General features: G+C 58.6%; 51 protein-coding genes and 1 pseudogene (1 of these 52 only partly in view). 49 read left to right on the top strand and 3 right to left on the bottom strand.

What is annotated here, in order from left to right; all coding sequences use genetic code 11:
- Window positions 1-35, bottom strand: partial view of a peptidylprolyl isomerase gene (locus HMPREF2878_RS07015; RefSeq protein WP_070653114.1) — the 5' portion only. Its footprint begins 805 nt before the window's first position; the window shows 35 of its 840 coding nt (coding positions 1-35); the start codon lies at window positions 33-35; the stop codon falls past the left edge of the window.
- Between the two features lie 641 nt (window positions 36-676).
- Here HMPREF2878_RS07015 and HMPREF2878_RS07010 point away from each other — a divergent pair.
- Together HMPREF2878_RS07010 and hisS are read left to right on the top strand one after the other, a co-directional pair.
- Window positions 677-1,348 carry an MBL fold metallo-hydrolase gene (locus HMPREF2878_RS07010; protein WP_049172972.1) on the top strand — a complete coding sequence of 224 codons (672 nt, stop codon included), beginning with the start codon at window positions 677-679 and terminating at the stop codon, window positions 1,346-1,348.
- Window positions 1,349-1,391: 43 nt separating this feature from the next.
- The gene (gene hisS / locus HMPREF2878_RS07005; RefSeq protein WP_070601478.1) at window positions 1,392-2,675 is read left to right on the top strand and encodes a histidine--tRNA ligase; all 1,284 of its coding nucleotides are present in this window, start codon (window positions 1,392-1,394) and stop codon (window positions 2,673-2,675) included.
- Window positions 2,676-2,702: 27 nt separating this feature from the next.
- On the opposite strand, the gene HMPREF2878_RS07000 is transcribed toward hisS, so the two are convergent.
- Entirely contained in the window at window positions 2,703-3,590 is an 888-nt protein-coding gene (locus HMPREF2878_RS07000; RefSeq protein WP_016422692.1) for a KPN_02809 family neutral zinc metallopeptidase, read from the bottom strand.
- Window positions 3,591-3,861: 271 nt separating this feature from the next.
- On the opposite strand from HMPREF2878_RS07000, the gene aspS reads away from it, so the two are divergent.
- The 47 genes and pseudogenes from aspS to HMPREF2878_RS06765 all read left to right on the top strand — a co-directional run bounded on the left by aspS (window position 3,862) and on the right by HMPREF2878_RS06765 (window position 56,518).
- The gene (aspS, locus tag HMPREF2878_RS06995) at window positions 3,862-5,691 is read left to right on the top strand and encodes an aspartate--tRNA ligase (protein WP_016422693.1); all 1,830 of its coding nucleotides are present in this window, start codon (window positions 3,862-3,864) and stop codon (window positions 5,689-5,691) included.
- A 147-nt stretch (window positions 5,692-5,838) separates the two neighbouring features.
- Window positions 5,839-7,020: a phosphotransferase family protein gene (locus tag HMPREF2878_RS06990; protein ID WP_016422694.1), complete on the top strand. Its 1,182-nt coding sequence runs from the start codon at window positions 5,839-5,841 to the stop codon at window positions 7,018-7,020.
- A gap of 148 nt (window positions 7,021-7,168) precedes the next feature.
- Window positions 7,169-8,494, top strand: a complete 1,326-nt coding sequence (locus HMPREF2878_RS06985; RefSeq protein WP_246821931.1) for a replication-associated recombination protein A — start codon at window positions 7,169-7,171, stop codon at window positions 8,492-8,494.
- A gap of 128 nt (window positions 8,495-8,622) precedes the next feature.
- Window positions 8,623-11,283 carry an alanine--tRNA ligase gene (gene alaS / locus HMPREF2878_RS06980; RefSeq protein ID WP_016422696.1) on the top strand — a complete coding sequence of 887 codons (2,661 nt, stop codon included), beginning with the start codon at window positions 8,623-8,625 and terminating at the stop codon, window positions 11,281-11,283.
- A 37-nt stretch (window positions 11,284-11,320) separates the two neighbouring features.
- Entirely contained in the window at window positions 11,321-11,824 is a 504-nt protein-coding gene (gene ruvX / locus HMPREF2878_RS06975; RefSeq protein WP_016422697.1) for a Holliday junction resolvase RuvX, read from the top strand.
- Window positions 11,825-12,085: 261 nt separating this feature from the next.
- The gene (gene mltG, locus HMPREF2878_RS06970; RefSeq protein ID WP_070653110.1) at window positions 12,086-13,312 is read left to right on the top strand and encodes an endolytic transglycosylase MltG; all 1,227 of its coding nucleotides are present in this window, start codon (window positions 12,086-12,088) and stop codon (window positions 13,310-13,312) included.
- Window positions 13,313-13,326: 14 nt separating this feature from the next.
- Complete coding sequence (locus HMPREF2878_RS06965; protein WP_070604542.1) at window positions 13,327-14,142, top strand: shikimate dehydrogenase; 816 nt, start codon at window positions 13,327-13,329, stop codon at window positions 14,140-14,142.
- Window positions 14,143-14,168: 26 nt separating this feature from the next.
- Window positions 14,169-14,780 carry a prepilin peptidase gene (locus HMPREF2878_RS06960; protein ID WP_016422700.1) on the top strand — a complete coding sequence of 204 codons (612 nt, stop codon included), beginning with the start codon at window positions 14,169-14,171 and terminating at the stop codon, window positions 14,778-14,780.
- A gap of 94 nt (window positions 14,781-14,874) precedes the next feature.
- Window positions 14,875-16,062: a chorismate synthase gene (gene aroC, locus HMPREF2878_RS06955; RefSeq protein ID WP_187269731.1), complete on the top strand. Its 1,188-nt coding sequence runs from the start codon at window positions 14,875-14,877 to the stop codon at window positions 16,060-16,062.
- Between the two features lie 40 nt (window positions 16,063-16,102).
- The gene (locus HMPREF2878_RS06950) at window positions 16,103-16,624 is read left to right on the top strand and encodes a shikimate kinase (RefSeq protein ID WP_048731844.1); all 522 of its coding nucleotides are present in this window, start codon (window positions 16,103-16,105) and stop codon (window positions 16,622-16,624) included.
- Between the two features lie 87 nt (window positions 16,625-16,711).
- Window positions 16,712-17,821 (top strand): 3-dehydroquinate synthase, encoded by a 1,110-nt coding sequence (gene aroB, locus HMPREF2878_RS06945; RefSeq protein ID WP_069358704.1) that lies wholly within the window; start codon window positions 16,712-16,714, stop codon window positions 17,819-17,821.
- Window positions 17,818-18,294, top strand: coding sequence for a type II 3-dehydroquinate dehydratase (aroQ, locus tag HMPREF2878_RS06940; RefSeq protein WP_070604544.1), 477 nt, complete (start codon window positions 17,818-17,820; stop codon window positions 18,292-18,294). The genes aroB and aroQ overlap by 4 nt, the downstream gene beginning before the upstream one ends.
- Entirely contained in the window at window positions 18,291-19,463 is a 1,173-nt protein-coding gene (locus HMPREF2878_RS06935) for a M24 family metallopeptidase (protein ID WP_070653108.1), read from the top strand. The genes aroQ and HMPREF2878_RS06935 overlap by 4 nt, the downstream gene beginning before the upstream one ends.
- 87 nt (window positions 19,464-19,550) lie before the next feature.
- The gene (gene efp, locus HMPREF2878_RS06930) at window positions 19,551-20,114 is read left to right on the top strand and encodes an elongation factor P (protein ID WP_016422706.1); all 564 of its coding nucleotides are present in this window, start codon (window positions 19,551-19,553) and stop codon (window positions 20,112-20,114) included.
- Window positions 20,115-20,162: 48 nt separating this feature from the next.
- A pseudogene (gene nusB / locus HMPREF2878_RS06925) lies at window positions 20,163-20,684 on the top strand (transcription antitermination factor NusB); the annotation flags it as partial.
- A gap of 434 nt (window positions 20,685-21,118) precedes the next feature.
- On the top strand, window positions 21,119-21,688 hold the full coding sequence (gene pyrR / locus HMPREF2878_RS06920) for a bifunctional pyr operon transcriptional regulator/uracil phosphoribosyltransferase PyrR (protein ID WP_016422708.1): 570 nt from the start codon (window positions 21,119-21,121) through the stop codon (window positions 21,686-21,688).
- Entirely contained in the window at window positions 21,685-22,638 is a 954-nt protein-coding gene (locus HMPREF2878_RS06915; protein WP_070653106.1) for an aspartate carbamoyltransferase catalytic subunit, read from the top strand. The genes pyrR and HMPREF2878_RS06915 overlap by 4 nt, the downstream gene beginning before the upstream one ends.
- Window positions 22,639-24,000 carry a dihydroorotase gene (locus tag HMPREF2878_RS06910; protein ID WP_070547077.1) on the top strand — a complete coding sequence of 454 codons (1,362 nt, stop codon included), beginning with the start codon at window positions 22,639-22,641 and terminating at the stop codon, window positions 23,998-24,000.
- 38 nt (window positions 24,001-24,038) lie between these two features.
- Window positions 24,039-25,271 (top strand): glutamine-hydrolyzing carbamoyl-phosphate synthase small subunit, encoded by a 1,233-nt coding sequence (gene carA, locus HMPREF2878_RS06905; RefSeq protein WP_255465687.1) that lies wholly within the window; start codon window positions 24,039-24,041, stop codon window positions 25,269-25,271.
- Window positions 25,272-25,295: 24 nt separating this feature from the next.
- Complete coding sequence (gene carB / locus HMPREF2878_RS06900) at window positions 25,296-28,655, top strand: carbamoyl-phosphate synthase large subunit (RefSeq protein ID WP_049193726.1); 3,360 nt, start codon at window positions 25,296-25,298, stop codon at window positions 28,653-28,655.
- A gap of 1 nt (window position 28,656) precedes the next feature.
- The gene (pyrF, locus tag HMPREF2878_RS06895) at window positions 28,657-29,526 is read left to right on the top strand and encodes an orotidine-5'-phosphate decarboxylase (RefSeq protein WP_070438379.1); all 870 of its coding nucleotides are present in this window, start codon (window positions 28,657-28,659) and stop codon (window positions 29,524-29,526) included.
- Between the two features lie 421 nt (window positions 29,527-29,947).
- Window positions 29,948-30,274, top strand: a complete 327-nt coding sequence (gene mihF / locus HMPREF2878_RS06890; RefSeq protein WP_016422714.1) for an integration host factor, actinobacterial type — start codon at window positions 29,948-29,950, stop codon at window positions 30,272-30,274.
- 5 nt (window positions 30,275-30,279) lie between these two features.
- Window positions 30,280-30,852: a guanylate kinase gene (gene gmk / locus HMPREF2878_RS06885; RefSeq protein ID WP_070438382.1), complete on the top strand. Its 573-nt coding sequence runs from the start codon at window positions 30,280-30,282 to the stop codon at window positions 30,850-30,852.
- 117 nt (window positions 30,853-30,969) lie between these two features.
- Window positions 30,970-31,248, top strand: coding sequence for a DNA-directed RNA polymerase subunit omega (gene rpoZ / locus HMPREF2878_RS06880; protein ID WP_070653104.1), 279 nt, complete (start codon window positions 30,970-30,972; stop codon window positions 31,246-31,248).
- 27 nt (window positions 31,249-31,275) lie between these two features.
- Window positions 31,276-32,556: a bifunctional phosphopantothenoylcysteine decarboxylase/phosphopantothenate--cysteine ligase CoaBC gene (gene coaBC / locus HMPREF2878_RS06875; protein ID WP_070547083.1), complete on the top strand. Its 1,281-nt coding sequence runs from the start codon at window positions 31,276-31,278 to the stop codon at window positions 32,554-32,556.
- 118 nt (window positions 32,557-32,674) lie between these two features.
- Window positions 32,675-33,892 (top strand): methionine adenosyltransferase, encoded by a 1,218-nt coding sequence (metK, locus tag HMPREF2878_RS06870; protein ID WP_016422717.1) that lies wholly within the window; start codon window positions 32,675-32,677, stop codon window positions 33,890-33,892.
- Window positions 33,893-33,941: 49 nt separating this feature from the next.
- On the top strand, window positions 33,942-35,978 hold the full coding sequence (locus HMPREF2878_RS06865) for a primosomal protein N' (protein WP_070604551.1): 2,037 nt from the start codon (window positions 33,942-33,944) through the stop codon (window positions 35,976-35,978).
- Between the two features lie 60 nt (window positions 35,979-36,038).
- Window positions 36,039-36,542, top strand: a complete 504-nt coding sequence (gene def / locus HMPREF2878_RS06860; protein WP_016422719.1) for a peptide deformylase — start codon at window positions 36,039-36,041, stop codon at window positions 36,540-36,542.
- Between the two features lie 94 nt (window positions 36,543-36,636).
- Window positions 36,637-37,611, top strand: coding sequence for a methionyl-tRNA formyltransferase (fmt, locus tag HMPREF2878_RS06855; RefSeq protein WP_016422720.1), 975 nt, complete (start codon window positions 36,637-36,639; stop codon window positions 37,609-37,611).
- On the top strand, window positions 37,612-39,069 hold the full coding sequence (locus HMPREF2878_RS06850) for an RsmB/NOP family class I SAM-dependent RNA methyltransferase (protein ID WP_070653102.1): 1,458 nt from the start codon (window positions 37,612-37,614) through the stop codon (window positions 39,067-39,069).
- Window positions 39,070-39,080: 11 nt separating this feature from the next.
- Window positions 39,081-39,749 carry a ribulose-phosphate 3-epimerase gene (gene rpe, locus HMPREF2878_RS06845; protein ID WP_069358698.1) on the top strand — a complete coding sequence of 223 codons (669 nt, stop codon included), beginning with the start codon at window positions 39,081-39,083 and terminating at the stop codon, window positions 39,747-39,749.
- A 16-nt stretch (window positions 39,750-39,765) separates the two neighbouring features.
- Complete coding sequence (gene ribD / locus HMPREF2878_RS06840) at window positions 39,766-40,818, top strand: bifunctional diaminohydroxyphosphoribosylaminopyrimidine deaminase/5-amino-6-(5-phosphoribosylamino)uracil reductase RibD (RefSeq protein WP_070653100.1); 1,053 nt, start codon at window positions 39,766-39,768, stop codon at window positions 40,816-40,818.
- A gap of 69 nt (window positions 40,819-40,887) precedes the next feature.
- Complete coding sequence (locus HMPREF2878_RS06835) at window positions 40,888-41,475, top strand: riboflavin synthase (RefSeq protein ID WP_070653097.1); 588 nt, start codon at window positions 40,888-40,890, stop codon at window positions 41,473-41,475.
- Between the two features lie 11 nt (window positions 41,476-41,486).
- Window positions 41,487-42,749, top strand: a complete 1,263-nt coding sequence (locus HMPREF2878_RS06830) for a bifunctional 3,4-dihydroxy-2-butanone-4-phosphate synthase/GTP cyclohydrolase II (RefSeq protein ID WP_016422725.1) — start codon at window positions 41,487-41,489, stop codon at window positions 42,747-42,749.
- Window positions 42,750-43,232 (top strand): 6,7-dimethyl-8-ribityllumazine synthase, encoded by a 483-nt coding sequence (gene ribH, locus HMPREF2878_RS06825; protein WP_070653096.1) that lies wholly within the window; start codon window positions 42,750-42,752, stop codon window positions 43,230-43,232.
- A 2-nt stretch (window positions 43,233-43,234) separates the two neighbouring features.
- A complete protein-coding gene (locus HMPREF2878_RS06820; RefSeq protein ID WP_070653095.1) occupies window positions 43,235-43,729 on the top strand; it encodes a PH domain-containing protein in 495 nt (164 codons plus the stop codon).
- Between the two features lie 29 nt (window positions 43,730-43,758).
- Complete coding sequence (uvrC, locus tag HMPREF2878_RS06815) at window positions 43,759-45,807, top strand: excinuclease ABC subunit UvrC (RefSeq protein WP_070604564.1); 2,049 nt, start codon at window positions 43,759-43,761, stop codon at window positions 45,805-45,807.
- Between the two features lie 112 nt (window positions 45,808-45,919).
- On the top strand, window positions 45,920-46,810 hold the full coding sequence (gene rapZ / locus HMPREF2878_RS06810; protein ID WP_005510809.1) for an RNase adapter RapZ: 891 nt from the start codon (window positions 45,920-45,922) through the stop codon (window positions 46,808-46,810).
- 23 nt (window positions 46,811-46,833) lie between these two features.
- Window positions 46,834-47,781, top strand: coding sequence for a gluconeogenesis factor YvcK family protein (gene yvcK, locus HMPREF2878_RS06805; RefSeq protein WP_048731879.1), 948 nt, complete (start codon window positions 46,834-46,836; stop codon window positions 47,779-47,781).
- 191 nt (window positions 47,782-47,972) lie between these two features.
- Window positions 47,973-48,971 (top strand): DNA-binding protein WhiA, encoded by a 999-nt coding sequence (gene whiA / locus HMPREF2878_RS06800; RefSeq protein ID WP_048731892.1) that lies wholly within the window; start codon window positions 47,973-47,975, stop codon window positions 48,969-48,971.
- A 183-nt stretch (window positions 48,972-49,154) separates the two neighbouring features.
- Window positions 49,155-50,159 carry a type I glyceraldehyde-3-phosphate dehydrogenase gene (gene gap, locus HMPREF2878_RS06795; RefSeq protein ID WP_048731894.1) on the top strand — a complete coding sequence of 335 codons (1,005 nt, stop codon included), beginning with the start codon at window positions 49,155-49,157 and terminating at the stop codon, window positions 50,157-50,159.
- A gap of 110 nt (window positions 50,160-50,269) precedes the next feature.
- Window positions 50,270-51,481, top strand: a complete 1,212-nt coding sequence (gene pgk / locus HMPREF2878_RS06790; RefSeq protein ID WP_016422732.1) for a phosphoglycerate kinase — start codon at window positions 50,270-50,272, stop codon at window positions 51,479-51,481.
- A gap of 69 nt (window positions 51,482-51,550) precedes the next feature.
- Window positions 51,551-52,339, top strand: a complete 789-nt coding sequence (tpiA, locus tag HMPREF2878_RS06785) for a triose-phosphate isomerase (protein WP_049193719.1) — start codon at window positions 51,551-51,553, stop codon at window positions 52,337-52,339.
- 202 nt (window positions 52,340-52,541) lie between these two features.
- Window positions 52,542-55,370 (top strand): phosphoenolpyruvate carboxylase, encoded by a 2,829-nt coding sequence (gene ppc / locus HMPREF2878_RS06780; protein ID WP_070653094.1) that lies wholly within the window; start codon window positions 52,542-52,544, stop codon window positions 55,368-55,370.
- A 101-nt stretch (window positions 55,371-55,471) separates the two neighbouring features.
- Window positions 55,472-55,708, top strand: coding sequence for a preprotein translocase subunit SecG (gene secG, locus HMPREF2878_RS06775; RefSeq protein ID WP_005510775.1), 237 nt, complete (start codon window positions 55,472-55,474; stop codon window positions 55,706-55,708).
- A gap of 148 nt (window positions 55,709-55,856) precedes the next feature.
- Window positions 55,857-56,207 (top strand): DMT family transporter, encoded by a 351-nt coding sequence (locus HMPREF2878_RS06770; RefSeq protein ID WP_035757987.1) that lies wholly within the window; start codon window positions 55,857-55,859, stop codon window positions 56,205-56,207.
- Window positions 56,204-56,518, top strand: coding sequence for a DMT family transporter (locus HMPREF2878_RS06765; RefSeq protein ID WP_035757985.1), 315 nt, complete (start codon window positions 56,204-56,206; stop codon window positions 56,516-56,518). The genes HMPREF2878_RS06770 and HMPREF2878_RS06765 overlap by 4 nt, the downstream gene beginning before the upstream one ends.
- Window positions 56,519-56,521: 3 nt before the next feature.
- On the opposite strand, the gene HMPREF2878_RS06760 is transcribed toward HMPREF2878_RS06765, so the two are convergent.
- The coding region (locus tag HMPREF2878_RS06760) for an AMP-binding protein (RefSeq protein ID WP_141753120.1) at window positions 56,522-57,671 on the bottom strand (1,150 nt) is incomplete at its 5' end.

Below are 57,671 nucleotides of genomic sequence, written 5' to 3'. Positions count from 1 at the left end.
GCACGGCGCTTAAGTTCGCGCTCGAGCGTCCGCATCGCATCTTTGCGCCTTTGCTCATTATTGGCCACTAGTCTCTCTCCGTATCTCTTAGTCATCGATTGCCGGTGACGGCACACCAGCGGACGGTTTTGCCCATAGATAGTGACCGAGTTTGAGGTGAAAGCTCAGTCGGTCACCGTCGCGTACACAATCGACCATTATGCCCGGAGTCGGTTCTCATTTGCGAGATGACAGGCCAAGTCGGCATGGGAAAGGGCGTTCCGCTTTAGCACGTAGAGCTTCGACAGCTTCTTTGATGCCGACACCGGGGTGTTGGCGACGGTACTTCTTCACCTTCTCCGGCGTGATGCAGCTCTTACTTCTGCCTGTGCCTTCGACAACACGACTACGACAACGGCGAGTTAGACTCCTTGCACCCAGGCTTATTGCGGCTGACATGAAAAGGATGAAGGCCAGTCGCGGATAACCTGCTAGAGCCGTTCCCACAGCTGTCAGGATGAAAAAGGTGATAGTGGCTGAGTACGTAATCTGCATAAAAGCTTCCAATCGTCAGTTCCAATTGCCAAGAACAGTTCTACGAGTTTCGCCACCTATCAGCCGTCGTTTTAGCGGGAACTTAACAGCGTGATAAATGAACCCAGCTCGAGCCAAGCAGACACTCGATAGAATGTGCGCTATGGAGATATTTGGATTTGCAGCCGGCCCTTTTCAGACCAACTGCTACGTGGCAACAGGCGCTCCGGGGATGGACGATTTGGCTACCCCGTGCGTGATTATTGACCCGGGCATGGGAGCGTTCGAGGTAATACGCGGCGAGGTTGAAAAGCGAGATTGGAAGCCGGAAGCAATTCTGCTGACCCATGGTCATATCGACCACGTCCGCGATGTCGCGGAGGCCGCCGACTTCTGGGATATCCCTGTCTTCATCCACGAAAGCGACAATGTGTTGCTGGCCAATCCGAAACTCGGCGGTTCTTCTTTCGGACACCTCTTTGACATCGAATCCATGCAGGCTTATACAAAAGCTGGTTTCTTCGAAGATGGCGACGAAGTTAAGTGGGCAGGGTTAAATTTCGAAGTCATTCACGCACCGGGTCACTCTCCGGGGTGCGTAATGCTGCGCGCTTCCGATGGGGAAGATGAGATTATCTTCAGCGGGGATGTCCTCTTTAAGGGGGCTATCGGTCGCGTAGATTTACCGGGCAGTAGTCCGGAGCACATGCAGCAGTCGTTGAAGGATAAGGTCCTCCCGCTGGCGAATGACCTCATGATTCTTCCGGGCCATGGCTCCGCATCGTCGATAGGCGAGGAGCGCGAGACCAACCCCTTCCTGCAAAACCTCACCTAGCCTGGCTGACACGTCGTGAGAGTTGGCAGGTAGAGTTAGCGGAGTGAACTCTAGCCAGAAGCCAAAGAAGTTGAAGCCGTTCTCCGCGCCCAAGGGCGTGCCGGATTACGTCCCGCCGGTCTCCCGCGAATTCGAGGCGGTGCGGAACTCATTCCAGCACCGCGCACGACTCGCGGGCTATGAGCACATTGAGCTGCCAATTTTCGAGGAAACCGGCCTTTTTGCACGCGGCGTAGGTGAATCGACGGACGTCGTCACCAAGGAGATGTACACGTTCGCCGACCGCGGCGACCGCTCGGTCACCCTGCGCCCGGAGGGGACTGCAGGCGTAATGCGCGCGGTCATTGAGCACAATCTCGACCGCGGTCAGCTGCCGGTCAAGCTTTCCTACGCGGGGCCGTTCTTCCGCTATGAACGCCCGCAGGCCGGCCGTTACCGTCAGTTGCAGCAGGTGGGCGTAGAGGCAATCGGTGTCGATGATCCCGCGCTGGACGCTGAGGTTATCGCGCTTGCCGACGCATGCTTCCGCGGCATTGGCCTGGAAGGATTCCGGCTTGAGCTGACAAGCCTCGGTGACAACACCTGTCGCCCCGAATACCGCGCTAAGCTGCAGGAATTCTTGTTTGACCTGCCTTTGGATGAGGAAACGCGCCACCGTGCAAACATCAATCCGCTGCGCGTCCTCGACGATAAGCGACCGGAAATGCAGGAAATGCTCGCCGACGCGCCACTGATGTTGGACCACCTTTCTGATACCGCTCGCAGCCACTTTGAATCGGTGACTGGGCTGCTGGATGACATGAAGGTGCCCTATGTCATCAATCCGCGAATGGTGCGCGGATTGGACTACTACACCAAGACGTGCTTCGAGTTTGTTCACGACGGCCTTGGTGCGCAGTCGGGTATCGGTGGCGGTGGTCGCTACGACGGGCTGATGGCGCAGCTCGGCGGCCAAGAGCTGTCTGGAATTGGCTTTGGTTTGGGTGTGGATCGCGCGCTGCTCGCACTGGAAGCAGAGGGCAAGCAGGCCAGCGATGGTCGACGCGTCGATGTGTATGGTGTTGCGCTCGGTGAAGAAGCCGCTCACGCTATGGCGGTGCAGATCAATAAGCTGCGCCAAGCGGGTATCCGCGCAGATATGTCCTACGGCGGCCGCGGTCTGAAGGGCGCGATGAAGGGTGCCGATCGCGCTGGAGCCCGATTTGCGTTGGTCCTCGGCGAGTCTGAATTGGCCGCGGGCGAGGTTCAGCTGAAGAACCTTGAGTCCCACGAGCAGCACGCAGTCGCCCTAGATGCACTGGTTCAGGAGTTGCAGTCGCGCATCTAGGAAACGCGCATTTGTTGAGTGCGGAGTCTAGCTGTAGACGCCGCGCTCGAGAGTGTCGCACTGAGACATCTTTCCTGACTTGTAGCCGGTGAGGAATGCCTTCGTACGCTGCTCGGCCGAGCCGTGGGTCCAGGAGTCCGGTTGAACACCACCGCCGGAATGCTGCTGGATGGTGTCATCGCCAATGGCCTTCGTAGTTTTGAGGGCATCGGCAACTTGCTCGTCGGAAAGCGGTTCGAGGATTGCGTCCGGCCCCTTGTCCGCGTAATGAGCCCAGATACCCGCGTAGCAGTCGGCCTGCAGCTCGATCTTTACAGCGTCGGAATCGGGGCCCGGTTCGTTGTAGTTACTGCGGCCGAGTGTGCCCTCCAACCTTTGGATATGGTGGGCGAATTCGTGGGCCACGACGTATTCCTGTGCGAGCGGTCCGTTGCCTCCGCCCATGCGCTCCAGGGTGCTAAAGAACTCCGTGTCGAAGTAGGCCGTTTGATCGGCGGGGCAGTAGAACGGGCCGGTGGACGAGGACGCTGCGCCGCAGCCCGACTGAGTGGAGCCTTCAAAGAGGACTAAGCCTGGGTTCGTGTACTCGATGCCGGCCTGTGCGGGGAGTTGTTCTTCCCAGACTCGGTCGACCGAAATACCGGTGAATTCCATCCGGCAATCGATGCGGCTGTTGGCATCTTCGCCGGTCTTGCATGGATCCTCGCCAGGGGACTGCTGTGCAGTCTGCGAGGACTGGTTGTTCTGGGCACCTGTCAGCTGTCCCAATTGTCCCGGGTCGCCGCCGAGAAGTAAGTACAGGCCGATGAGGACAAGGCCGCCGATACCGCCACCGCCTACGGCGATAGCGCGGCCACCACCCGAGCGTCGCTCGGCACGAGCCGAGCTCTTTTGGAAGTCATTCCGGAAGGTCATAGGAGTAAGACTATTGCATAAGGTGCGGAAAACGGGCCATTGAATAGCGCTGCGTCATAGTATCCGCATGTAAATCAACGTCAGGATCTACGGAGAACTTTGTCTAAGTGAGTACATGAAGCCCGAGGTAGGCCCAAGGCGATGACCGGTAATAAGCAAAATAGCCGGGGTCTTCTTCTCACCTTTCTGGCTTCAAGGTAGACTACACGGACGAAACCGCTATCCACAGCGTTAATCCCTATAGCACCAATTTTGGAAGGACCAATTCGCAGTGCTTCGTACGCATCTTGCCGGAGACCTCCGCGCTGACCTCGCCGGCAGCACAGTAACCCTGACCGGTTGGGTAGGACGCCGCCGTGACCATGGTGGCGTGATCTTCATCGACATGCGTGACCGCTCCGGTTACGCCCAGGTTGTGTTCCGCAACAGCGAAGTTGCTGAGCGTGCACACCACCTGCGCAGCGAATACTGCATTCAGGTCACCGGTGTCGTTGAGAAGCGCCCGGAGGGCTCCGAAAACCCGAACCTGGCATCGGGTGAAATTGAGGTCAATGTTACGGAGCTGACCATCCTCAACGAGTCGGCGGCATTGCCGTTCCAGCTCGAGGATGTTGGAACTTCTGGCACTGTCGGCGAGGAAGCCCGCCTGAAGTACCGCTACCTAGACCTACGCCGTGAAGGCCCGGCCAAGATTATGCGTCTCCGTGCGGCTGTCAACCGCGCAGCCCGTAAGGTGCTGGACAGCCACGACTTCACCGAAATCGAGACCCCGACGTTGACTCGCTCTACGCCGGAAGGTGCTCGTGACTTCGTGGTGCCGGCTCGTTTGAAGCCGGGCACTTTCTACGCACTGCCGCAGTCCCCTCAGTTGTTCAAGCAGCTGCTTATGGTCGCTGGCATGGAGCGCTACTACCAGATCGCCCGCTGCTACCGAGATGAGGACTTCCGCGCTGACCGCCAGCCGGAGTTCACTCAGCTCGACGTTGAGATGAGCTTCGCCGAGCAGGACGATGTCATTGCGCTGGCAGAAGAGATTCTGGTTGCTATCTTCGCCGAGGCCGGTGTCACTGTTCAGACCCCGATTCCACGCATGACCTTCAAGGAGGCCATGGAGAAGTACGGTTCTGACAAGCCGGACCTGCGCTTCGACATTCCGCTGGTGGAGTGCACCGAGTTCTTCAAGGACACCACTTTCCGTGTCTTCCAGAACGATTACGTCGGTGCAGTTGTTATGGACGGTGGCGCATCGCAGCCTCGTCGTCAGCTCGACGCTTGGCAGGATTGGGCCCGCCAGCGCGGCGCAAAGGGCTTGGCCTACATCCTTGTTGGGGAGGACGGCACTCTGGGCGGCCCGGTTGCCAAGAACATTACTGACGCAGAGCGTGAAGGCATCGCGGCGCACGTAGGCGCGAAGCCGGGTGACTGCATCTTCTTCGCTGCAGGTGACGCTAAGAGCTCCCGTGCACTGCTGGGTGCTGCTCGTGGAGAGATTGCCAAGAAGCTCGGCCTTATCAAGGAAGGCGACTGGGCATTCACCTGGGTCGTCGACGCACCGTTGTTCGAGCCGGCTGCCGACGCTACCGCTTCCGGTGACGTTGCCCTGGGCCACTCGCAGTGGACTGCTGTGCACCACGCCTTCACCTCGCCGAAGCCAGAGCACATGGATACCTTCGACAAGGATCCTGGCAACGCACTGGCTTACGCCTACGACATCGTCTGCAACGGTAACGAAATTGGTGGCGGCTCCATTCGTATTCACCGCCCAGATGTCCAGAAGCGCGTCTTCGATGTTATGGGCATCGGCGAGGAAGAGGCACAGGAGCAGTTCGGCTTCCTGCTGGATGCCTTCCAGTACGGCGCTCCGCCGCACGGTGGTATCGCATTCGGTTGGGACCGTATCGTTTCCCTGCTGGCCGGCGTTGACTCGATTCGCGAAGTTATCGCCTTCCCGAAGTCCGGTGGCGGCGTTGATCCGTTGACTGACGCCCCGACTCCGATTACCGCTCAGCAGCGCAAGGAGACCGGTATCGACTTCAAGCCGAAGCCAAAGCAGAAGGCAGACGGCGTTAAGGCAGCAGCCGACGCAGGCGACAGCAAGTAAACAAAGAAATCACATTGCGAGGAATGTGATCTGTCACTCCAGCGTGAACAGCGCGAGTGGCGCCAATTCCTCCTAACCAAGGCGTTACTGGCCACAACGCAACATCCGTATCGCCTGACTGAAACTGGCTCATTGAAAGGGCATTCAATGGAGTACTCGGACGACGCTGCAGCAGAAGTTGACAGCGTAGTTAAAGATGCAGAGACACTGCTTTCCGCACGATTCGGCGGCACTCCAGTGTTGTCGGATCCAGAAGTACTTACAGGTCAGTCAAACGCTCTTGTTGTCCGCGTACGGGTCGCCACAAATCCCTTTATGCAGGAACGCACGGTCGTCGTAAAGCAAATTCCTACGACGACTGAAGGCGTCGATCCCGCCGTTTTACGGGAAGTCGTGGCGTACCAGTTCATCAATACACTGCCTGACGACGTCCGCCCGGGGCCTCAGCTTCTTGCTTACGATGTTTCAAAGCAGCTATTGGTTCTCAGCGACGTCGGTGTCGTGGACACTCTTGCGGACGTACTCTTTCGTGGCGATGAAGAGCGACGATTGCGCGCATTCCGCAGCCTCGGCGCTTCGCTGGGTCGGATGCATATTCACACGCATACTCGTGAAGAGGGATTTGAGACCCTGCGTCGTCGTATGTGGGTGAAGAACAAGGTCGATCGCGAGGCTCTCGAGGCGCGTGACCACGGCATTGTGTCGGGGATTCGCTTTGGTATGCGAGCTGTCGAGGGGTCCGGCATTCCTGTTCCCGACGCTGTGCGCTCTTTCGGTGAGGATGCTGCTCGTCGAATTGAGAAGGGCACGCATAGGGCGTTTACTCCGTTTGACCTCGCCCCGGACAACATTCTGCTGGCGGATAAGGTCCAGTTCCTCGACTATGAGTGGGCTGGTTACCGCGATGTCATCTTCGACGTGGCCAGCGTCGTCGCAGGCTTCCCGCTGCACGTTTTCGTGGAGCGTCCATCGGAGGCAGAGGTCGACGTGTTTGTCCGTGCCTGGATGGAAGAGATTCGTGACCATTGGTATCGCGGCACGAGCGACCGCCGTTTGATGGCGTTCATCGCTGCGGCGTTGCTCGGTTGGTTTTTCATCTCCGCAACGGTTTCCTTCTTCGGTTCTCCAAAACAAGCGCTGTGGGTGGGGCATGAAGGACGCACGGACCTGAAGCCGGAAGTTGGCGGCTCAGCACTGGAGCGGCGCGACATGGCTAACACGGCTCGCGCGATTGCACAGTTCGCCCATAAGTGTGAGGACGATCGTGCCGACGAGCTGGAACAGTTCGCGCATGCAGTCATCGATTTCTTAGAGCAAGAGGAAGGCTAGGGCACACGTGGCGGATCCGAATAAGCTGCCGTCAGGCGGTGCAAACGGCTCCGCCGATGACGCTCCAGGGCTTTTCGACGAGCCTTCGGTCGCCGGACCTACAGCGGCCAAGAGCCAAGGTCGGAGTGCGGGGCCAGCAAGCACTGGCCTGAACTCCGATGCGAGCGCCTATTTTCACCCAGGTGCACACGCGCCGTTGGCGGTTCGGATGCGACCGCGAAACCTCGATGAAGTCGTTGGTCAAGACCACCTGTTAGCCCCCAGAGCACCGTTGCGCCGTCTGGTCGAAGGTGGCGGCGACACTTCCGTTATTCTGTTCGGCCCTCCTGGAACTGGCAAAACCACTCTCGCCAGTTTGATTTCCGCGGCGACCGGACGACACTTTGAAGCGCTTTCCGCGCTTAATGCAGGAGTGAAGGAAGTGCGTGCGGTTATCGATACTGCTCGTCGCACACTCGTTAACCAGGGCATTCAAACGGTGCTCTTCATCGACGAGGTGCACCGTTTTTCCAAGACCCAGCAGGATGCCCTGTTGGGTGCCGTGGAAAACCGGATTGTCCTTCTCGTCGCGGCAACGACGGAAAACCCATCCTTCTCAGTGGTGTCCCCGCTGCTCAGTCGGTCACTGCTGTTGCAGTTGCAGTCACTGGACGACGAAGCCGTCGGCACGCTCATTGATCGAGCACTTACCGATGAGCGCGGCCTGAATGGTCGCGTCAGTATGACAGACGATGCACGTAAACAGCTCATTGCGCTGGCAGCTGGTGATGCTCGTCGTTCCCTCACGTACCTCGAGGCAGCCGCAGAAGCCGTCGCCGATGGTGAGCAGATTACCGCTGAGTCGCTTGCCAATTCGATCAACAGAGCCGTGGTTCGCTATGACCGCGACGGCGACCAGCATTACGACGTCACCAGCGCGTTTATTAAGTCCGTCCGCGGATCTGATGTCGATGCTGCCCTGCATTACCTGGCGCGGATGATTGAGGGTGGGGAAGACCCTCGGTTTATTGCCCGACGAATCGTAATTCTGGCCAGCGAAGACATCGGTATGGCCGACCCGACAGCTCTGCAAACCGCCGTCGCCGCGGCGCAGGCAGTTGCCTTGATAGGGATGCCGGAAGCCCGGCTGACGCTGGCGCAGGCCACGATTCACTTGGCAACAGCACCGAAGTCGAATTCGGTCATAAGCGCAATCGACGGGGCATTGAAGGATGTTCGTTCCGGGAAGACCGGACCGGTGCCACCACATTTGCGCGACGGACATTACAGCGGGGCTAAGGACCTTGGTCACGCGGTGGACTATATCTACCCGCACAATGACCCCATGGGTGTCGTCGCCCAACAGTATCCACCAGATCAGTTGGTGGGCACTGGTTATTTCGTTCCATCCAATCACGGTCGTGAAAACGGCATGGCTGAGTACCTCGGACGCATTCGCCGAATTATCCGGGGGAGCCGCCGGAAATCGAAGTAGGCGAGATCGGTCGGGATCTACGGGGTGCCGGTGGGGTGGTTTTAAAGTTGCTCGAACCGAGCGGGTAGACTGCTAGTTTTGTATTAAACATCTCGGACGCTCGACGTGAAACGAGGAAGTAGAACACCGTGCAGACTCATGAAATTCGAAATCGCTTCATCCAGCATTTCGTAAAGGCGGGACACACCGAGGTCCCCAGTGCCTCCCTGGTTTTGGATGACCCGAACCTGCTGTTCGTTAATGCCGGCATGGTGCCGTTCAAGCCCTACTTCCTCGGCAATGAGACTCCGGACTTCTCCACCGCGACCTCAATTCAGAAGTGCGTGCGCACACTGGACATTGAAGAGGTGGGTATCACCACCCGCCACAACACCTTCTTCCAGATGGCGGGTAACTTCTCATTCGGAAATTACTTCAAGGAAGGTGCCATCACTCATGCATGGAGCCTTCTGACTGGTGCTGTTGAGGACGGCGGCTTTGGCATCCCGGCTGAGAAGCTGTGGGTGACGGTTTTCCTCGATGACGATGAGGCCCATGACATCTGGCACGAGAAGGTTGGTGTGCCGGAAGAGCGCATTCAGCGCCGAGGCATGGCGGACAACTACTGGTCCATGGGTGTGCCTGGCCCGTGTGGCCCGTGTTCAGAGATTTTCTACGACCGCGGCCCGGAGTACGGTGCTGACGGTGGCCCAGAGGCGGACGAGGATCGCTACATCGAGATTTGGAACCTCGTCTTCATGGAAAACGAGCGTGGCGAAGGAACAGGCAAGGACTCTTTCGAGATTCTTGGCCCACTGCCGAAGAAGAACATCGATACCGGTATGGGCATCGAGCGCGTTGCTTTCCTGCTACAGGGTGTCGACAACGTCTACGAAACCGATCTGCTGCGTCCGGTTATCGACGAAGCTGAGCGGCTCACCGGTTCGAAGTACAGCTCCAACCACCAGGACAACATCCGTTTCCGCGTCATCGCCGACCACAGCCGCACCGGCTTGATGCTGATGCTCGACGGTGTCACCCCCTCGAACTCCGATCGTGGCTATATCCTGCGTCGCCTGCTGCGCCGCATCATCCGCTCTGCGCGTCTGCTCGGCGCTAACGGTCCAGTGCTGGAGAAGCTGATTGGTATTGCGGCCGAGACCATGACCCCGTCGTACCCAGAGATCGCGGAGAACTGGAACCGTATTCGCCGCGTCGCCGTCGCCGAGGAAAAGACCTTCACCAAGACTCTGTCCGCCGGTGAGGAGCTGTTCGAACGTGCTGCCACCAAGGCCAAGGCAGAGGGTAAAACCGTTCTATCCGGTCACGACGCCTTCACCCTGCATGACACCCACGGCTTCCCAATCGACCTGACCATCGAGATGGCCGAAGAGGCCGGCCTGACCATCGACCGCGAGGAATTCGATCGCGAGATGGCTGAGCAGCGTGCGCGCGCAAAGGCCGACAGCCAGGCAAAGAAGCAGTCTCACACCGACCTGCATGTCTACCGCGAGTTCATCGATGAACACCCGACGTCCTTCACTGGTTACGATCGGCTTGCCGACGAATCCACGATTCTTGGCATCATTGCCGATGGCCAGAAGCAGTCGTTTGCCGCAGAGGGCGATGAGATTGAGGTTATCCTCGATCGCACTCCGCTCTACGCCGAGGCCGGCGGTCAGCTGGCTGACCGTGGTCGTATCGTGACTGATTCCGGCGCTGTGGTCCACATCAACGATGTTCAAAAGGTGGGCAAGAAGCTGTGGCTGCACAAAGGCATTGTCACCGCTGGTGAATTCACTCCGGGTGTCTCCGCTGAAGCTTTGGTCGACGAGCAGTGGCGTCACGGTGCTCGTCAGGCGCACACTGCAACTCACTTGATTCACGGTGCTCTGCGTCAGGTACTGGGGGATACTGCAACTCAGGCTGGTTCCATGAATAAGCCGGGCTACCTCCGTTTCGACTTCAAGTACGGTGAGCAGCTCACACCGGAACAGCTCCGTGAGATTGAGCAGATCACCAATGAGGCTGTCGACAACGACTGGGCTGTCAATACTGCCGAGATGCCTTTGGAAGAGGCCAAGGCAGCTGGTGCCATGGCATTGTTCAACGAGAACTACGGCGACATCGTCCGCGTTGTCGAGGTCGGTGGCCCGTTCTCAATTGAGCTGTGTGGCGGTACCCACGTTTCGCATTCTTCGCAGATTGGTCCGGTAGCTGTGCTGGGCGAGTCCTCGGTCGGATCGGGCGTGCGCCGTATTGAGGCTTACTCGGGTATGGATTCCTTCCGCTACCTGTCCACCGAGCGTCTCCTGGCTGAACGACTGGCCACTGAATTCAAGGCTCCTTCTGCTGAGCTGCCAGACCGCATTGCAGCACTGGCTGAAAAGCTCAAGGCTGCAGAGAAGCAGCTCGCTGATTTCAAGGCCGGACAGCTGCTGGCCAATGCCGCGTCTCACCTGGAGTCCGCTCGCACCATCGGCGATGTCACCTACCTCGGCCTTAAGCTTCCCGACGGTACGGAGATGAAGGACATCCGTTCGCTGGCTAATGACTTGGCGAAGCGCCTTGCGGATCGCCCAAGCGTCATTGCGTTGATTTCCAACGCTGGCGGCAAGGTTCCGTTTGTGGCCTCGGTTTCGGATGAAGCCGTCAATCGCGGTATTAAGGCCGGCGATTTGGTGAAGCTGATGGGCGCTGAGGTCGGCGGCAAGGGCGGCGGTAAACCGGCAATGGCACAGGGCTCCGGCTCTGATGCTTCCGGAATCGACGCAGCATTGGCCGCGGTTGAGGCCGAACTGTCCAAGTAGCCAATTAACGGCTGTGCTATCGGAAGAGCAGTAAACAATGGCTAAGCCCCGTATTGATACCCCCGGTCAGGATGATCCCGGTCGGGGTCGACGGCTCGGAATCGACGTCGGCGATGTCCGCGTTGGCGTCGCGGTCTCTGACCCCGACTGTATCCTGGCGACCCCGGTTGAAACAGTCACTCGAGCAACGGGGCGAAAAGATCCTGACGGGCCGGATATTGACCGGCTCGTGGAACTTGCCACTGAACTTGAGGTCGTCGAGATTGTTCTCGGCATGCCCCTCATGCTCGACGGCTCGTTCGGGACTTCTGCGCGGAAAGCTACTGACGTTGGATTCCGGCTGCAGCGCCGACTCGGTGACCGAGTCGTAGTGCATTACGCCGACGAGCGGATGACGACGGTAATGGCCCAATCACGGCTGCACGCAGCAGGTATTGATGTTAAGTCCGGGCGGAAGATTATTGACCAGGTTGCGGCAGTAGAAATTCTGCAGTCCTGGTTGGACAGACGGGCAAAAGCTTTGGACGGAAATACCGACTAAGGGGGCACACAAAAGTTACCGAAAGGTGACAATTCACCCACCTTTGCGCAATTATTAAGTGTGTAATACCTAAGCACGTTTGTCGCGTGCATAGGATTTGAAAAGTTGAAGTGGCGATTCACACCTACAATGCAACCTAGTGCTACGACTTCGTCGTAAAGCTATGTCGCACCAGTCGTTATCAGTCGCGTGTCGTACCCGAACGGGAAGACTCCTTGCTGATACCGATGGGAGAGTGAGCTGCATTCGAGGAGATTATTGATGAGTAAAGACGCGCAGACTGCGCGCCGCACTGATAGCGGCGGTGCCGACCGGGACCGCGCTGGTGCTCGCAGCGGTGGGACAAAGTCTCGAGTTCGTCACCGCCAAACGGCAGTGGCAATCAATGTGACTTCTGTCCTGTTATGCGTGTTGGTCCTCGGAGTGATTGGCCTCGTCTGGAACCGTGGCGGCATTGTTGACGATTACGATGGCAAAGCTGAGGGTCCATTGACGATTGTTGAGGTCAGTGAAGGCACGCCACTTACTGATTTGTCCAACCAGTTGGTGGAAAGCGGCGTCGTCAAGTCTTCCCGTGCGTTCATCCAGGCCGCGAATGAGAACTCTCATTCAAGTGAATTGCAGCCTGGTTTCTACCGACTCCATCAGCGGATGAAGGCCGACGAGACCGTCGAGGCTCTTCTGGATGTCGAAAATCAGGTCGGTACCGTTGACATTCCGACTGGCGCCCGTTTCGCCGATACCCGCATTGTGTCCTCATCGGATGTACGTAAGGGAATTTTCTCGCTTATTTCTGAGGCCACTTGTGTTGAGGACAATGACTGCGTATCCAAGGCCGATCTCGAACGTGCTGCTGGCGAGGCCGATTTGGCCGCGCTGGGTGTTCCAGAATGGGCACGGGACGCGGTAGCTGCGCGTGGCAACGACCCTCGTCGTCTTGAGGGACTCATTACGCCGGGTATTCATCACCTTGACCCGCAGCAGACGCCCGAACAGATGCTTGCAAAATTGGTCAAGGAATCGGTGAAGAATTATGAGGACACGGGTCTCATGGCTTCAGCGGACATGGTTGGTCTTACTCCATACGAGCTGATTACCGCAGCTTCTTTGATCCAGATGGAGGCGCCAGATGGCGACTTCGATAAGGTCGCTCGCGTTATTCTCAACCGTCTCGACGAACCGATGCAGCTGCAGTTCGACTCGACAGTCAACTACGACCTGCCAGATCAGGAAATCGCAACCACGGATGAGGACCGCGCGCGAAAGACCGCGTGGAACACCTACGCCAAGGAGGGGCTGCCGGAAACCCCCATTGCTTCGCCCTCCATCGAGGCGATTCGTGCCATGGAAAATCCGGCTGACGGCACCTGGCTGTACTTTGTCACGGTGGACAAGGAAGGAAATACTGTCTTTAGCACGACCTTCGAAGAGCACGAGGCCGCTATCGACGAGTCACGCAACAATGGCGTGCTGGATTCCAACCGCTAAGAGGTAGAACTCCTATGCCTATAACTCATCGCGCAGCCGTGCTGGGAGATCCGATTGATCACTCGTACTCGCCGGCTATTCACAACGCCGGTTACCGCGCTGCGGGAATGAATGACTGGCACTATGACCGCATCCGATGCAACGCCGAAGAGCTTGCCGACGTCGTTGGTGGCGCAGACCCCAGTTTCCAGGGGTTTTCCGTCACGATGCCCGGCAAGTTTGCCGCGCTGGACTTCGCCGATGAAGGCAGTGAGCGCGCGAGGCTCATTGGTTCAGCGAACACTCTGGTCCGTCGCGATTCGGATTGGTTTGCCGACAACACCGATGGCGACGGCGTACTGGGAGCACTGCGCGAGATAGACTGCACGAACGCACCACGTGGCCGCGCCGTTGTTGTTGGTGCCGGTGGCACAGCACGGCCGGCACTTTGGGCGCTGTCGCAGCTGGGGGTCAATCATGTGACCGTGGTAGCGCGCTCCGAGCGCGCATATGACATTGAACCATTAGCTGCCGCGCTGGGGATGGAATTTGTTTGGGTGACTTTTGATGTTCCAAACCTGGCAGATATTGCTGGTAATGCCGACGTGCTGGTCTCTACGGTGCCGTCAGCCGCAATTGAGTCGGTTGCTGGCTACCTCGCTCGAGCACCGAAGATTCTCGACGTCATTTACAATCCCTGGCCAACCCCACTTGTGAAAGCAGCGGAACGCGGAGGGACACAGGCGGTCGGTGGATTGTCCATGTTGCTACATCAAGCGGTGGGACAGTTTGAGCAGTTTACTGGACGCACTCCCGATGTCGAGGCGATGCGTGCAGCGCTGCCGAACTAGCTCACAACCGTTACAATCCCAAAGTTATGGGGTGGGGAATAACTGAGATAGGGCTGTCTCCGATTGGACAGCACAGGATTGCCCCGGTCTACCTTGACCGGGTTTTCTATTTCCTAGTCGTGATGCTTGTACTCGGCTGGGGCGGTATTGGCTGCTGGTTGGATGTGACTCGGCGAAGACTACCGAACTGGTGGTTAGTGCTAGGGGCAGTGGGTCTGATAGCAACCACTGGAATGGTGCTCCAGCAAAAGAGCACCTTGGCTGACAATCTCGCCAGTGCAGTCGCAGCCATAGGAACAGGAATAGGCCTCTGGTTTGGCCTCTATGTAGCAGTCTTCATCTTCAACCCACGCTCTATGGGGGCTGGAGATGTGAAGCTCGCAGCAATTCTCGGGGGCGGTGTCGGTCTGGTATCGGGCGAGCCAGTGGCGACAGCAATTTGGATTGCAGTGGCAATTCTGTTGGCTGCCGGACTCACTCTCCTCATGGCAGGAGTCACCGCGGGAAAGCGGGGCTGGGGTGACCGTCGTAAAGCAAAAACAGCGCCTGTACCGGCGAGCGTGCCTCATGGGCCTGCGATGCTTGCAGCAACCGCCATTGTGTGGGGGATAAGCGGAGGGTACCTACAAGTCCCCTGAAGCGGTAGACCAGGGGCGATGAAATGGGGCATATTTGAAACTTGTATGCCCCCAAATGCACAAGAAGTACGGCAAACGTGACATTATGATACCTATGCTTCGTTGGACTACCGCGGGTGAATCTCACGGCAAAGCGCTTATCGCTCTCGTAGAAGGCGCGCCAGCCGGACTTCCCCTGACTACAGATGACGTATCACGCCACCTCGCACGCCGCCGCCTCGGCTATGGTCGCGGGGCGCGAATGAAGTTTGAGGCTGATGAGGTCACCCTGCTGACTGGCATTCGACATGGTGAGACGCTGGGATCGCCGATTGGCATTATGGTCGGCAACTCCGAATGGCCCAAGTGGACTGAGGTCATGAGCCCGGATCCAGTTGACCCAGTTGTTTTGGATACAGCTCGTGGCGCCACCTTAACCCGCCCGCGCCCGGGGCATGCCGATTTCAACGGCATGCTGAAGTACAACCACACCGATGCTCGAAACATCCTGGAGCGTTCATCGGCTCGCGAGACTGCAGCACGTGTGGCGGCATCGGTTGTGGCACGCTTAATTCTGCGTGAGACTCTCGGTGTGGAAGTTGTCAGCCACGTTATTTCCATCGGTCGTTCGGAGCCCTACGAGGGGCCACTGCCGACCTTCGCTGATCAGGACAAGATTGACGAGTCGCCAGTGCGTGCATTCTCCGCAGCTGCGGAGGAGTCGATGATTGACGAAATCAAGGCCGCCAAGAAGCAGGGCGACACCCTCGGTGGCATCGTCGAGGTCGTTGTCCACGGTCTGCCGGTGGGTCTGGGATCGCACATTTCCGGTGATGCCCGTCTGGATTCGCAGCTTGCGGCTGCCTTGATGGGAATTCAGTCCGTCAAGGGCGTGGAGATCGGCGACGGTTTTGAGGAAGCCCGTCGCCGTGGCACCGAGGCTCACGATGAAATGGTGCGTACCGACGACGGCGTAGATCGGGAAACTAACCGCGCCGGTGGCCTGGAGGGTGGCATGACTAATGCTCAACCTCTCGTTGTGCGTGCTGCGATGAAACCAATTTCGACCGTTCCGCGTGCGCTGAAGACCGTCGATATGGCCAGCGGCGATGCAGCTACCGCAATCCACCAGCGCTCTGATGTCTGCGCGGTCCCGGCCGGCGGTGTTGTCGCAGAGGCAATGGTCGCGCTGGTACTGGCGCGTGCAGTGATGGAAAAGTTCGGCGGCGATAGCCTGGAGGAAACCAAGCGTAACGTTGAGGGCTACTTGGAGCAGACTCGACGTCGCCTTGATTGGAAATAGCGCCACAGTCGCGCACACGAAGAAGGGTAAAACGAGGGGAATGTCCGTTCCTACTATTGTCCTTGTCGGACCGCCCGGATCGGGAAAGTCCACCATCGGTCGTCGACTGTCTCGTGCATTGAGCACAAGACTCACCGATACCGATGAGATGATTGAACAGCGCATGGGCAAGACTTGTGGGGAAGTCTTTTCCGAGCTGGGAGAGCCGGAATTCCGCCGTATCGAGGAACAAATCGTGGCGGAGGCTCTGACCCACGACGGAATCGTCTCACTTGGCGGTGGTGCCGTGATTTCGCAGGCGACCCGTGACCTGCTGGCAGACCATAACGTCGTCTACCTCGAGATCAGCATTGCAGAGGGGGTCCGTCGTACAGCGGGTAACAATTCGCGCCCGGTGCTCCAGGCGGATGACCCTGAGGCTCATTACCGCGCGCTCTATGAGGCTCGCCGAGCTTTTTACGAAGATGCAGCCACTTTCAAGGTGCGTTCCGACGAACGTTCCCCGCAGCGCGTTGTGGCCGAGATCCTCAGCTACCTCGATGAAACCTGCGACGAGGCTTAACTGGCGACTCTTAAAAGGCGGCAGCTAATCACTGCCGTATAACCAGCAACTCCATACATTTCTTACGCTAACGACTAGGGACTGACAATGAACTCAACCCGCACAATCCGTGTTGAAGGCCCATCCCCGTACACGGTAGCCATGGGGCATGGACTCACCGAGCAGATTGCGGAGGCCGCTACGTTTGCCTCCCAGGTTGCGGTGATTCACCAGGAGAGCGTTCAAGAGCTGAGCTTCGGCGTCATCAAGGCTCTGGCGGACAAAGGAGTCGACGCCTTTAGCATCCAGGTTCCGGATGCGGAGGAGGGCAAGACGCTCGCAGTTGCTGAAACAGTTTGGGACACTTTTGGTGAACGCGGTCTGGGCCGGCGTGACGCGGTAATCGCGATTGGCGGCGGTGCAGCTACAGACTTCGGTGGATTCGTCGCCGCCGCGTGGATGCGTGGAGTGAAGGTTATCCAGGTCCCGACGACGCTGCTCGGCATGGTCGACGCAGCTGTCGGCGGTAAGACCGGTATCAACACTGCAGCCGGCAAGAACCTGGTCGGCGCTTTCCACGAGCCTGCCGCGGTGTTCTGTGACCTTGATGTCCTGCGCACCTTGCCGAAGGCCGAGCTGATCGCGGGCTCGGCAGAGATTATCAAGGCCGGATTTATCGCGGACACGAAGATTCTCGATCTTTACGAGGCAAACCCGCAGGCCTGCCTCGATGTTGACGGTGACCTGCCAGAACTGGTCGAGCGCGCGATTGCTGTCAAGGCACGCGTTGTCGCTGAGGATCTGAAGGAATCTGGCCTCCGTGAGATCCTGAACTATGGCCACACTTTCGGTCATGCCGTTGAGCACTTTGAAAACTACCGCTGGCGCCATGGCCATGCCGTAGCTGTAGGCATGGTTTATGTTGCCGAGCTGGCCAAGATCACCGGACATATTGATCAGGAACTCGTAGACCGCCACCGTCGCATCCTAGAGTCCATTGGTCTGCCAACGACCTACCAGACAGGTCGTTTTACCGAGCTCTACGATGCGATGACCAGGGATAAGAAGAACCGCGACGGTGCGATCCGATTCGTTATTCTAGAAAACCCCGGTGAAACAGCCCGTCTTGAAGGCCCGGGAATGGATGACCTCGAGCGTGCATACGAACTGCTCTGCAACAATGGGCACGCCGCATCGGAGGAGTCAGCCCGCTCATGACCTCTCTTCGCGCAGCAACTGATGCCACAGCGGCGATTCCGACCGTGCTTGTTCTGAACGGCCCGAACCTCGATCGTCTGGGCAAGCGTCAGCCAGAAATTTACGGTGCCACTACTTTGGCCGATGTCGAATCTGAACTTCGCACCCTAGCCAAGGAGCTTGGCGTCGTGGTGGATTGCCGCCAATCCAACTATGAAGGTCAACTCATCGAGTGGGTTCACGAAGCTGCCGACTACGGTTGGCCAGTCATTATCAATCCAGGGGGGTTGACACACACCTCCGTCGCCCTACGTGACGCGCTTGCCGAAATTGCCGACGGCGCGGGCTTCCACGAGGTCCATATTTCAAACATTCACGCCCGGGAGGAGTTTCGGCACCACTCGTACCTGTCGGCGCTTGCCGCGGGCGTTATCGTCGGATGCGGAACTGATGGGTATTCCATGGCACTGAGAAGGGTGAGTACGAAACTATGACAGATATCTCCACGAACTACGCCGCCCGCCGAGCCGCTCTTATCGACGCATTGTCCGACAACGACTGCGACGGTTTCCTCACAGTCGATCCGACGCATGTTGGTTGGCTTACAGGTTTCCACGGCTCGAATGCTGGTTTGATTGTTGCGGCCAGTGGGGAAGCGCTGCTTTCCACCGACGGCCGCTATACGGTTCAGGCTGGCAAACAGGCACCGGACGTGGAGTTACTCACCGCCCGCAACACCGGCGTGGCACTCGTCGGTCAATGCCGAAAGCTGGATATCTCGCGTCTTGGTGTTGAATCTGAGTTCCTCACTATGGCCGCTTATCAAGAGCTAGAGGATGCCCGGCCACAGGCACTCGAGCTGGTATCGACTACGGGCGTCGTCTCTAAACTGCGGGAGGTCAAGTCCGATACAGAACTCGTCGCTCTGCGCCACGTCGCTGACATCGCGGTCCGCGCATTCGAGGACTTGCTTCACGACGGCATCGTGGTCGCCGGCCGCACGGAGCGCGAAGTCGCCGCAGAGTTGGAGTACCGCATGCGCATGCATGGCGCCGATCGGCCAAGCTTCGACACGATTGTCGCGAGCGGCCCGAATTCCGCCAAGCCACACCACGGGGCGGAAGATCGCGTAATCGAGGCAGGTGACCTGGTCACTATTGACTTTGGCGCCTTTGCCGGGGGCTACAACTCAGATATGACACGTACCCTCTTTGCCGGTGAGGCGGGAACGTCGTCAAGCGAAAACGGTCCGAACAATACGTCGTCAGATTTGGACGGCGCGATTGTTGCCGGGGTGGAGTTCGCAGACGAGAAGGCCCGAGAGATTTACAATGTCGTGCTGGAAGCCCAGCTGGCTGGCGTAAAAGCGGCCGTGCCAGGGGCTGATGTTGTGGCTGTCGACGCAGCATGCCGGGACATTATTGAAAAGGCTGGTTATGGGGAGCACTTCGTTCATTCCACCGGCCACGGAATCGGTATTGAGGTGCATGAGGCTCCATTTGCTGCTCGCACCGGCAAGGGGAAGTTGGCAGCTGGCATGACGTTGACCATCGAGCCTGGTATTTATGTGCCGGGGTTCGGCGGTGTGCGCATCGAAGATACGTTGATTATCACCGACACCGAGCCGGAAATTATTACGCAGCTGCCGAAACCGCGGGCCTAACATCACGGCGTTTTATTTTTCTCTCGATGAGATACGGAGTATCGTGGTTTCGTCAGAGAGCTTTTTAACAATTTCAGGAGAGTTTAGTTGGCTACCACCGCAGATTTTAAAAACGGTCTAGTTATCAAGCACGACAATAAGCTTCAGCAGATCGTGGAGTTCCAGCACGTCAAGCCAGGTAAGGGTCCGGCATTCGTCCGCACCAAGCTGAAGGACGTTCTGACCGGCAAAGTTGTTGACAAGACTTTCAACGCTGGCGTCAAAATTGAGACTGCTACCGTCGACCGCCGCGACATGACGTACCTGTACCACGACGGTGAAGGATACGTCTTCATGGACGACAAGACCTACGACCAGATTTCCATCCTGGACGCTCAGATGCCGGAGGGTGCTAAGTTCCTGCTTCCGGAAACCACCTGCCAGGTGTCCTTCCATGAGGGCAACGTTCTTTTCGCTGAAATGCCTGTTTCGGTTGAACTGAAGGTTGAGCAGACCGACCCGGGTCTGCAGGGCGACCGCTCCACCGGTGGCACCAAGCCGGCAACTTTGGAGACTGGCGCTGAGATTCAGGTGCCGTTGTTCATCGAAACCGGCGACGTACTGAAGGTCGACACCCGTGACGGCTCCTACCTGTCCCGCGTCAACCACTAATTCCCTCATCTAGTTCACCCTTTTGTTGAGAGCGATACATACACATCCATGACTGAAAAGGATCACAAGTCCGTCGAGACCCCGGATGCGCAGGAGTCCGCGAAAGTTCGCGAACCTAACTACAAGCGCCACGGCGCGCGCTACCGTGCGCGCCGTCGTGCGGTAGATCTGCTATTTGAGGCCGAGCAGCGAGGCGTCGACGTCGTCAAGCTTCTTGAAGAGCGGCTGGAAATGGTCCGTAATCCCGATTTGGATGTGAACCCAATTGCGGAGTACACCGAGCAGATCGTGCGCGGTGTAGCTGCGGAAATTATCGGTATCGACTCGACGATTTCTTCGTACCTGACGGAGGAATGGCCGCTGCGCCGTCTACCGGCAGTCGACCGTGCTATTTTGCGTCTTTCCACCTGGGAGCTGTTCTACAACTCTGACGTGCCTCCGCGTGTGGCCGTGGTGGAAGGCGTTGAGCTGGCATCGGAATACTCCACTGATGTGGCGGCACCGTACATCAACGCAGTTCTCGATGCCGAGGCCAAGATTGCCGACCAGGCACGCCTGGCAGCAGCAGCTGTTAGCACTTCGGTGGGCGAGTCCCAGTTCGACGAGGCTATTCAGGCACAGGCTGCTGCAAATGAGGAAGCTGACAAGGCACTGGCTGACTCCGATGAGATGGCTAAGATTACCGGCCTGGACATGAGCGATATTGCCAAGCTGGTGGCTGAAGACGTGGCTAAGAGCGAGAACGGGTCCTAGCCAATCAAAGCGGCCGGGCTCACTGCGAGCCGATCACAGTCGGTTCTCGCGGATTGTCTGAAACTCCAAGTCCCTTTTTTGGGGGCTTGGAGTTTTGTTGCATTTAGAGGCAATTTAAGTGTGAGTGCTATTCTGGTCAGCGGAAGTTTGCACCGCGACCGTAGTTGCGGGTCACGCAAACTGATAATCAAATATCCACAATCAAGACATCCTTTAACGGACCGCACTGAGAGGCGGGGAAGGAGGTCACGATGAGCGAAGGAACGCCGCAAACAACCGAGCTGCTCAATGCAGACGAAGTTGCACGTACCATCGCGCGCATCGCGCACCAAATTATTGAAAAAACTGCGCTGGATAGCCCAAATGCTGGGCGCGTAGTTCTCCTCGGCATTCCATCTGGTGGCGTACCGCTGGCGGAGAAGCTAGCCGATTTGATTGAACAGTTCTCCGGCATTCGCCCGGAAACTGGATCGCTTGATATCACCCTGTACAGGGATGACTTGCGCAAGGGCCCGCACCGCGCCCTGCAGCCCACGAACATTCCAAACTCCGGAATCGACGGCACCACCGTTGTTCTCGTAGACGATGTCCTCTTCTCAGGTCGCACGATTCGTGCCGCACTCGACGCTATTGCTGACATCGGTCGCCCGCGAGTAATTCAGCTTGCAGTGCTGGTTGATCGTGGTCATCGTCAACTACCAATTCGCGCCGATTACGTCGGTAAGAATCTGCCAACTTCCCGCGACGAAGACGTCGATGTGCTGGTAGAGGCACTTGACGGCCGTGACGCGGTTATTCTCACCCGGGCGGAGGAACAGTGAAACACCTGATTAGCATTGCGGATTTGACCAAGGATGAAATTGTCGGCCTGATGGATGAGGCCGATCGTTTCAAGGAGGTCATCCGCGGTCGGGAAATTAAGAAGCTGCCGACCCTGCGCGGCCGCACTATTTATAACCTCTTTTACGAGAATTCCACGCGTACCCGCTCTTCTTTTGAGACTGCGGGTAAGTGGATGAGCGCCGATGTTATTAATATCTCGGCTTCCTCTTCCTCTGTGAAGAAAGGCGAGAGTCTGAAAGACACCGCGCTGACTTTGGATGCTATCGGCGGCGATGCCATCGTCGTTAGGCACCCATCGTCGGGCGCGGCACAGCTGATCGTCAAGTGGACTGAGGAATTTGGCAACGGCCCATCGATCATCAACGCGGGTGACGGAAAGCACCAGCACCCGACGCAGGCTCTCCTGGACGCAGTGACGTTGCGTCAGCGCCTCGGTGGAATTGAGGGGCGCAAGGTCGTCATCGTTGGCGATATTTTGCATTCTCGCGTCGCTCGCTCTAACGCCGATCTGCTGAGCAAGCTCGGCGCCGAGGTCGTGTTCGTCGCGCCACCGACGCTGCTGCCGTTTGGCATCGAGACCTGGCCGGTGCGTGTTGCCTACCGCATGGAAGACGAGATCCGCGATGCTGATGCCGTGATGATGCTCCGCGTTCAGCAGGAGCGCATGAACGGAGGCTTCTTCCCATCCCATCGCGAATACGCCACTCGCTACGGGCTGTCGAAGGCTCGCGAGAAGATGCTTCGCGACGACTGCATCGTGATGCACCCAGGTCCGATGCTTCGTGGCATGGAAATTAACGACGCCGTCGCTGATCTGCCGCGCACCGCCGTGCTGCAGCAGGTAGCCAACGGTGTCCACGTCCGCATGGCAGTTCTTTTCACACTGCTGACCTCAGGTGTTTCCGCCAACTTGGAAGGGCAGGCATAAATGTCGAATCGCAATGAGTATGACGAAGCCTCGTACCCCGAGGTAGGACCATTGGCAGCACCCGCACGGGGACAGCTGCTGCTGAAGGGTGTGCGTCCCTACGGTGAAGGCGAAGACGTCGACGTCTTGATTGAAGATGGCGTCATCGCTGAGATTGGCGAAAACCTCACGGTTGAGGACGGGGTAGAGGTCCTGGAGTTCGACTCCCTCGTTCTCTTGCCAGGCCTGGTTGACATCCATGTGCACCTGCGGGAGCCGGGTCGTGAAGATACGGAAACCCTGGCCACTGGTTCCGCTGCCGCAGCACGCGGTGGTTTCACCGCAGTGTTCACTATGGCCAATACCGCGCCGGTAACCGATGACCCCTCGATTGCTGAGTCGGTGTGGCTCAAGGGCCAGGCGCTGAACCTCTGCGACGTTCACCCGGTCGGATCCATTACTAAGGGGCTGAAGGGCGAGACGCTGACTGAGTTCGGCATGATGGCAGACTCGCAGGCGAAGGTACGCATGTTCTCCGATGACGGTAAGTGCGTTGACAATCCGCTGATTATGCGCCGCGCGATTGAATACGCCCGCGGCGAAGACGTATTGCTGGCGCAGCACTGCGAAGATCCGCGTCTGACCGCAGATGCATCGGCTCACGAAGGTCCGACCGCCGCACGACTCGGCCTGACCGGGTGGCCGCGCGTAGCTGAGGAGTCCATCGTGGCCCGAGATGCCATTATGGCTCGCGACTACGGCGGACGCATGCACATCTGCCACGCTTCCACCGAAGGCACGGTTGAGCTGGTCAAGTGGGCAAAGGAGCATGATATTCCGCTGACCGCCGAGGTTACCCCGCATCACCTGATTCTCACCGATGAGAAGTTGGAGACCTACGACGGCGTCTACCGCGTCAATCCGCCGCTGCGTGAGCAGCGCGACACCCTGGCTCTGCGTCAGGCTCTGATTGACGGGATCATTGATTGTGTCGCTACCGACCACGCTCCGCACGGCTCTGAAGAAAAGTGCTGCGAGTTCGAGCACGCTAAGCCCGGCATGCTTGGTCTGGAGACCTCGATGCCAATCATCGCCGAAGAGTTCGTTTTGAAGGGCGATTGTGATTGGCGCTGGCTGGCCAAGGTCATGAGTGAGCGTCCCGCTCAAATCGTGAAGCTACCGGGGCACGGCCGTCCGATTGCTGTCGGTGAGCCTGCCAACCTGACCGTTGTTGACCCGGGCAAAAAGTGGACGGTCCGCGGCGAAGACCTGGCGTCGAAGTCTGAGAACACTCCATATGAGGAAATGGAGATGGCCGTGTCCGTGGCAGCTACCGTGCTGCGCGGTAAGGTGACCGCTCTTAACGGAGAGGTCGCTGGATAATATTCATGTCAACGCATAAACATTCACATGCGTCCCGTATGATTAATGTAAATTCCTCGCACGCTACCCAACTGAAAGGCAATAACGTGAGCAACGAGTCGCAGGCCGCGGCCGCTACAGCGGCAGTCCTGGTATTGGCAGATGGCCGAGTGTTCCGCGGACGCGGTTTCGGCGCCACCGGTACAACCCTGGGTGAGGCAGTTTTTACCACCGCTATGACGGGCTACCAGGAAACCCTGACGGACCCGTCCTACCACCGCCAGCTGATTGTGGCTACCGCACCACAGATCGGCAACACCGGTTGGAACGATGAGGACTACGAGTCCCGCGGAAACAAGATTTGGGCAGCTGGCTTTATTATCCGCGATTTGTCGCGCATTCCCTCCAACTGGCGCTCGGAGCGCAGCTTGGAAGATGAACTGAAGGCACAGGGCATCATCGGTATCCGCCAGATTGATACCCGCGCGCTGGTTCGCCATTTGCGCGACAATGGCTCGATTGCCGCTGGTATTTTCTCCGGTGAGGACGCACAGCAGCCCGTCGATAAGCTGGTGGAAATCGTTCGCGCTCAGCCTGCGATGAAGGGCGCGGACCTGGCTCGCGAGGTCAGCACCGATGAGGCCTATGTCGTGGAACCACAGGGGGAGAAGAAGGCACGTGTTGTGGCCTACGACCTGGGCATCAAGTCCAACACCCCGCGTGAGCTGGCTAAGCGTGGCCTGGAAGTCGTAGTTGTTCCGGCTAACACTCCGTACGAAGATATTAAGAAGGAATACCAGCCGGACGGTGTCTTCTTGTCCAACGGCCCGGGTGACCCGGCAACTGCTGATGAAATGGTTGCGGTCGCCAAGGCTGCCCTCGATGACGGCATGCCGCTATTCGGTATCTGCTTCGGTAACCAGATTCTTGGTCGCGCACTCGGCCTGAATACCTACAAGCTGGTCTTCGGTCACCGCGGCGTCAATGTTCCGGTGAAAGACCACCGCACTGGCCGTATTTTTATCACCGCTCAGAACCACGGTTTCGCACTTGAAGGCAAGGCCGGCGAGAGTTTCGATACCCCGTGGGGCGAGGCAGAGGTTACGCACACCTGCCTTAACGACGACGTCGTGGAAGGTGTCGCACTGAAGAACGGCATGGCCTTTTCTGTGCAGTACCACCCGGAGTCCGCAGCCGGCCCGCACGATGCGCACTCTCTCTTTGATGACTTCCTGGCGCTGATCCAGAAGGTCGATTTCAACAAGTCCGCAACCGGAAACTCGAACAAGTAGGAAAGGGCTAAGGGACCTAACACCATGCCACGTCGTACAGACATCAACCACGTACTGGTTATCGGCTCCGGCCCGATTGTTATCGGTCAGGCCTGCGAGTTCGACTACTCCGGCACCCAGGCTTGCCGCGTGCTGCGCGAAGAGGGCCTGAGAGTCACGCTGGTCAACTCCAACCCGGCAACGATTATGACTGACCCGGAGTTCGCAGACTCCACCTATATCGAGCCGATTGAAACCAAGTACATCGAAAAGATTCTGGCCAAGGAAGCTGCAGAGGGCAACCCGATTGACGCTGTCCTGGCAACTCTCGGTGGCCAGACTGCACTGAACGCAGCTATTCAGCTGGACCGCGAGGGCATTCTGGAGAAGTACAATGTCGAGCTGATTGGTGCTGATATTCCGGCCATTCAGCGCGGTGAGGATCGCCAGATGTTCAAGGACATCGTCGCCAAGATTGGTGGCGAATCCGCTCGTTCCCGCGTCTGCCACAACATGGAAGAAGTCCATGAGACTGTTGCAGAGCTCGGTCTTCCGGTCGTTGTTCGCCCTTCGTTCACCATGGGCGGTCTGGGTTCCGGTCTGGCCTTCAACCAGGAAGACCTCGACCGTATTGCAGGTGGCGGCCTGGCCGCATCGCCCGAGGCCAATGTTCTGATCGAGGAGTCCATCCTCGGCTGGAAGGAATTTGAGCTCGAGCTCATGCGCGATGGCGACGACAACGTCGTCGTGGTCTGCTCCATTGAAAACGTTGATGCCCTCGGTGTCCACACTGGTGACTCGGTGACTGTCGCCCCGTCGATGACTCTGACCGACCGCGAGTTCCAGACCATGCGTGACCAAGGCATCGCAATTCTGCGTGAGGTCGGCGTTGACACCGGTGGCTGTAACATCCAGTTCGCCATCAACCCGAATGACGGCCGCATCATCACCATTGAGATGAACCCGCGTGTCTCCCGCTCGTCGGCGCTTGCTTCCAAGGCAACTGGTTTCCCGATTGCAAAGATTGCTGCCAAGCTGGCTATCGGCTACACCCTCGATGAGATCACCAACGACATCACCGGTGAAACCCCGGCAGCGTTTGAGCCGGTGCAGGACTACGTGATTGTCAAGGCTCCACGCTTTGCTTTCGAGAAGTTCCCAGGTGCTGACGATACGCTGACCACCACCATGAAGTCCGTCGGTGAGGCCATGGCTATCGGCCGTAACTACATCGGCGCGCTCGGTAAGGTCATGCGTTCGCTGGAGAACAAGCCAGCTGGTTTCTGGACTGTTCCGGATGAGGACTTCGCAGGTGAGCGCGCAAACGATGTCAACGCTGTCCTTGAGGATCTGAAGCGTCCGACTGAAGGTCGCATCTACGACGTTGAGCTGGCTCAGCGTCTGGGTGCTTCCATCGAGCAGATCCACGAAGCTTCCGGCCTGGATCCGTGGTTTATCGCCGAGATGGAAAACCTGCAGGATATCCGCAAGGAGCTTATCGACGCTCCGGTGCTGACCTCCGACCTGCTGCGTGAGGCTAAGTACTGGGGACTGTCCGACGCCCAGATTGCTGCGCTGCGTCCGGAATTGGCCGGGGAAGACGGCGTGCGCGAGCTGCGCTGGCGCCTGAACATCCACCCCGTATTCAAGACTGTCGATACCTGCTCCGCCGAGTTCGAAGCACAGACTCCGTACCACTACTCGGCATACGAGCTGGACCCGGCTGCTGAGTCCGAGGTCGCCCCGCAGACCGAGAAGGAAAAGGTCATCATCCTCGGTTCCGGTCCTAACCGCATCGGCCAGGGTATTGAGTTCGACTACTCCTGTGTCCACGCGGCGCTCGAGCTCTCCCGGGTTGGGTACGAGACCGTCATGGTCAACTGCAACCCGGAAACGGTTTCCACCGACTACGACACCGCAGATCGCCTCTACTTCGAGCCATTGACCTTCGAGGATGTCCTCGAGGTCTACCACGCTGAGAGCCAGTCCGGAAAGGTCGCAGGCGTCATTGTTCAGCTCGGTGGCCAGACTCCGCTGGGCCTGGCGGAGCGTCTGCAGGCCGCAGGCGTTCCGATTGTCGGCACTAGCCCAGAGGCAATCGACCTGGCTGAGGACCGCGGTGAGTTCGGCAAGGTGCTGGCTGAGGCGAAGCTGCCGGCGCCGGAGTTCGGTACCGCCACCTCCTTCGCAGAAGCTCGCCAGGTTGCCGCTGGTATCGGTTACCCGGTGCTGGTCCGTCCGTCCTACGTCCTCGGCGGCCGTGGCATGGAAATCGTCTACGATGAGGCCACTCTGGAGGACTACATCAACCGCGCTACCGAGCTGTCCAATGAGCACCCGGTACTGGTTGACCGCTTCCTGGACAGCGCCATCGAGATTGATGTTGATGCACTGTGTGATGGGGAAGAGGTCTACCTCGGCGGCGTTATGGAGCACATTGAGGAAGCCGGTATTCACTCCGGCGACTCCGCGTGTGCGCTGCCTCCGATGACTCTGTCTGCAGGCATCATCGACAAGGTGCGTGAATCCACCAAGGCACTGGCACACGGCATCGGTGTCAAGGGCCTGATGAACGTTCAGTACGCACTCAAGGACGAGACGCTCTACGTCATCGAGGCCAACCCGCGTGCATCTCGTACCGTACCGTTTGTCTCCAAGGCAACCTCAGTTCCGCTGGCTAAGGCCGCGTCCCGCGTCATGATGGGCGCTACTATCGCGGAACTGCGCGAAGAGGGCATGATTCCGTCCAACTTCGACGGTGGCTCTCTGCCTGCTGACGCTCCGATTGCGGTTAAGGAAGCCGTCCTGCCGTTCAACCGCTTCCGCGACTTCGAGGGCCGCGCTCTCGACAGCCTGCTGAGCCCGGAGATGAAGTCCACCGGTGAAGTCATGGGCTTGGCAGACAACTTTGGTGCCGCTTTCGCCAAGGGCGAGCTGGCCGGTTTCGGTGAGCTGCCGACCGAGGGCACGATCTTCGTCTCGCTGGCCAACCGCGATAAGCGCACTCTGGTCTTCCCGATCCTCACGCTGGCGGATATGGGCTTCCGCATCCTGGCAACGGAGGGTACGGCCGGTATGCTGCGCCGCAACGGTGTTGAGTGTGAGGTCGTCGCAAAGCGTACGACTGATTCCGATGCGCCGACGGACGAGCGCGACATCGTCGACATGATTCGCGACGGTGAGGTTGACATCATTATCAACACCCCGTCCGGTTCTGCTGGCGCACGCTCTGACGGATATGAGATTCGCGCTGCTGCTGTGAGCCAGGGCGTAACTTGTGTGACCACCGCTCAGGGGGCCGTCGCCGCACTGCAGGGCATTCTGGCACTGCGCAACGGTGAGATGAGCGTTAAGGCTCTGCAGGAACTCCACCCGGCAGAGTTGGCTGCTCAGGAGCAGGCCTAACATGACCGCGAAGGCTGAAGGTTCCGCAGTGCGGACAGTCAAAGGTTTCGGCGATCGCCTCAGCGAGGTTGTCGCCGAGCGCGGTCGGCTCTGCGTGGGCATCGACCCGCACCCGGGGCTGCTGGATGCCTGGCAGTTGCCGCATTCGGCTGACGGTCTAGAGCGTTTTGCCGCCACATGCGTCGAGGCGTTCGGTGACATCGTTGCCGTCGTCAAGCCCCAGGTGGCGTTCTTCGAAGCCTACGGTTCCAAGGGCTTTGCCGTCCTGGAGCGGACGTTGGCGGATCTGAAGGACGCCGGTGCGCTGTCGATTGCAGATGCCAAGCGGGGCGATATCGGTTCGACGATGGCTGCATACGCTGATGCCTGGCTGTCGGATAGCTCGCCGCTAGCCGCCGACGCACTGACGGTATCTCCGTACCTTGGGTTCGGTGCTCTTGATCCGGCGTTTTCGTTGGCGTTGGAGAACGGACGCGGCCTGTTCGTGCTGGCCGCAACGTCCAATCCGGAAGGTGCGTCCGTACAGAAGGCGACGGTTTCGGGTGAGAGTCTGGCTCAGACCATGGTCAACCAGGCAGCCGCTATTAATGCCCGCCAGATTGACGCTGGTGCAAAGGCGGGCAGCATCGGCGTTGTTGTTGGCGCAACGCTTGACGACGCCCCGGTGCTCAGTGACCTGCGTGGTCCCATTCTCATGCCCGGTGTGGGAGCTCAGGGTGGAACCCCGGCCGATGTAGATCGTCTGGCAGGGGAATCCAAGGGGCTTGCACTGCCAAATATTTCGCGTGCAATTCTCTCCGCTGGGCCTGATCCTGCTGCGCTGCGGCGCGCAACTATTGAAGCTGCGGCTCCGTTCCTATCCGAGAGTTAGCAGCGAATCGACAATTTGGCAGAGGCCCGCAGGGCGCACCTCATAGAACAGGTGCCCCTGCGGGCTTCTTCCGTACCTAGCTGCCGAGATTTTCCTAATGAGCCTCAGGTGGCGGCGGAGTAGGTATAGGCAAGTTACTGTGACGATTCCTGGGAGATTTCGTACAAAAACCGTGGTCAATTTCCATTCTCCTGGGCAAACGGTGCTACAATCGCCGGAGTTGGTTGACCACGACCGAAAGGTGGGGCGGATAAAGCCCTGGTGTCATTTTTATCGACACCCCGTCAGCATTTGCCTCAACAACCGGTAAGTGCGGTACGGTCTCCAATCGTTAAGCACGGTGTCGTTGCCTGCCCTTGGTGGACGCGAGGCTCGTGCAAGTAAATAAGAAACTAACCAATCTATTTTTACGGAGGAACACGTGGCCCTTCCGCAGTTGACCCCGGAGCAGCGTGCAGCAGCACTCGAGAAGGCAGCTCAGGCCCGCAAGGTACGCGCAGAGCTCAAGGACAAGCTGAAGCGTGGCGCTATCGACCTGCCAGAGGTTCTCAAGCAGGCTGACGAGAACGAGATCATCGGCAAGATGAAGGTCTCCGCTCTGCTCGAGGCTCTGCCGAAGGTCGGCAAGGTCAAGGCACAGGACATCATGAATGACCTGGAGATTGCTCAGACCCGCCGCCTGCGTGGCCTGGGTGACCGTCAGCGTCGCGCTCTGCTGGAGCGCTTCGGCTACGCAGTGGAGGACTAGTCGCAGTGGCCGGGAATGAAAACGGTCAGCTGGTAGTCCTTGCCGGCCCTGCCGGTGTGGGAAAATCCACTGTTGTCAGTCGGCTCCGTGCCGAGGTTCCCGGACTGTACTTCAGCGTTTCCATGACCACCCGCGCCGCACGGCCGGGTGAGGTCGATGGCCGCGACTATTTCTTCGTGACCCCGGAGAAGTTCCAACAGCATATTGATGCAGGAGAGATGCTCGAGTGGGCTGAAATCCACGGTGGTCTGCAGCGTTCTGGAACGCCGCGTGGCCCGGTGGATAAAGCTCTCGCCGAGGGACGTCCGGTACTCGTTGAGGTGGATCTGGCGGGAGCCCGCTCCATCCGTAAGGTAGCGCCGAATGCTCACCTGCTGTTCTTGGCTCCGCCAAGCTGGGAGATTCTCGTCAGCAGGCTCACTGGTCGTGGCACGGAAACCGAGGCGCAAGTCAAGCGTCGCCTGGAAACCGCGCGAGTGGAAATGGATGCTCAGCACGAATTCGATGAGGTTGTTGTCAACGACAATGTCGATGATGCTGTGGCGGCCATCGCTCAGGCGCTGACTACTGGCAAGTAACAGGGCGACTCCACATCATCGATAGTAGAAATCGTTTCCAAGCAATGGTGTTTCTATTGCTCCGACGGTTTCTATTGTCACCCCAGTAACTCACGTTCTATTGAGGAAAGATTTCTCGTGACCCAGGAAAATACCGCCACCGAGGCAGTGTTCGCCCCGCCAATTGGTATTACCAATCCGCCGATCGATGAGCTGCTTGGTAAGGCTTCTTCGAAGTACGCTCTGGCTATCTTCGCTGCCAAGCGTGCACGCCAGATTAATGACTACTACCAGCAGATTGACGAAGGCATGCTGGAGTACGTTGGCCCGCTGGTTACTCCGGGGGTCGCTGAGAAGCCTCTGTCCATCGCTCTTCGTGAAATCAACGCTGGTCTGCTGGACCACACTGAGGGCTAGAGCATTTCCTTAAGGGGAGATATCTGTATGCATGCCGCCGGTAATGCTGACGTATCCGAATGTTTAAAGGTTGTCGTCGGGGTTGCCGGCGGCATCGCTGCATATAAGGCCGCACACGTTGTTCGTGGCTTCAAGGAACTCGGTCACGATGTTCGCGTCGTTCCCACCGAGTCCGCATTGAATTTTGTAGGTGCGGCTACTTTCGAGGCGCTGTCGGGGAACCCGGTGTCGACTACGGTTTTTGACGCAGTCGATGAAGTTCAGCATGTCCGCGTGGGGCAGGAGGCCGACCTCGTCGTCGTGGTTCCCGCGACTGCCGACTTTATGGCGCGTGCCGCACACGGGCGTGCCGACGACCTTCTCACCGCAACTTTGCTTGTGGCGACCTGCCCGGTGGTTCTGGCTCCTGCCATGCACACTGAGATGTGGAACCATCCAGCTACGCGCGATAATGTCGCGATTCTTCGTCGCCATGGCACTATTGTCCTCGATCCGGCCCATGGCCGTTTGACTGGTAAGGACACTGGTCCAGGTCGTCTGCCGGAGCCAGAGCAGATAGTTTCGCTGGCATTAGCGGCAGTCGAGAATCCGCGCCACTTCCGCCGCGACTTCGAGGGCGTGCGCTTCATGATTACTGCCGGTGGCACCCGTGAGGCTATCGACCCGGTACGTTTTATCGGCAACCACTCCTCAGGGCGTCAGGGCTTCGCGCTAGCTGAGATGGCAGCACAGCGTGGCGCTCAGGTCACTGTGGTGGCAGGACATACAGATCAGTTGCCGACACCGCTGGGCGCGAATGTTGTAAAGGTTGATTCCACTTTGGAGATGGCCAAGGCCGCCCACGAACACTCCAAGTTGGCCGATGTCTGCATTTTTGCCGCTGCCGTCGCCGACTTCCGTCCGGCATCGACCGCTGGGGCCAAGATGAAGAAGGGCGTCGCAGACGACGCTTTGAGCAACATCCAGCTCGTAGAAAACCCTGACATTCTGGCTACCACTGTGGAGCGGCGTAAAGCGGGCGAGATTCCGGCAACCACGACGATGGTGGGCTTTGCGGCTGAGACCGGCGACGAGACGACGACGCCACTCGAGCTTGCGAAGCAGAAAATTGTGCGCAAGGGCTGCGATTTGCTCATGTGTAACGACGTCTCAGGTGGGCAAACTTTCGGTGCGACGGACAATGTCGGATGGTTGTTGTCTCTCGATGGCGAGCAGTGGGACGTGCCGCGGGGCTCAAAATTCTCGGTGGCCGGTTCGATTTTGGATGCAGTTTCCGAGCTGCGACAGGAACCTCAGCCAGCGGAGTAGCGGAGGCCTACTACGGCGACTGAACCGCTTGGTCTATAATTATCGAATCAAACGAAAACCCACGCCGCAGCGACACCGCAGGCGTGGGGAAATGATCTAGAAGAAAGTTGTACTGCTCGTGGCCTCTAATCTTCGGCTGTTTTCCAGTGAATCTGTTACCGAGGGGCACCCAGATAAGATTTGCGACTCGATTTCGGACTCCATCCTTGACGCTATGCTCGCGCAGGATTCTGCATCGATGGTCGCCGTTGAGACTGTGGTGACTACCGGTTTAGTCCATGTTGTTGGCGAAGTTCGCACGAAGAGCTACGTTGACATCCCCGGTATTGTCCGGAGTCGACTGAAGGAGATCGGTTTCGATTCTTCTGAAAAGGGCTTTGACGGCAAGACCTGCGGCGTCTCCGTTTCGATCGGTGAGCAGTCCTCAGATATTCACGACGGTGTGCACACTTCTCTGGAAGCACGCAGCTCTGATGGCGAAGTCGAAGCAGAAGATCTCAAGGGCGCTGGCGACCAGGGGCTGATGTTCGGCTACGCTACCAACGAAACTCCGGAGTACATGCCGCTACCGATTGCGCTGGCACACCGCCTGGCTCGCCGCTTGACGCAGGTACGCAAGGAAGGCATCGTCCCATCGCTTCGACCGGATGGTAAGACTCAGGTCACCTTCGCTTACGACGAAGACAATAACCCGGTGTACTTGGACACTGTTGTGGTGTCCACGCAGCACGACCCGGATGTGACCCAGGAGTGGATTACCGAGCAGATTAAGACTCACGTAGTCGATTGGGTGCTCGACGACGCTAACTTGCGCGAGCGCTTTGTTACCGATGAATTGAAGCTGCTGGTCAACCCGTCTGGCCAATTTATTATCGGTGGGCCGATGGGCGATGCCGGCCTGACCGGCCGCAAGATTATCGTCGACACTTATGGCGGTATGGCTCGTCACGGTGGCGGCGCATTCTCGGGTAAGGACCCGTCAAAGGTGGACCGCTCCGGCGCTTATGCCACCCGTTGGGTTGCGAAGAATGCCGTGGCTGCGGGTCTGGCTGACCGCCTGGAGATTCAGGTCGCCTACGCTATCGGCCGCGCTCGCCCGGTAGGCCTTTACGTCGACTCTTTCGGCACCGGTCACGTTTCGGACGACGCCATCCGCGAGGCTATCAACAAGGTCTTCGACCTTCGTCCGGCCGCTATTATTCGTGACCTGGACTTGCTGCGCCCGATTTATGCGCAGACCTCCACCTACGGTCACTTCGGCCGAACTGACTTGGACCTGCCGTGGGAGCAACTCAACCGTGTTGAAGAGCTCCGCGCAGCCGCTGGCCTGGGATAAACACCACCCGCCAGCATGACCCTGGGGTGGGGAAGTAGAGTAAGACTCTATGACCGACGCCCCTTTCGCACCCGCCGCCGCAGCTGAGAAGCTGCCTGTCGCGCGGGTGCTTCCACTTTTGGGGCTGCCGCAGTTGGATCGCCCCTTCGATTACCTGGTTCCGCGCGCGCTAGCGGAGGAAGCGGTTGTCGGTTGCCGGGTGCGGATTCGATTCCACGGCCAATTGGTCAATGCGCTGGTGCTGGAGCGCTGTGCCACGCCCACTCACGACGGCAAACTGTCCTATCTCAAGGATGTCATCAGCACTGAGGTTGTCTATCCGCCACAGCTTCGACGGTTGGTGGATTCTCTGGCGGAGTATTACGGCGCAACACGCTCAAACATCATTCGATCCGCCATCCCAACCCGTCATGCACGGGCCGAACGTGCCCGCAAGGAGAAGATGCCCCCAACGTGGGAGGAATTGGGAAAGCTTGCCACCGAGGATCCGGACCTTTCCGCGTGGGGCAACTATGTCTTCGGCGAATCCTTTGTCGATTCCGTCCGCAAGGGCGCCCCGGCACGCGCAGCGTGGCAGCCAGTTCCAGGGGAACAGGTGGCAGCCATGCTCGCCGCGCTCAGCGTTTTGGTCGCCCGCGATGGTGGCGGTGTTCTCATCATTGTGCCGGACGCACGCACGCAGGCACGCTTCGAGAGCGCTTTTCGCGAGCTCATTTCTGCCCGTCAGCTCACTCTTCTCGGGGCTGGTCTCGGTCCCGAGTCCCGCTATCGCCGCTACCTGGATATCCTGCACGGCCAGGGGCGCATAGTCGTCGGAACGCGCTCGGCAGCGTACGCCCCAGTGCAGAATCTGCGTTTAGCAGTGATTGTCGATGATGGCGATGACAACCTCGTAGACCCCCGCGCACCCTACGTCCACTCTCGCGAGGTGCTGGTCACGCGAAGTGCGCAGGAGGGATGCGCTCTTATTTTTGCATCGTATAGCCGTACAGCAGAGGTGCAGCTGCTGGTCTCCTCAGGTTGGGCGCACAATCTGGTTGCAGGCGCCGACGCCCTCGCTGAATCCATGCCGGAGATGATTGCCTCCACGGACACTTCCGAAGACCCGGATGACGTGAGTAGGGGACGCCTTCCTGCCATCGCTTTTCGACGGGCAAAAGCCGCGCTGCGCGAAGAGCTTCCGATTCTGGTCCAGGTACCCCGCAAGGGATATGTACCGACATTGTCGTGTCGCTCCTGTGGCGCGCCTGCGCGCTGTCGCTGGTGTAACGGTCCACTGGGAATTCCACCGTCCGATAACCCGGACGATCCGGCGCCGCCGACCTGTCGGTGGTGTGGCCGCATCGACATCCACCACCGTTGCCATAGCTGCGGTTCCACCAAGATTCGGCCAGTCGTGGTCGGCAGTGAACGTACGGCGGAAGAGTTTGGTCGTATTTTCAGTCCATTCCCAGTCGTCGCTTCCTCTGGCGAACGGATTGTTGACGACATTCCCGAAGGCCCGAGGGTCGTGGTGGCCACGCCGGGAGCCGAGCCTTATGCGCCGGAGGGCTACGGAGCAGTGATGCTGCTGGACACTTGGGCGATGCTCGGCCGGCAGGACTTGCGCGCTCATGAAGAGGCCTATGCGCATTGGTCTCGAGCTGTCACGCTTGCGCGCCCGCGGGAGCGAGGAGGGGCAGTGGTTATCGATGCGGATGCTGCAGTCCCGACTGTGGCCGATCTTCTGGCATGGGACGCGGTAGGCGCTGCGAACAGGGAATTGGCCGACCGTACAGCCGCCGCTCTGCCTCCGGCCTTTCACGTGGCAGCGGTGGACGGGACTGAAGAGGGCCTGCGTAACTTCATGGAGTCCCTGGAGGTTCCATCGGGCGCGGAAATCCTGGGGCCGGTAGACCTTCCCCGCAACGCCAGACCACCAGCAGGCGTGGAACCGGGTACACCTATTCAGCGGATGTTGGTGCGCTGTGACCGTCGGCAAGCACGGGCGGTGGGAGCGGCGTTGAAGGCAGCACAGGTCGTTCGAGCGACCAGGAAGGACCCGACGCCGGTGCGCGTTGTCGTCGATCCGATTAATTTCGGCTAGCTGCTAAAATGAGCGCGTTATCGCTTGATTCACACCAGTTTTCTTGGAGGCTCTAAGTTCATGGCAGTTCGTGAGGTACGTCTTTTCGGCGATCCGGTGTTGCTGTCCAAGGCGGATACCGTCACTGATTTCGACGCGACGCTGTCGCACCTGATTGATGACATGTTCGACACGATGGACGAGCAACAGGGCGTCGGGCTCGCGGCAAACCAGGTCGGCGTGCTGCAGCGCGTTTTCGTCTACGACTGCAACGGCACCCGCGGGCACATCGTCAATCCGGAATGGGAAGCCATCGGCGACGAGACTGTCCACGAAATCGAAGGATGCCTATCTATCCCGGGTATTAATGGACCCGTGACTCGACACGCACGTGTGCGCGTTACTGGCCAGGATCGCCACGGCACACCGGTGAGCTTCGAAGCTGATGATTTGCTGGCTCGCTGTGTGCAGCATGAAAGCGACCACCTGGATGGTGTGCTGTTTTTGAAGCGTCTCGAGGGCGACGAGCGCAAGACCGCGATGCGTTCTCTGCGTGAGCAGGACTGGTTCCTCAACCGCGGTTAACTCACCTGCGCCTAGACCCCTGGGTGTGGCGCCCCGAGTTTCATCACTAGATTAACTAGAACAACTAGGTCCACCAGGAAGGAATCCACTTACTGTGCGCCTGATTTTTGCCGGAACCCCGGAACCTGCTGTCGTTGCACTGAAGAAGTTGCTCGAAGACTCCCGTCATGAAATCGTCGCTGTTCTCACTCGCCCCGATGCCCGCCGTGGCCGCGGTAAGTCGCTTTCGCCCTCGCCGGTGAAGGCTCTGGCCTTGGAACACGACATTCCCGTGCTCACCCCGACGACCCTGCGCGATGAAGAGATCCAGCAGCAGATCCGCGAATTAAACGCCGACTGCATCCCGGTGGTCGCCTACGGCAATCTCGTGCCGGAGGAATTGCTCGATGTACCGACGCACGGCTGGGTCAATCTGCATTTCTCACTGCTTCCTGCTTGGCGAGGTGCCGCGCCGGTGCAGGCAGCTATCGCTGCCGGCGATGAAGTCACGGGTGCCAGTACTTTCCGGATTGAAAAGGGTCTGGATACCGGACCAGTTTTCGGTACCGTCACCGAAGCGATTCGCCCGACCGATAATGCCGACGACCTTTTGACCCGCCTGGCATACTCCGGCGCGGATCTTCTAGCCGCCACCATGGACGGCATCGAAGCCGGTGCGTTGCGTCCGACCGCTCAGCCAGAACAGGATGTCAGTTACGCCGCTAAGTTCGGGCCGGAGGATGCCCGAATCGTTTGGACTCAGCCGCGACATCTTCTTGACCGCCGCGCTCGTGCATTCACGCCTGCCCCAGGTGCGTGGACAACTCTCGACGGCGCACGTTTGAAGGTCGGAGAGCTCACCCCGCTTTCCGACGAGGACAGCGCCGCGGTCGACGAGGTGCGAAAGGCAGCTGCTCCGGAGGCGGCAGCCGCCACGCCGGGTGAGTTGGTAGTGGAGAAGCACCGGGTATCCGTGCGTTGTGCCGATGGCTATGTGCAGCTGGTGAAGGTGCAGCCACAGGGTAAGAAGATGATGGATGCGTCCGACTGGGCGCGAGGTAGCCAACCCGGCGGAAAGGTCTGCGAGTAAATGGGCAACGACAAACCCCGCCACACCGGTGGCGGACGGCAGCGCGGCAACCGCAGCGGACAGAACCGCAATGACCGCAACCGTAACCGTGACAACCGAGGTGGGGACAATCGCGGTGGCATTGACCAGCCGCGCAAGGTCGCACTGAAGGTACTAGCCGACGTTCGCGAGAATGATGCTTACGCGAACCTGCTGCTGCCCAAGTTGCTGAAGGCACACAAGCTCAAGGGTCGGGATGCTGCTTTTGCAACGGAGCTGACGTACGGCACACTGCGGGCGGAAGGCCTGTTGGATGCCGTGATTGAGGCATCGTCGTCACGCCCGTTAAGCGATATTGCTGGACCGGTGATGGATGTGTTGCGCCTGGGCACGTACCAGCTGCTGCGTACGCGCGTCGACGCCTACGCTGCGGTCGATACCTCGGTGCGGGCAGTGGCGAAGGTGGCGGGACCTGGTGCGCGCGGCTTTGTCAATGCCATTTTGAGGAAGGTTTCCTCGAAGACCGAAAACGAATGGGTGGCTGAGATTGCGCCGGATCCTGCGACCGATCCGATTGGCTACGTAGCGATGAAGCATGCCCACCCGCGCTGGATTGCGATGGAGTTTGCCCGTGCACTCGGTGCACAAGCCGGTGAGCTGCAGCAGGCACTCGCTGCCGACGATGCGCGCCCGGTGGTGCACTTGGTCGCTCGTCCGGGCGAGATTACGGCTGAGGAATTGGCACTGATTACCGGCGGTGAAGAGGGGCCGTGGTCGCCGTACTGCGTGCGCTTGGATTCCGGTGCCCCAGGAGAATTGGATCCGGTCCGACAGGGCTTGGCTGCGGTGCAGGACGAGGGTTCTCAGCTCATTGCGCGTGCCGTCACCATGGCACCCGTTGCCGGTGAAGACAGCGGCCGCTGGTTAGATCTGTGTTCCGGCCCCGGTGGTAAGTCAGCTTTCATCGGCGGCATCGCAGCTATTGAGGGCGCGAAGCTCGACGCTGTTGAGGTATCTGCGACTCGCGCAGAACTGGTGAAGAAGGCCACGGCCGGGCTGCCAGTGACTGTAACCGTTGCGGATGGTCGCGATACCGGGCTGGAGGCAGGCTTTGACCGCATTTTGGTAGACGCGCCGTGCTCTGGTTTGGGCTCGCTTCGCCGTCGCCCGGAAGCGCGCTGGCGGAAGTCGCCGTCCGATCTGAACTCCTTGACTGCGCTGCAGTTTGAACTGCTCAGTGAAGCTGTGCGTCTGGCACGGCTGGGTGGCATCATCGTCTATTCCACGTGTTCTCCGCATCTGCGTGAAACCAGGGGAATTGTCGATAGGGCAGTGACGGAATTGCCGGTGACTGAGCTGAATGCACACGAGTTGGTAGCGCCGATGACCGATGTCGGACCGTATCCATCTGTGCAGATGTGGCCACACCGCCACGGTACCGATGCGATGTTCTTCTCAGTTTTGCGCAAGAACGACTAGGCTCAGAGGTTATGAGCGCACCAATTATTGCCCCGTCCATTCTCGCTGCTGACTTCGCTCGCCTCGACCGCGAGGTTGAGGCTGTAGCCAATGCAGATTGGCTGCATATCGACGTCATGGATGGCCACTTCGTTCCCAACCTGTCCTTCGGCGCTCCGGTGCTGGAGGCCGTAGCTGCGGTGACGGACAAGTACTTGGATGTCCATCTCATGATTGAGAACCCGGAGAAGTGGGTCGACACCTACATTAAGGCGGGGGCGAGCTCCGTTATTTTCCATGTGGAAGCCGTCGACGATGCCATCGCACTGGCACGCCACATTCGTTCCCAGGGCGTGAAGGCCGGGTTCTCGCTGCGCCCGGGTACCCCAATTGAGCCGTGGCTGGATCACCTCGCCGAATTCGACGAGGTGCTGGTCATGAGTGTCGAACCCGGTTTCGGGGGCCAGTCCTTTATGCCGGATCAGCTAACCAAGGTCGAGAAGCTGCGTCAGCGCATTGATGCCGAAGGTCTGGATACTCTGATCGAGATTGACGGTGGTATCTCCGCCAAGACCATCGAATCCGCTGCCGCCGCCGGTTGCGACGCCTTCGTTGCAGGGTCGGCCGTATTCGGCGCTGAGGATCGTGCGGCGGCTGTCGATGAGCTGCGCGCATTGGCCACTACTGCTGCAACTAAGTAGACGGCGGTGAAGCACGGTGGCACAGTTTCCGGATCTCGTCTCCGCACAGCCGCTGACTGACGCTCAAGCTATGGCATTGGCCATAGAAGCCGGCCAGCGAGTTCGGGGCACCACCTATCCCAATCCACCGATTGGTTGCGTCATCCTCGATACCGCAGGGATTGCGGTAGGAGTGGCCGGAACTGAGCCGGTAGGTGGCCGACACGCAGAGCCACAAGCATTGGAAATGGCGGGGGCACGAGCTCAGGGCGGTACTGCAGTGGTCACACTAGAGCCGTGCAATCATATCGGCCGTACACCACCGTGCACCGAGGCACTTGCGGCAGCCGGAGTTTCCCGCGTCATATTTGCGGTCGCCGATCCTAATCCCGTGGCCGCTGGCGGCAGCGAGTGGTTGCGATACAAGGGAATCGACGTGGTCGAGGAGTTCCAACGCAATCGTGTGGCGGATGGCTATCTGCGTCCATGGTTACACTGGCAGCGCACTCGGCGCCCACACATCACGCTGAAGACGGCGGGCACGCTGGATGGTTTCGCCGCCGCTACCGACCGCACCTCGCAGTGGATTACGGGGGAGCAGGCGCGGGCACGGGTACATATCGATCGTGCACGTCGGCAAGCGATTGTCGTCGGAACGGGAACAGTGCTCGCTGACAATCCGCGATTGACCGCGCGCACACCAGACGGCGAGGAGCTGTCAACGCAACCCCTGCGCATCGTGATCGGCACCTCGGAGGTCGCCGCCGATGCGAATATCCGCGGCGATAACTTCCGCCACATTCGCACTCACGATGTGGAAGTGGCGCTGGAGACAATGGCGGATATGGGACTTATTGACGTGCTGGTAGAAGGCGGCCCACGGCTCGCCAGCGCTTTCTTAGAAGCCGATGCTGTCGACGCGATTGAGTCTTACATTGCCCCGGCGTTTCTCAGAGCTGGTCTGCCGGTGACATCGGCCAACCATGAGACCACCATCACTGACATCTCGCGCTTTCGTACCGTCGCGGTCGAGACTCTGGGGGATGACATTTTGATTACGGCTCTCCGCAGTGGCAAAGATCGCGGGTAGACCGGCTAGAGTTAATTTTGTAAAAATCTTTCAATTTATAACAAACGGTAAAGGATTTTCCTGACCACTATGTTTACGGGAATTGTTGAGGAACTCGGCGAAATTCGCGAAATCCACCGCGAAGCCGATTCCATTACTCTGACCATTCGCGCGACCACCGTGCTTGACGACGTGCACCACGGTGATTCCATTGCTGTCAATGGCGTTTGTTTGACCGTCGTGGAGTTTGGCGATGATTTCTTTACCGCTGATCTCATGCAAGAGACTCTGGTTAGGTCGAGCCTCGGCCAGGTTGAGGTCGACTCCAAGGTCAACCTCGAACGTGCAACCGCAGTCGGTCAACGCCTCGGCGGCCATATCGTGCAGGGACATGTCGATGGCACCGGCGAGGTTATTTCGCGCACGCCAGGGGAGCGCTGGGAAGTAGTGCGGATTTCGCTGCCGGAGCATCTCTCCAAGTATGTCGTGGAAAAGGGCTCAATTGCCGTGGATGGTACTTCGTTGACCGTCTCTGCAGTAGGCGAGGGGTTCTTTGAGGTCAGCCTGATACCGACGACGCTGACGGACTCCGTTATTGGTTCGACCGCGGTAGGCGCCAAGGTCAATTTGGAAGTCGATGTGCTAGCCAAGTACGTCGAGAAAATGTTGGAAAGATAAGCTACAAGACTGTGATTAAGTTCGATTCTGTAGAGCGGGCCATTGCGGACATCGCAGCCGGTAAGGCCGTGGTCGTCGTCGACGATGAAGATCGTGAGAACGAGGGCGACATCATCTTCGCCGCCGAGAAGGCAACGCCTGAACTTGTTGCCTTTATGGTTCGCTATTCCTCTGGTTACATCTGCGCGCCGCTGACCGCCGAGGACTGCGAGCGTCTGAATTTGCCACCGATGGTGTCAGAGAATGAGGATGCCCGCGGTACCGCATACACAGTGACCGTGGATGCCAACACCGGTACGACCGGTATTTCCGCCACAGATCGTGCGAACACCATTCGTACTCTCGCTGACCCCACGTCGAGCCCGCACGATTTCACCCGACCAGGACACGTGGTCCCGTTGCGAGCTCGCGATGGTGGCGTCCTCGTCCGTGCCGGCCACACCGAGGCTGCGGTCGATCTCGCCCGCCTGGCAGGGCTTCGTCCTGCCGGCGTGCTGTGTGAGGTTGTCTCCGAGGAAGACCCGACCGGTATGGCGCGCGCGGAGGAACTGCGTCGCTTCTGCGACAAGCACGATTTAGCGCTGATCTCCATTGAGCAGCTGATCGAATACCGTCGCCACAACGAGCACTTGATTGAACGCGTTGTCGAAACCAAGCTGCCGACCGACTACGGCGAGTTCCGTGCCATTGGGTACCGGAGCCTTATCGACGGTGTCGAGCATGTTGCTCTCGTTGTGGGGGATGTTTCTTCCAACGATGGTCAGGACGTCCTCGTGCGTGTGCACTCCGAATGCCTCACCGGCGACGCATTGGGATCTCGCCGCTGCGACTGCGGTCAGCAGCTGCACAACTCCATGCGCATGGTTCACGAAGCGGGGCGCGGCGTCATCCTGTACATGCGCGGGCACGAAGGCCGAGGCATTGGTTTGATGCCGAAGCTGCAGGCCTACCATCTGCAAGATGAAGGCGCTGACACCGTTGATGCCAATCTCGCGCTCGGTTTGCCGTCGGATGCCCGTGAGTACGGCACTGGTGCACAGATCCTGCAGGATCTTGGAGTCACCACTATGGCGCTGCTGACGAACAATCCGACCAAGCGTGCCGGCCTAGGTGGTTATGGACTGGAGATGAGCCGCCGGGTACCGGTGCCAGTTGAGGTCAACGAGGATAACTTGAAATACTTGTTGACAAAGCGCGAACGCATGGGCCATGAGCTCCCTTGGTTGGATGAGTACATGGAGACCCACGGCATTTCGACAGAAGGAGCACAGTAGATGAGTGGCGCAGGTCTTCCTGAAATTTCCGTTCCCGATTCCACTGGTGTGACCGTCGGTTTGGTCACCTCTCACTGGAACGAGGAGATTACTGGGCAGCTTCGTGGTGAAGCGCTGGCCCAGGCCGAGGAGGTCGGCGCTGTAGTTACGGATGTGACTGTCGTCGGTGCTCTGGAGATTCCGGTTGTGGTGCAACAGCTCGCCCGAACTCACGACGCCGTGGTGGCGCTGGGGTGCGTTATCCGCGGTGGTACGCCGCACTTCGACTATGTCTGCGACTCGGTGACTGAGGGCCTGACGCGGATCGCACTGGACTGTGAAACGCCAGTTGGCAATGGTGTGCTGACCTGCAACACTGAACAGCAGGCAATTGATCGTGCCGGCGGTGAGGGCGCCGCGGAGAATAAAGGTCGCGAGGCCATGGCCGCAGCGCTGCACACCGTCGCAGTGTTGAAGTCCCTTCGTGAAGGTGGAGCTGAGTAAGAATGGGTAACTCCGAACGCCACAGCAATTCGACTGCCGTCGACACCGGTAACGAAGACAAATGGCTGTTGGAAATCACCTCGCAAAAGCTGCGTCTGTGGGCGATTATCGCTGCAGTTGTGGTTTTCGCCATCCATATCTTCATGGGTATCGTGGTGGACTTTGGTAACACCGGAGCTTCGGTGACCGCTATCGACCAGCTGGCTTTCCCAATGATTGGTTTGATCATCGCCGGGGTAATCCTGCTGCTGACTCGGGTTCGCGTTCGCGTAAATGCCAGGGGTGTGGAAGTCCGCAATCTACTCAATGCGAAGTTTTACCCGTGGGTCGATATCTACGGCCTGAGTTTTCCAAAGAAGTCCCGCTGGGCTCGCTTGGAGCTGCCTGACTTTGAGTTTGTGCCGATGCTCGCGATCCAGTCGGCCGACGGCAGCCGCGTCGTGGAAGACATCCGCCGGTTCCGTGAACTTGAAGACAAGTTCATGCCGGAGGACTAACCCAAGGACACGTTTTAAGGACACCGTAAGTGACTGACCCTTCTCAGTACCGTCCCGCCCCCGGCACCATTCCCACGGAGCCGGGGGTGTACCGTTTTCTCGATTCAACCGGGCGCGTTCTCTACGTCGGCAAGGCGAAGAATCTCCGTGCGCGTTTGTCTAACTATTTCCAGGACTTAACTCGGCTTCATCCCCGCACCCGCCAGATGGTGCAGTCCGCTTCGAAGGTGACGTGGACTGTCGTCCACAATGAAGTCGAAGCGCTGCAGTTGGAGTACACCTGGATCAAGCGCTTTAATCCGCGGTTCAACGTGATGTACCGCGACGACAAGTCGTATCCGATGTTGGCCGTCAGCGTTGGAGAGCTGTACCCGCGGCTCTTTCTCTACCGAGGACCGCGCCGGAAGGGCGTGCGTTATTTCGGGCCTTATTCACACGCGTGGGCTATCCGAGAAACTCTCGACTTGCTTACACGAGTTTTCCCAGCCCGCACCTGTTCAAAGGGAGTCTTCAACCGGCAGCAAGCCCTGGGGCGGCCCTGTTTGCTCGGCTATATCGACAAATGCTCGGCGCCTTGTGTCGGCCGTGTCAGTGCCGAGGAACACCGCGAAATTGTCCGTGGTTTTACCAGCTTCATGTCGGGAAATACGGGCCCGGTCACGAGGCGCTTAAAGAAGGAAATGGAGGAAGCTGCCGGCGAGTTAGACTTCGAGCGCGCCGCTAGTCTGCGCGACAACCTCGCTGCCATCGACAAGGTCATGGAGCGGCAGTCAGTCGTGCTTTCCGACGCCGCCGATGCCGACTTTATTGCGCTAGCAACCGACGAACTGGAAGCGGCCGTGCAGATTTTCCATGTTCGGGCGGGACGTATTTACGGTCAGCGCGGCTGGGTAGTGGAGAAGTCCGGCGAGTACGCGACTACGGAGTTTCGAGAGGGAGAGACTGACCCCAGCTTGGGTGGGCTGCTAACGCAGTTCCTGACACAGTTCTATGGCGACGCCGCCAAGCACGCGGATGTCGACGGCGATGAATCAACCACTGCCGCCCAGGTTGTGCCACGCGAAATTCTCGTTCAGGCCACGCCCGACGATCTTGACGAGGTTACTGCATTTTTGGCCGATATTCGTGGCACCAATGTAGATATTCGCGTCCCACAACGCGGTGACAAGCGGACGCTCATGGAGACCGTGCAGAAAAATGCAGCTGAAGCGCTACGCCAGCACAAGCTAAAGCGAAGTGGAGATCTAACTACTCGATCGCAGGCTCTCTCCGAACTCCAGGACGCGCTATTTATGGATGAAGCGCCGCTGCGCATCGAGTGCACTGACATCTCGCATATTCAGGGCACCGATGTGGTGGCCTCGTTGGTGGTCTTCGAGGATGGATTGCCCAAGAAGTCCGACTACCGTCGCTACCGAATCAAAGATGCAGCAGGTGACGGTCGCTCGGACGACGTCGGTTCTATCGCTGAGGTGGTGCGCCGTCGTTTTCTGCGCCATAACGAGGACAAGCTCGCCATGCCCGATGATGCAAGCGAGATGTTCGTCGAAGAGACGACTGATGCCGTCGATGAGCAGTCGCGGAGTAACCGCAAGTTTGCCTACCCGCCACAGTTGTTCATCGTCGACGGTGGTGCACCGCAGGTCGCAGCCGCACAGGCGGTCCTCGATGAACTCGGGGTCACCGATGTGACGTTGGTGGGAATTGCCAAGCGCTTAGAAGAGCTGTGGATTCCCGACGATGATGAGCCGCTTATTCTGCCGCGTAATTCGGAAGCGATGTACCTAATCCAGCGAATTCGTGATGAGGCGCACCGCTTTGCCATTAATTATCACCGTCAGCAGCGATCTAAACGCATGCGCTCGTCGGTGCTTGATGGCATTAAGGGGCTGGGGCCAGCACGCCGCAGTGAGTTGGTCAAGCACTTTGGTTCCGTTGCGGCGCTGAAGAAGGCCAGCGTCGAGCAGATCGAAGAAGTGGCTGGTTTCGGGCCGATGCTCGCGAAAACTGTTTACGATTACCTCCATCCAGACGAGAAGTCGTCAGAGCCAAACTCGGATGTCGGTCCGGGAGAGTAGGCGTAGAAGTAGGTAAACAAGTGGCTAAAACCGCACTTGAAACAGTGCTAGGGGGTTTACTTCCGCTAGTAAAACCGAGAGCGGTTGGGCGAAATTGTATTAGAGTGATGGCATGATTACTTCGGGTTATTCCCCTCAGGCTGAAAAGTCACTTGTGTTGATTACCGGCATGTCCGGTTCCGGACGCAATACGGCCGCCAGCGTCTTGGAGGAGATGGGCTGGTATGTCGCAGACAACCTGCCCCCGGAGTTGATTATGCGCATGGTCGAGTTGTCGTTTGAAGCGGACTCTCCAGTAGAGCGCCTCGCTATCGTCACCGACGTGCGCTCGCGCGCGTTCGCCGGCAGTTTGGGGGAGGTGCTCGACGGACTCCGCAATGAGGGGCGCCAGCCCTATGTCATCTTCTTTGATGCCAACGACGACACCCTCATCGCCCGCTACGACTCTGTCCGCCGCACCCATCCGCTGCAGGAAAATGGCACGCTTTCACAGGGTATTGCCGCTGAACGTCAGATGTTGCTGCCAATAAAGGGCATGTCGGATTTAGTAGTGGATACTTCTGACATGAGCGTGCACGATTTGCGCCGTGAGTTAGAGCATCAGTTGTCGGATACCGCTAGTAAGATTCAGCAGATCACCATCGAATCTTTTGGGTTTAAGCACGGTGCACCGCGCGATGCCGACATGCTTTTCGACGTCCGTTTTCTCCCCAATCCCTATTGGGTACCTGAGCTGCGTGCGGGCCGCGGTACCAACAAAGCCGTGGCCGACTACGTGCTGTCCCAACCTGAGTCTCAGGGGTTTTTGGACAACGTCACAAACTTGATTGAATTGGTTTTGCCCGGGTACCGCCGTGAGGGCAAGGGTTTTATGACTATCGCTGTGGGATGCACCGGAGGCCATCACCGAAGTGTGGCCATGTCGGAGGCGCTGGCTAAGAAGCTCGAGGGAGTTTCCGGGATCAACGTCAACGTCGTCCACCGCGATATTGACCGCAACTAGCGGTTTTAGTGGAGGTGTAGAAATTGACATCAATTACCAGTCTGGGTGGCGGTCATGGTCTATTTGCCACGCTGAGAGCTGACCGTCAGGTTGCGGACCATGTCACAGCGGTGGTCACAGTTGCCGACGACGGCGGATCCTCGGGTCGCCTTCGTCGTGAGCTGGGGCAGATTCCCCCTGGAGACCTTCGCATGGCACTCGCCGCGCTTTCCGCAGATACGGAAAAAGGCGATCTGTGGGAAAAGACACTGCAGCACCGCTTTGGCGGAACTGGCGCACTGGCAGGGCATGCGATTGGCAATCTGATTATCGCTGGCCTCACCAGTGTGATGGGAAATGAAGTCGACGCGCTTGACGAAATTGGCCGGTTGCTGCAAATCCGGGGTCGAGTCGTGCCCATGTCGCCGATCCCGCTAGAGATTGAGGCCGAAGTCGTTGGCTTGGAGCAGGATGCTCGCGTTGTGCGCCAGGTCCGTGGCCAGGTCGCAGTGGCCACGACACCTGGCCAGGTGCGCCGAATCCGGCTGATTCCTGAGACTCCGCCGGCATCCGAGGAGGCCATTGAAGCTATCCTCAATGCCGATTTGGTGACGCTGGGTCCGGGTTCGTGGTTTACTTCGGTTCTGCCACATCTTCAGGTGCCCGGGCTGCGGGATGCTCTGCAAGAAACCAATGCCACAACCGTCGTGGTGCTGAATCTTGTCGCCGAGCCGGGGGAGACCGCCGGTTTTTCTTCCGAACGGCACATCCATATGCTCACGCAGCATGCACCTAACTTGAAGCTCAATTACGTGCTTGTCGACGACAACACGCCGCTCGCGGATACCGAACGAGAATACCTGCAGCGAGCGGCGGATAGCCTAGACGCGCAGGTTGTCTTCGCCGATGTGCAAGAAGTTGATGACCACGGAGCTCTGACGGGTCGGCATTCGCCGGAGAAACTAGCTGTCGCACTTCGTCAGTTCCTCTAAAGCGTCCGGCCAGTCGAGGGTTTTAATGCATTCTCCTGCGAGGATGCAATAGACAATCAACTAATTGCCACTCGATTGGTACCGGATACTATCCTTGAGGTTTATTGCTAAAGCTCAAATGGGGTTAATTTTACCTAAATTAACCAGGCCCAAACCCAGCTCGCACACATGAAATGAGGATGGACAGCATCGTGGCATTGACGGCGAAGGTCAAAGACGAACTAGCCCGCGTGTCAGTTTCGCAGGAAAGCGCTCAGGCAGCGGAGATTTCGACCCTGTTCCGCTTCGCAGGAGGACTCCACCTGGTGGCAGGTTCGATTGTGCTGGAGGCTGAGTTGGATTCCGGCGCTGTCGCACGCCGCCTGCGCTCCATGCTGGCCGAACTCTACGATGTCAAAGCCAGCCTCAATGTCTTGTCTCCCGGTGGCTTGCGAAAGACCTCGAAGTACATCGTGCGGGTAACCGATGGCGCGGAACTCGTCGTTAGGCAAACTGGCCTGATCGACTCTGCAGGACGTCCCGTACGTGGGCTACCACGCAAGCTGATCATGGGACAGAAGATCGATCAAGAAGCTGCATGGCGGGGTGCCTTTTTGGCACATGGTTCACTGACTGAGCCGGGGCGTTCCTCAGCTTTGGAAGTCACTGCTCCTTCTGCTGAAGCGGCACTCGCATTGGTGGGATGTGCTCGTAGGCTCGGAATTACGGCTAAGAGCAAGGAGAATAAATCCCGCGGTGGCGATCGCGTAATCATCCGGGAGGGCGATGCAATCGGTGCGCTGCTGACGCGAATGGGAGCCCAGACTACTCGCCTGCAGTGGGAAGAACAGCGTATGCGTCGTGAAGTGCGAGCGACGGCCACTCGTTTGGCAAACTTCGACGATGCCAACCTGCGGCGCTCGGCTCGTGCGGCCGTTATTGCAGCAGCGCGAGTAGAGCGTGCTTTAGAGATTCTCGGTGACGATGTACCAGACCATTTGGTGTCTGCAGGACAGCTGCGCATCGAGCACAAGCAGGCTTCATTGGAAGAACTTGGGCAGCTGGCCAATCCGCCAATGACCAAGGACGCCGTCGCAGGACGCATCCGCCGTTTGCTCTCCATGGCAGACAAAAGAGCAAACGAACTCGGAATTCCCCCCACAACTGCAGTCGTTACAGACGAACTTTTTGACAAAGAAGTTGACGAGTAAAGCACCTGTTATGCCTAGTCAGGTGCGTAATTTTTGATAAATCTCCGTTTATTTGGGATTTTCGCACCAAACCACCGCTGCGCGAATGAAAAACCCAACGTACACTTCTGTAGTGAACCTGTTGGAGCGCAATCAGCGCCCTGACAAGTGGCATCGATTCGCCAATCCATTAAGGAGATTATTGTGACGGTTCGTGTAGGTATTAACGGTTTTGGTCGCATTGGCCGCAACTTCTTCCGCTCCCTGCTCGCTGCGGGCGCTGACCTGGAAGTCGTTGCTGTAAACGACCTCACTGATAACAAGACCCTGGCTCACCTGCTCAAGTACGACTCCATCATGGGCAAGCTTGACGCAGAGGTCACCTACGACGATGAGTCCCTCACCGTCAACGGCAAGCGCATCGCGGCATACGCTGAGCGTGACCCGAAGGACCTGCCGTGGGGCAAGCACGAGGTCGACATCGTCATTGAGTCCACCGGTTTCTTCACCGATGCCAACGCTGCCAAGGCTCACATCGAGGCTGGCGCCAAGAAGGTCATCATCTCCGCTCCGGCTAAGAACGAAGACGCAACCTTCGTTGTCGGTGTCAACCACACTGACTACGACCCGGAGAAGCACAACATCATTTCGAACGCTTCTTGCACCACCAACTGCCTGGCTCCGATGGCTAAGGTCCTGGACGACAAGTTCGGCATCGAGCGCGGTCTCATGACCACCATCCACGCATACACCGGTGACCAGCGTCTGCACGACGCTCCGCACAAGGACCTGCGTCGCGCCCGCGCTGCTGCTCTGAACATTGTTCCGACCTCCACCGGTGCTGCAAAGGCAGTCGCTCTGGTTCTGCCGCAGCTCAAGGGTCTGCTGGACGGCTACGCACTGCGTGTTCCGACTCCGACCGGCTCTGTCACCGACCTGACCTTCACTGCGAAGAGCGAGGTCACCGTCGAGTCCGTTAATGCTGCCATCAAGGAAGCTGCTGAGGGCGAGCTCAAGGGTGTTCTGGGCTACAACGAGGACCCAATCGTTTCCAAGGACATCGAGGGCGACCCGCGTTCCTCTATCTTCGACGCACCGCTGACCAAGGTCATCGGCGATCAGGTCAAGGTTGTCTCCTGGTACGACAACGAGTGGGGCTACTCCAACCGCCTCGTCGACCTGGCTGTCTACGTCGGTGAGCGCCTCTAATAACTCACCTGGTTAATCCCAGACCCCGAACGGGCCGGGGTGGTTGTGCCTGAGTAGGGCACGCCACCCACGGCCCGTTTTTTACACACTTTCACAAGGATTTCATTGAGATGACTGTTAAGACTGTCAAAGACCTGATCAACGAAGGTATTGAAGGCCGTTACGTCCTCGTCCGCTCCGACTTTAACGTTCCGTTGAAGGACGGCGTTATCACCGATCCGGGTCGAATCGATGCTTCGCTGCCCACCCTGTCCGCGCTTGTCGAGGCCGGCGCCAAGGTCGTTGTTATGGCTCACCTGGGTCGCCCGAAGGGCGAGGTTAAGTCCGAGTTCTCCCTGGCCCCGGTCGCTGAGGCGCTGTCTGAGCGCCTGGAGCAGTACGTCGCGCTCGCCGGTGATGTCTCCGGTGAGGACGCGCACGAGCGCGCTAATGGCCTGACCGAGGGCGATGTACTCTTGTTGGAGAACGTCCGCTTCGATCCGCGCGAGACCTCCAAGGACGAGGCAGAGCGCGCCGAGTTCGCAGCCGAGCTGGCTGCACTTGTTCCGGACGGAGCATTTGTTTCTGACGGTTTCGGTGTTGTTCACCGCGCCCAGGCTTCCGTCTTCGACATCGCTAAGAAGCTGCCGCACTACGCCGGCAATCTGGTTCAGGCTGAGCTTGAGGTTCTGCGCAAGGTTGCAGAGACCCCGGAGAAGCCGTACACCGTCGTGCTCGGCGGTTCCAAGGTTTCCGACAAGCTGGGCGTTATTGAGGCTCTCGCGCCGAAGGTTGACTCCCTGGTCATCGGCGGCGGCATGTGCTTCACCTTCCTGGCTGCCAAGGGCTACGCCGTTGGCGCATCCCTGCTGCAGGAAGAGATGATTGACACCTGTAAGGATCTCCTGGACCGCTACGGCGATAAGATCGTTCTGCCAACCGACGTAGTTGTGGCTGACAAGTTCGCTGCAGACGCTGAAAACAAGGTGGTAGACGCCACCGAGATTCCGGAAGGCTGGATGGGCCTGGACATCGGACCGGCTTCCGCCGAGGCATTCGGCAAGGTGCTCGCTGAGTCCAAGACTGTGTTCTGGAACGGCCCGATGGGCGTGTTCGAGATGGAGGCTTTCGCAGCTGGCACCCGCGAGGTTGCACAGGCCATCATCGATGCCACCACTAACAACGGTTGCTTCTCCGTCGTCGGTGGCGGCGACTCCGCAGCGGCAGTACGTACTCTGGGGTTGAACGAGGACGGCTTCAGCCACATCTCCACCGGTGGTGGCGCTTCGCTGGAGTTCCTCGAGGGTAAGACTCTGCCGGGCGTCTCCGTCCTGGAAGACTAAGATTTTTCCACCACCGGATTTTCATCGCTTAAAAATCCGCTAATTGATAGGGAAGTGAATTCCACCACTATGGCACGTACACCATTTATTGCTGGTAACTGGAAGATGAACCTGAACCATCTCGAGGCTATCGGTGTGGTGCAGAAACTCGCGTTCGCTCTGCCGAAGGAGTACTACGACAAGGTTGACGTCGCTGTCATCCCGCCGTTTACCGACCTGCGTTCGGTCCAGACTCTGGTTGAGGGCGATAAGCTCGGCGTCACTTACGGCGCGCAGGATGTCTCAGTCCACGAGTCCGGCGCTTACACCGGCGAGATTTCCGCATCGATGCTGGCAAAGCTCGGCTGCACCTGGGTCGTCGTTGGTCACTCCGAGCGTCGCGATATGCACGCAGAGGACGACGAGCTGGTCGCAAAGAAGGCCAAGGCAGCACTGCGCGAGGGCATGAACCCAATCGTCTGTGTCGGCGAGCCGCTGGAGGTCCGAGAGGTCGAAGAGCACGTCGAGTACGTTGTCTCTCAGGTCAAGGGCTCCCTGGCTAACCTGACCAACGCTGAGCTGGCCAAGACTGTCATCGCTTACGAGCCGGTCTGGGCTATCGGCACCGGTAAGGTCGCATCGGCTGCAGACGCTCAGGAAGTCTGTGCAGCTATCCGCGAGACCATCGCTGAAATTGCGGACGAGAACATCGCAAAGGAAATGCGCATCCTCTACGGTGGTTCCGTCAAGGCCGAGAACGTCGCTGAGATCGTCGGCAAGCCCGACGTCGACGGCGGCCTCGTCGGTGGCGCTTCGCTCGACGGTGAAGCATTCGCGAAGCTCTGCGCACTTGCTGCAGATGCCGCCCAGAACGCCTAAGTGCATATAAATTCAGAACAACTGATAAGATAGGCGCCATGCGCGACCCCGGATTGGTTTTATTGATTCTCATAAAACCGATTCGGGGTTATTGCCTTTAGGCGGACTCAATCCAGGCACACCGACTGGCAATAATTCAGCGCAATACATTTCCCGAGGCTTTCCACTTGGAATGCCCGGCAATTTTCAAAGGACGTGCTCAATGAACGAACAAGTACATGGTGACACTGACCGACACACTGCAAGCAATGAGCAATCCTCATCGACCGCTACCGCGAAGCAGCAGGACTTGCTCTGGGAGGATATTCGCCACCTGGGTCGAATTCTTGGGCAGGTAATCCGCGAGCAAGAGGGTGACGAGGTCTTTAACCTGGTCGAAAATGCTCGCCGTGCAGCCTTCGAACTCCATCGTGGCGATGGCGACATCGAGAAGCTCACCGGCCTCTTCCGCGATATTGACCCTGCCGAGGCAAGCCCTGTCATCCGTGCTTTCACGCACTTCGCACTTTTGGCTAACCTCGCTGAGGATTTGCACGAGGAGCTGGGCATCGAGGCATCTCTCGATGCTGGCGATCCACCGCAGGACTCCACTCTGGAGGCAACATGGCAGAAGCTTCGCGACGCCAAGGTTTCCAGCAGCGCCATTGCGGACATGATGGACCACATTGAGGTCGTCCCGGTTCTGACCGCACACCCAACGGAAACTCGTCGTCGCACAGTGTTCGATGTGCAGAAGCACATCACGGCCGCAATGCGGCGCCGCCACGAGATTCAGGCGGCCCCGATGAATGCGCGCACCGCGGACCGACTCGCTGAGATTGATGCCGATATCCGCCGCCGTATCCTGACGCTGTGGCAAACGGCCCTCATTCGCATGAACCGCCCGGATATTCGCGACGAGGTCGAGGTTGGTCTTCGCTACTACCAGCTTTCTCTGCTGGAAGCTGTGCCACAGATTAACCGAGACGTCGTCAAGCACTTGCGTCAGCTCGGCGGAAACAAGTTGCCGGCTTACCCAACGATTCGCATGGGCTCGTGGATTGGCGGTGACCACGACGGCAACCCATACGTGACAGAGGAAACGCTGCGCTATGCCTCCGATAGGGCGGCGGGTACGATCCTGCGTCACTATTTCTCGCAGCTGCACCTGCTGGAGCGCGAGCTCAGTCTCAGCGACCGCCTGACCAAGGTCACCGTGGATCTGGTCGCTCTGGCCAGCCGCGGCCACAATGACGTACCTAACCGCGAAGATGAGCCGTACCGTCGTGCGGTTCACGGTATCCGCGGTCGCGTGGCGGCAACAGCGGTGAACTTCTTCGACGAGTCCATCATCGAGGGCGACTGGTCGGAATTCACTCCGTATGACAGCGCCGAGGAGCTACTTGAAGAGCTCTCGATTATCGACGACTCACTGCGGTCCAGCCACGATGACCTCATCGCCGATCACCGCCTGCGCGATCTGATTGATTCAGTCGAAGTATTTGGTTTCCACCTGTACTCGATTGATATCCGCCAGAATTCGGACTCTCATGAGGAAATCCTCACCGAGCTGTTCTCCGCTGCCGGTGTGGTGGACAACTACGCGGGATTGAAGGAAGCTGACAAGGTCGAGCTGCTGACCAAGGAACTGCAGTCCTCCCGTCCGCTGGTTTCGACTTCCGCAGATCTTTCCGAAGCTACGGCTCGCGAGCTAGGCATTATGCGTGCGGCATCCCGTGCGGTGCGCAAGTACGGACACGACGCGGTACCGCACTGCATCATTTCGATGTGTACATCGGTCTCCGACCTGCTGGAGCCGATGATTCTGCTCAAGGAAGTCGGTCTGATTCGCCCGAATGGCTCCCAGCCGACCGGTTCTGTTGACGTCATTCCGCTGTTCGAAACCATCGAAGACCTGCAGGCTGGTGCCGACGTGCTGCGTGCTGCGTGGGACATTCCGGTCTACCGCGCATACGTGTCCGCACGCGGAGATCTGCAGGAAGTCATGCTTGGCTACTCCGACTCCAACAAGGACGGCGGGTACTTCGCTGCAAACTGGGCGCTTTACGACGCGGAGGTCGCAATCGTGGCAGCCGCGAAGGACAACGACATTCGCCTGCGTCTCTTCCACGGCCGCGGAGGTACCGTTGGCCGTGGTGGCGGACCGTCCTACGAGGCAATTCTGGCGCAGCCGTCGGGTGCAGTCCAGGGGTCGGTGCGTATCACCGAGCAGGGCGAGATTATCTCTGCCAAGTACGGTCACCCTGCAGCGGCACGCAGGAACCTCGCCGCACTTGTTTCGGCAACGATTGAGTCGACTCTGCTCGACGTCGATGACCTGAAGAACCCAGCTCGCGCCCACGAGATTATGTCGGAGATTTCCGACATGTCTCGCGAGGCCTACTCGAAGCTCATGCACGAGGACCCGGGCTTTATTGACTTCTTCACGTCGTCGACCCCGGTCGATGAGATCGGCAGCCTGAACATCGGTTCGCGTCCGACCTCACGCAAGCAGACCCAGACCATTTCTGACCTGCGCGCAATTCCCTGGGTACTGTCCTGGTCGCAGCAGCGTTCTATGGTGCCGGGCTGGTTTGGTGTCGGCTCTGCACTGCAGGAGTGGATCGGCGAGGACGAAGACGGTTCCCGCCTGGCTGAGCTCCGTCAGCTCAACGAGATTTGGCCGTTCTTCAATTCGGTGCTGTCGAACATGGCGCAGGTCATGTCCAAGGCTGACCTCAACCTTGCGCGCGCCTACGCTAGCCTGTGCCAAGATAAGGCCGACGGTGAGCGCATCTACGGCATCATCAAGGCAGAGTTCGACCTGACTTTGGAGATGTTCCTGAAGGTAACCGGGTACAAGCACCTGCTGGAGGACAACCCGCTGCTCAGGCGCTCGGTGGACATGCGCTTCCCGTACCTTATGCCGCTGAACATCATCCAGCTGGAGATGCTGCGTCGCTACCGTGCCGGCGATAATCGCGACAAGGTGCGTCGGGGCATTCAGCTGACCATGAATGGTTTGGCAACTGCACTGCGCAACTCCGGCTAGGAATTCGCCTAGGGATACGGCTAGGGATACCTAGCCAGCGGAGCAATTGCGCTAGTATAGTTGGAGTTCTTAAAGAAGCGACGTTTCAAAAGGAAGTGCGCGTGTACCTCGCCATTCAGATTGTCCTGGTCATCACATCCATCCTGATGACGCTGTTTATCCTGCTCCACAAGGGTAAGGGTGGCGGACTGTCCAGCCTCTTTGGTGGCGGCATGCAGTCGAATCTGTCCGGTTCGACTGTGGTGGAGAAGAACCTTGACCGCGTCACTATTGTGACCGTGATTATCTGGTTGCTCTGCATTGTCCTGTTGCTGCTGTTCAATACTTTCGGCTGGTAGGTTCCGCACGCAGCACGCCCCACCGCAGGCCTTTAAGGGCTCTTCGGAATTTTGGGTGTAGATGGGTTTGGTGATCGGGGTGTGTTGAAGTGGTCGGACGCGATTGATAGAGTAAGCCCGGACTCATTACGGAAGTTGGAAATCCCACATGCTCAAAAGCTGGCTGTTACTGATCGGGGCGGTTGTTGCCGAGGCGCTTGGCACCATGTGCCTGCGTGCAGCCGTTGATCAACCGCTCTATGCCATCGGGGTGGTCATCGGATACATCATTGCTTTCACCCTCTTGGGACTCGCCCTGGGAAGAGGTATTCCAATCGGCATTGCCTATGGAATTTGGGCAGCAGCCGGAGTTGCCCTGGTCGCGGTTCTGGGTGCCGTGTTATTCCATGAAACGCTCAGCTTAACGGCGATCATCGGCATTGTCACCATCATGGCCGGCGTCTTCATTGTCCAAACCGGCCAGCGCGATCCAGGCAAAGCTGAGGTGTTGGAATCATGAGCTGGCTGTTTCTGTCCTTTTCGATCGTTTCTGAAATTATCGCTACCCTGAGTCTGCGTGCTTCGGATGGCTTTCGGAAGAAAATCTGGATCCTGCCACTCGTGGTGTTCTACGGGCTCGCTTTCTTTTTCTTAGCGGTTACTATCTCCTACGGCATGCCGGTGGCCATTGCCTACGGCATCTGGTCAGCTATCGGTGTCGCGCTCATCGCAGTGCTGGCGCGGATCATCTGGAAAGAGCCGTTAACCCCGCGCATGATCTTGGGACTGGTGCTGATCATGGCGGGGGTGGTGCTCGTCGAACTGGGGTAAGCGCTATTGGGCCCGAGCGGCGCGAACCTGCTGCTGGATAGTCTCCATGACCGAAGCATCGGCCAAGGTTGTGGTATCACCAATCTCGCGGTCTTCGGCGAGATCTTTGAGCAGACGGCGCATAATCTTACCCGAGCGGGTCTTGGGGAGGTCAGTGACCACGGTGATTGATCGCGGTGTCGCAATCGGTCCGATCGCGGCACGAACATGATCACGCAGGACCCCGACGGCGTCGTCGAGTTGCTGAGCGCTTTCGCGCAGAATCACAAACGCCTCGATCGCCTGCCCGGTGGTTTCATCTTGGGCCCCGACCACAGCGGCCTCAGCAACCATCGCATGGGCGACCAACGCCGATTCAATTTCTGCCGTCGACATCCGGTGCCCGGAAACATTGAGCACATCATCGACCCGGCCCAGGACCCAAATATCGCCGTCCTTATCGAATTTCGCGCCGTCACCGGCAAAATATACGCCAGGGTACTGTGACCAGTAGGTTTTCTGATACCGTTCCTCATCGCCCCACAGGGTGCGCAGCATGCCGGGCCACGGTTCGGTGATCACCAGATAGCCACCGTTGCCGGGTTCTACCGGAACGCCGGCTTCGTCATAGATATCGGCCGTAATGCCGGGCAGGGCGCGCATCGCGGCCCCGGGTTTCGTGGCGGTCACCCCGGGTAGCGGGCTGATCAGAATATGGCCGTTTTCGGTCTGCCACCAGGTGTCCACGATCGGTGCGTTATTGCCCCCGATGTGCTCGCGGTACCACATCCACGCTTCGGGGTTGATCGGTTCACCCACGCTGCCCAACAACCGCAGCGACGACAGGTCATATTCGGCCGGGATATCGCGACCCCAGCGCATGAACGTACGGATACTGGTGGGCGCACAGTACAGAATCGTCACGCCGTATTTCTGCACGATCTCCCACCAGCGCCCCCGATGCGGAGTATCCGGGGTGCCCTCATACAGCACCGAGGTGGTCGCATTGGCCAGCGGCCCGTAGACGATATAGGAGTGCCCGGTGACCCAGCCGATATCGGCGGCCGTCCAGTAGATATCGGTTTCGGGTTTGATATCAAAAACCGCCCAGTGGGTGTAGGAAACCCCCACGAGATATCCGGCTCTTCGGAATTTTGGGTGTAGATGGGTTTGG

The sequence above is a fragment of the Corynebacterium sp. HMSC065H09 genome (assembly GCF_001812845.1).
Lineage (GTDB): Bacteria > Actinomycetota > Actinomycetes > Mycobacteriales > Mycobacteriaceae > Corynebacterium > Corynebacterium jeikeium_D.
The sequence above is the reverse complement of the archived record's forward strand: the minus strand, read 5'-3'. Positions and strand labels throughout refer to the sequence as shown.

Coding starts and splice junctions, on each gene's coding strand:
- HMPREF2878_RS07010 (WP_049172972.1), top strand. CDS start 677: ATGGAGATATTTGGATTTGCAGCCGGCCCTTTTCAGACCAACTGCTAC.
- HMPREF2878_RS07000 (WP_016422692.1), bottom strand. CDS start 3,590: ATGACCTTCCGGAATGACTTCCAAAAGAGCTCGGCTCGTGCCGAGCGA.
- HMPREF2878_RS06990 (WP_016422694.1), top strand. CDS start 5,839: ATGGAGTACTCGGACGACGCTGCAGCAGAAGTTGACAGCGTAGTTAAA.
- ruvX (WP_016422697.1), top strand. CDS start 11,321: ATGGCTAAGCCCCGTATTGATACCCCCGGTCAGGATGATCCCGGTCGG.
- mltG (WP_070653110.1), top strand. CDS start 12,086: ATGAGTAAAGACGCGCAGACTGCGCGCCGCACTGATAGCGGCGGTGCC.
- HMPREF2878_RS06965 (WP_070604542.1), top strand. CDS start 13,327: ATGCCTATAACTCATCGCGCAGCCGTGCTGGGAGATCCGATTGATCAC.
- HMPREF2878_RS06960 (WP_016422700.1), top strand. CDS start 14,169: ATGGGGTGGGGAATAACTGAGATAGGGCTGTCTCCGATTGGACAGCAC.
- aroC (WP_187269731.1), top strand. CDS start 14,875: ATGCTTCGTTGGACTACCGCGGGTGAATCTCACGGCAAAGCGCTTATC.
- HMPREF2878_RS06950 (WP_048731844.1), top strand. CDS start 16,103: ATGTCCGTTCCTACTATTGTCCTTGTCGGACCGCCCGGATCGGGAAAG.
- aroB (WP_069358704.1), top strand. CDS start 16,712: ATGAACTCAACCCGCACAATCCGTGTTGAAGGCCCATCCCCGTACACG.
- aroQ (WP_070604544.1), top strand. CDS start 17,818: ATGACCTCTCTTCGCGCAGCAACTGATGCCACAGCGGCGATTCCGACC.
- HMPREF2878_RS06935 (WP_070653108.1), top strand. CDS start 18,291: ATGACAGATATCTCCACGAACTACGCCGCCCGCCGAGCCGCTCTTATC.
- pyrR (WP_016422708.1), top strand. CDS start 21,119: ATGAGCGAAGGAACGCCGCAAACAACCGAGCTGCTCAATGCAGACGAA.
- HMPREF2878_RS06910 (WP_070547077.1), top strand. CDS start 22,639: ATGTCGAATCGCAATGAGTATGACGAAGCCTCGTACCCCGAGGTAGGA.
- carA (WP_255465687.1), top strand. CDS start 24,039: ATGATTAATGTAAATTCCTCGCACGCTACCCAACTGAAAGGCAATAAC.
- carB (WP_049193726.1), top strand. CDS start 25,296: ATGCCACGTCGTACAGACATCAACCACGTACTGGTTATCGGCTCCGGC.
- pyrF (WP_070438379.1), top strand. CDS start 28,657: ATGACCGCGAAGGCTGAAGGTTCCGCAGTGCGGACAGTCAAAGGTTTC.
- coaBC (WP_070547083.1), top strand. CDS start 31,276: ATGCATGCCGCCGGTAATGCTGACGTATCCGAATGTTTAAAGGTTGTC.
- HMPREF2878_RS06865 (WP_070604551.1), top strand. CDS start 33,942: ATGACCGACGCCCCTTTCGCACCCGCCGCCGCAGCTGAGAAGCTGCCT.
- def (WP_016422719.1), top strand. CDS start 36,039: ATGGCAGTTCGTGAGGTACGTCTTTTCGGCGATCCGGTGTTGCTGTCC.
- HMPREF2878_RS06850 (WP_070653102.1), top strand. CDS start 37,612: ATGGGCAACGACAAACCCCGCCACACCGGTGGCGGACGGCAGCGCGGC.
- rpe (WP_069358698.1), top strand. CDS start 39,081: ATGAGCGCACCAATTATTGCCCCGTCCATTCTCGCTGCTGACTTCGCT.
- HMPREF2878_RS06835 (WP_070653097.1), top strand. CDS start 40,888: ATGTTTACGGGAATTGTTGAGGAACTCGGCGAAATTCGCGAAATCCAC.
- ribH (WP_070653096.1), top strand. CDS start 42,750: ATGAGTGGCGCAGGTCTTCCTGAAATTTCCGTTCCCGATTCCACTGGT.
- HMPREF2878_RS06820 (WP_070653095.1), top strand. CDS start 43,235: ATGGGTAACTCCGAACGCCACAGCAATTCGACTGCCGTCGACACCGGT.
- rapZ (WP_005510809.1), top strand. CDS start 45,920: ATGATTACTTCGGGTTATTCCCCTCAGGCTGAAAAGTCACTTGTGTTG.
- pgk (WP_016422732.1), top strand. CDS start 50,270: ATGACTGTTAAGACTGTCAAAGACCTGATCAACGAAGGTATTGAAGGC.
- tpiA (WP_049193719.1), top strand. CDS start 51,551: ATGGCACGTACACCATTTATTGCTGGTAACTGGAAGATGAACCTGAAC.
- ppc (WP_070653094.1), top strand. CDS start 52,542: ATGAACGAACAAGTACATGGTGACACTGACCGACACACTGCAAGCAAT.
- HMPREF2878_RS06770 (WP_035757987.1), top strand. CDS start 55,857: ATGCTCAAAAGCTGGCTGTTACTGATCGGGGCGGTTGTTGCCGAGGCG.
- HMPREF2878_RS06765 (WP_035757985.1), top strand. CDS start 56,204: ATGAGCTGGCTGTTTCTGTCCTTTTCGATCGTTTCTGAAATTATCGCT.